General features: G+C 45.1%; 59 protein-coding genes and 1 pseudogene (1 of these 60 running past the window's edge). 21 read left to right on the forward strand and 39 right to left on the reverse strand.

All coding sequences use genetic code 11. The features are described 5' to 3' along the window. Positions 1-264: 264 nt before the first annotated feature. The 3 genes from R7Z77_RS15345 to R7Z77_RS15355 form a co-directional block, all read right to left on the reverse strand. Positions 265-1404, reverse strand: coding sequence for a flagellin (locus R7Z77_RS15345; protein ID WP_213967827.1), 1140 nt, complete (start codon positions 1402-1404; stop codon positions 265-267). A 142-nt stretch (positions 1405-1546) separates the two neighbouring features. Then, the gene (locus R7Z77_RS15350) at positions 1547-2449 is read right to left on the reverse strand and encodes a Dyp-type peroxidase (protein WP_005380441.1); all 903 of its coding nucleotides are present in this window, start codon (positions 2447-2449) and stop codon (positions 1547-1549) included. 46 nt (positions 2450-2495) lie between these two features. After that, positions 2496-2981 carry a DUF2919 domain-containing protein gene (locus R7Z77_RS15355; RefSeq protein WP_031779045.1) on the reverse strand — a complete coding sequence of 162 codons (486 nt, stop codon included), beginning with the start codon at positions 2979-2981 and terminating at the stop codon, positions 2496-2498. A 144-nt stretch (positions 2982-3125) separates the two neighbouring features. Here R7Z77_RS15355 and R7Z77_RS15360 point away from each other — a divergent pair, with 144 nt between their 5' ends. Both R7Z77_RS15360 and R7Z77_RS15365 read left to right on the forward strand, forming a co-directional pair. Further along, positions 3126-3479, forward strand: a complete 354-nt coding sequence (locus R7Z77_RS15360; protein ID WP_064354231.1) for a DUF2956 domain-containing protein — start codon at positions 3126-3128, stop codon at positions 3477-3479. 3 nt (positions 3480-3482) lie between these two features. Next, positions 3483-3815 (forward strand): DUF4156 domain-containing protein, encoded by a 333-nt coding sequence (locus R7Z77_RS15365; RefSeq protein ID WP_005380435.1) that lies wholly within the window; start codon positions 3483-3485, stop codon positions 3813-3815. 34 nt (positions 3816-3849) lie between these two features. On the opposite strand, the gene R7Z77_RS15370 is transcribed toward R7Z77_RS15365, so the two are convergent. Beyond that, entirely contained in the window at positions 3850-4137 is a 288-nt protein-coding gene (locus tag R7Z77_RS15370; RefSeq protein ID WP_005380433.1) for a helix-turn-helix domain-containing protein, read from the reverse strand. A gap of 291 nt (positions 4138-4428) precedes the next feature. On the opposite strand from R7Z77_RS15370, the gene R7Z77_RS15375 reads away from it, so the two are divergent. From R7Z77_RS15375 to R7Z77_RS15390, 4 genes are read left to right on the forward strand one after another with little or no spacing between them, the layout of a single operon-like run. Then, the gene (locus R7Z77_RS15375; protein WP_005380431.1) at positions 4429-4779 is read left to right on the forward strand and encodes an ArsC family reductase; all 351 of its coding nucleotides are present in this window, start codon (positions 4429-4431) and stop codon (positions 4777-4779) included. An 18-nt stretch (positions 4780-4797) separates the two neighbouring features. Further along, positions 4798-5934, forward strand: a complete 1137-nt coding sequence (dapE, locus tag R7Z77_RS15380) for a succinyl-diaminopimelate desuccinylase (protein WP_064354232.1) — start codon at positions 4798-4800, stop codon at positions 5932-5934. Between the two features lie 14 nt (positions 5935-5948). Further along, complete coding sequence (locus R7Z77_RS15385) at positions 5949-6647, forward strand: M15 family metallopeptidase (protein WP_053306708.1); 699 nt, start codon at positions 5949-5951, stop codon at positions 6645-6647. Beyond that, entirely contained in the window at positions 6644-6847 is a 204-nt protein-coding gene (locus tag R7Z77_RS15390; protein WP_005380425.1) for a DUF2897 family protein, read from the forward strand. Before R7Z77_RS15385 ends, R7Z77_RS15390 begins: the two co-directional genes overlap by 4 nt. A 106-nt stretch (positions 6848-6953) precedes the next feature. On the opposite strand, the gene bamC is transcribed toward R7Z77_RS15390, so the two are convergent. Then, positions 6954-7973, reverse strand: coding sequence for an outer membrane protein assembly factor BamC (bamC, locus tag R7Z77_RS15395; protein WP_005380424.1), 1020 nt, complete (start codon positions 7971-7973; stop codon positions 6954-6956). Between the two features lie 66 nt (positions 7974-8039). Then, positions 8040-8918 carry a 4-hydroxy-tetrahydrodipicolinate synthase gene (gene dapA / locus R7Z77_RS15400; RefSeq protein WP_213967825.1) on the reverse strand — a complete coding sequence of 293 codons (879 nt, stop codon included), beginning with the start codon at positions 8916-8918 and terminating at the stop codon, positions 8040-8042. Positions 8919-9394: 476 nt separating this feature from the next. On the opposite strand from dapA, the gene R7Z77_RS15405 reads away from it, so the two are divergent. Together R7Z77_RS15405 and bcp are read left to right on the forward strand one after the other, a co-directional pair. After that, positions 9395-9937, forward strand: coding sequence for a glycine cleavage system protein R (locus R7Z77_RS15405; protein WP_005380420.1), 543 nt, complete (start codon positions 9395-9397; stop codon positions 9935-9937). Positions 9938-9953: 16 nt separating this feature from the next. Further along, positions 9954-10424 (forward strand): thioredoxin-dependent thiol peroxidase, encoded by a 471-nt coding sequence (bcp, locus tag R7Z77_RS15410; protein ID WP_005380418.1) that lies wholly within the window; start codon positions 9954-9956, stop codon positions 10422-10424. Between the two features lie 77 nt (positions 10425-10501). Here the strand turns inward: bcp and R7Z77_RS15415 are convergent, their stop codons facing one another. Both R7Z77_RS15415 and R7Z77_RS15420 read right to left on the reverse strand, forming a co-directional pair. Beyond that, positions 10502-11575: an AI-2E family transporter gene (locus tag R7Z77_RS15415; protein ID WP_005389843.1), complete on the reverse strand. Its 1074-nt coding sequence runs from the start codon at positions 11573-11575 to the stop codon at positions 10502-10504. 1 nt (position 11576) lies between these two features. Then, positions 11577-11813: a sulfurtransferase TusA family protein gene (locus R7Z77_RS15420; RefSeq protein ID WP_005380414.1), complete on the reverse strand. Its 237-nt coding sequence runs from the start codon at positions 11811-11813 to the stop codon at positions 11577-11579. Positions 11814-12070: 257 nt separating this feature from the next. Here R7Z77_RS15420 and R7Z77_RS15425 point away from each other — a divergent pair, with 257 nt between their 5' ends. From R7Z77_RS15425 to R7Z77_RS15440, 4 genes are read left to right on the forward strand one after another with little or no spacing between them, the layout of a single operon-like run. Beyond that, the gene (locus R7Z77_RS15425; protein ID WP_005394337.1) at positions 12071-13522 is read left to right on the forward strand and encodes a tetratricopeptide repeat protein; all 1452 of its coding nucleotides are present in this window, start codon (positions 12071-12073) and stop codon (positions 13520-13522) included. Between the two features lie 16 nt (positions 13523-13538). Further along, complete coding sequence (arsC, locus tag R7Z77_RS15430) at positions 13539-13889, forward strand: arsenate reductase (glutaredoxin) (protein ID WP_005380410.1); 351 nt, start codon at positions 13539-13541, stop codon at positions 13887-13889. Then, positions 13890-14459 carry an NAD(P)H:quinone oxidoreductase gene (gene wrbA / locus R7Z77_RS15435; RefSeq protein ID WP_005380409.1) on the forward strand — a complete coding sequence of 190 codons (570 nt, stop codon included), beginning with the start codon at positions 13890-13892 and terminating at the stop codon, positions 14457-14459. Positions 14460-14481: 22 nt separating this feature from the next. After that, positions 14482-14922, forward strand: a complete 441-nt coding sequence (locus R7Z77_RS15440; RefSeq protein WP_005380407.1) for a DUF2069 domain-containing protein — start codon at positions 14482-14484, stop codon at positions 14920-14922. Between the two features lie 111 nt (positions 14923-15033). Here R7Z77_RS15440 and R7Z77_RS15445 read toward each other — a convergent pair. Then, positions 15034-15195 (reverse strand): annotated as a pseudogene (locus R7Z77_RS15445) (transposase); the annotation flags it as partial. 224 nt (positions 15196-15419) lie between these two features. Beyond that, entirely contained in the window at positions 15420-16628 is a 1209-nt protein-coding gene (locus tag R7Z77_RS15450; RefSeq protein WP_042521428.1) for a DUF2066 domain-containing protein, read from the reverse strand. Between the two features lie 365 nt (positions 16629-16993). On the opposite strand from R7Z77_RS15450, the gene R7Z77_RS15455 reads away from it, so the two are divergent. After that, the gene (locus R7Z77_RS15455) at positions 16994-18247 is read left to right on the forward strand and encodes a uracil-xanthine permease family protein (RefSeq protein WP_005389855.1); all 1254 of its coding nucleotides are present in this window, start codon (positions 16994-16996) and stop codon (positions 18245-18247) included. A gap of 116 nt (positions 18248-18363) precedes the next feature. Here R7Z77_RS15455 and upp read toward each other — a convergent pair whose 3' ends face one another. Next, on the reverse strand, positions 18364-18990 hold the full coding sequence (gene upp / locus R7Z77_RS15460; RefSeq protein WP_005380401.1) for a uracil phosphoribosyltransferase: 627 nt from the start codon (positions 18988-18990) through the stop codon (positions 18364-18366). A gap of 179 nt (positions 18991-19169) precedes the next feature. Between upp and purM the strand changes: the two genes are divergently transcribed. Next, positions 19170-20210, forward strand: a complete 1041-nt coding sequence (gene purM / locus R7Z77_RS15465; RefSeq protein ID WP_213967823.1) for a phosphoribosylformylglycinamidine cyclo-ligase — start codon at positions 19170-19172, stop codon at positions 20208-20210. A gap of 151 nt (positions 20211-20361) precedes the next feature. After that, positions 20362-21018: a phosphoribosylglycinamide formyltransferase gene (gene purN / locus R7Z77_RS15470; RefSeq protein WP_025768256.1), complete on the forward strand. Its 657-nt coding sequence runs from the start codon at positions 20362-20364 to the stop codon at positions 21016-21018. Positions 21019-21407: 389 nt separating this feature from the next. On the opposite strand, the gene R7Z77_RS15475 is transcribed toward purN, so the two are convergent. Continuing rightward, the gene (locus R7Z77_RS15475) at positions 21408-22253 is read right to left on the reverse strand and encodes a class II glutamine amidotransferase (protein ID WP_053304068.1); all 846 of its coding nucleotides are present in this window, start codon (positions 22251-22253) and stop codon (positions 21408-21410) included. A gap of 51 nt (positions 22254-22304) precedes the next feature. Beyond that, positions 22305-22880: a D-sedoheptulose 7-phosphate isomerase gene (gene lpcA, locus R7Z77_RS15480; protein WP_005380392.1), complete on the reverse strand. Its 576-nt coding sequence runs from the start codon at positions 22878-22880 to the stop codon at positions 22305-22307. A gap of 376 nt (positions 22881-23256) precedes the next feature. Between lpcA and fadE the strand changes: the two genes are divergently transcribed. Both fadE and R7Z77_RS15490 read left to right on the forward strand, forming a co-directional pair. After that, the gene (fadE, locus tag R7Z77_RS15485) at positions 23257-25701 is read left to right on the forward strand and encodes an acyl-CoA dehydrogenase FadE (RefSeq protein WP_005385392.1); all 2445 of its coding nucleotides are present in this window, start codon (positions 23257-23259) and stop codon (positions 25699-25701) included. A gap of 205 nt (positions 25702-25906) precedes the next feature. After that, positions 25907-27682 (forward strand): SulP family inorganic anion transporter, encoded by a 1776-nt coding sequence (locus tag R7Z77_RS15490; protein WP_005380390.1) that lies wholly within the window; start codon positions 25907-25909, stop codon positions 27680-27682. Between the two features lie 73 nt (positions 27683-27755). On the opposite strand, the gene R7Z77_RS15495 is transcribed toward R7Z77_RS15490, so the two are convergent. The 5 genes from R7Z77_RS15495 to dnaQ form a co-directional block, all read right to left on the reverse strand. Then, entirely contained in the window at positions 27756-28166 is a 411-nt protein-coding gene (locus R7Z77_RS15495; protein ID WP_206953327.1) for a GNAT family N-acetyltransferase, read from the reverse strand. Between the two features lie 84 nt (positions 28167-28250). After that, entirely contained in the window at positions 28251-28643 is a 393-nt protein-coding gene (locus R7Z77_RS15500) for a DUF1353 domain-containing protein (protein WP_017633769.1), read from the reverse strand. 51 nt (positions 28644-28694) lie between these two features. Then, positions 28695-29252, reverse strand: coding sequence for a nucleotidyltransferase domain-containing protein (locus R7Z77_RS15505; RefSeq protein ID WP_053304069.1), 558 nt, complete (start codon positions 29250-29252; stop codon positions 28695-28697). 202 nt (positions 29253-29454) lie between these two features. After that, positions 29455-30705, reverse strand: a complete 1251-nt coding sequence (locus R7Z77_RS15510) for a TIGR03503 family protein (protein WP_017820744.1) — start codon at positions 30703-30705, stop codon at positions 29455-29457. A gap of 8 nt (positions 30706-30713) precedes the next feature. Next, positions 30714-31436: a DNA polymerase III subunit epsilon gene (gene dnaQ, locus R7Z77_RS15515; protein WP_005380385.1), complete on the reverse strand. Its 723-nt coding sequence runs from the start codon at positions 31434-31436 to the stop codon at positions 30714-30716. A gap of 59 nt (positions 31437-31495) precedes the next feature. On the opposite strand from dnaQ, the gene rnhA reads away from it, so the two are divergent. After that, entirely contained in the window at positions 31496-31960 is a 465-nt protein-coding gene (gene rnhA, locus R7Z77_RS15520; RefSeq protein WP_005380384.1) for a ribonuclease HI, read from the forward strand. On the opposite strand, the gene R7Z77_RS15525 is transcribed toward rnhA, so the two are convergent. Beyond that, positions 31957-32703 (reverse strand): class I SAM-dependent methyltransferase, encoded by a 747-nt coding sequence (locus R7Z77_RS15525; RefSeq protein ID WP_017636046.1) that lies wholly within the window; start codon positions 32701-32703, stop codon positions 31957-31959. The two genes, rnhA and R7Z77_RS15525, sit on opposite strands and share 4 nt — an antisense overlap. Before the next feature lie 37 nt (positions 32704-32740). Between R7Z77_RS15525 and gloB the strand changes: the two genes are divergently transcribed. From gloB to R7Z77_RS15540, 3 genes are all read left to right on the forward strand, one after another. Further along, positions 32741-33499 carry a hydroxyacylglutathione hydrolase gene (gloB, locus tag R7Z77_RS15530; protein WP_017636045.1) on the forward strand — a complete coding sequence of 253 codons (759 nt, stop codon included), beginning with the start codon at positions 32741-32743 and terminating at the stop codon, positions 33497-33499. Positions 33500-33753: 254 nt separating this feature from the next. Beyond that, positions 33754-35337 carry a LysM peptidoglycan-binding domain-containing protein gene (locus R7Z77_RS15535; RefSeq protein ID WP_213967821.1) on the forward strand — a complete coding sequence of 528 codons (1584 nt, stop codon included), beginning with the start codon at positions 33754-33756 and terminating at the stop codon, positions 35335-35337. Then, on the forward strand, positions 35334-36020 hold the full coding sequence (locus R7Z77_RS15540; RefSeq protein ID WP_005380375.1) for a YIP1 family protein: 687 nt from the start codon (positions 35334-35336) through the stop codon (positions 36018-36020). Before R7Z77_RS15535 ends, R7Z77_RS15540 begins: the two co-directional genes overlap by 4 nt. A gap of 1 nt (position 36021) precedes the next feature. On the opposite strand, the gene R7Z77_RS15545 is transcribed toward R7Z77_RS15540, so the two are convergent. From R7Z77_RS15545 to tsf, 20 genes are all read right to left on the reverse strand, one after another. After that, on the reverse strand, positions 36022-36867 hold the full coding sequence (locus R7Z77_RS15545) for an endonuclease/exonuclease/phosphatase family protein (protein ID WP_132936887.1): 846 nt from the start codon (positions 36865-36867) through the stop codon (positions 36022-36024). Positions 36868-37007: 140 nt separating this feature from the next. After that, positions 37008-37346 carry a nitrogen regulatory protein P-II gene (gene glnB / locus R7Z77_RS15550; protein WP_005380372.1) on the reverse strand — a complete coding sequence of 113 codons (339 nt, stop codon included), beginning with the start codon at positions 37344-37346 and terminating at the stop codon, positions 37008-37010. 187 nt (positions 37347-37533) lie between these two features. Beyond that, positions 37534-37848 (reverse strand): c-type cytochrome, encoded by a 315-nt coding sequence (locus tag R7Z77_RS15555; RefSeq protein ID WP_005391816.1) that lies wholly within the window; start codon positions 37846-37848, stop codon positions 37534-37536. 70 nt (positions 37849-37918) lie between these two features. After that, complete coding sequence (gene tilS / locus R7Z77_RS15560) at positions 37919-39229, reverse strand: tRNA lysidine(34) synthetase TilS (protein WP_213896057.1); 1311 nt, start codon at positions 39227-39229, stop codon at positions 37919-37921. A 107-nt stretch (positions 39230-39336) separates the two neighbouring features. Then, entirely contained in the window at positions 39337-40296 is a 960-nt protein-coding gene (gene accA, locus R7Z77_RS15565) for an acetyl-CoA carboxylase carboxyl transferase subunit alpha (RefSeq protein ID WP_005380365.1), read from the reverse strand. 46 nt (positions 40297-40342) lie between these two features. Beyond that, on the reverse strand, positions 40343-43822 hold the full coding sequence (dnaE, locus tag R7Z77_RS15570) for a DNA polymerase III subunit alpha (RefSeq protein ID WP_005385364.1): 3480 nt from the start codon (positions 43820-43822) through the stop codon (positions 40343-40345). 81 nt (positions 43823-43903) lie between these two features. Next, positions 43904-44539 carry a ribonuclease HII gene (gene rnhB, locus R7Z77_RS15575; protein WP_005380361.1) on the reverse strand — a complete coding sequence of 212 codons (636 nt, stop codon included), beginning with the start codon at positions 44537-44539 and terminating at the stop codon, positions 43904-43906. A 9-nt stretch (positions 44540-44548) separates the two neighbouring features. Further along, positions 44549-45688, reverse strand: coding sequence for a lipid-A-disaccharide synthase (lpxB, locus tag R7Z77_RS15580; protein WP_213967820.1), 1140 nt, complete (start codon positions 45686-45688; stop codon positions 44549-44551). 119 nt (positions 45689-45807) lie between these two features. Beyond that, complete coding sequence (lpxA, locus tag R7Z77_RS15585; RefSeq protein WP_005380357.1) at positions 45808-46596, reverse strand: acyl-ACP--UDP-N-acetylglucosamine O-acyltransferase; 789 nt, start codon at positions 46594-46596, stop codon at positions 45808-45810. A gap of 1 nt (position 46597) precedes the next feature. Continuing rightward, a complete protein-coding gene (fabZ, locus tag R7Z77_RS15590) occupies positions 46598-47050 on the reverse strand; it encodes a 3-hydroxyacyl-ACP dehydratase FabZ (RefSeq protein ID WP_005380349.1) in 453 nt (150 codons plus the stop codon). A 232-nt stretch (positions 47051-47282) separates the two neighbouring features. Continuing rightward, positions 47283-48314 (reverse strand): UDP-3-O-(3-hydroxymyristoyl)glucosamine N-acyltransferase, encoded by a 1032-nt coding sequence (lpxD, locus tag R7Z77_RS15595; protein WP_005380347.1) that lies wholly within the window; start codon positions 48312-48314, stop codon positions 47283-47285. Between the two features lie 6 nt (positions 48315-48320). Then, complete coding sequence (locus tag R7Z77_RS15600; RefSeq protein WP_005391804.1) at positions 48321-48830, reverse strand: OmpH family outer membrane protein; 510 nt, start codon at positions 48828-48830, stop codon at positions 48321-48323. 13 nt (positions 48831-48843) lie between these two features. Beyond that, positions 48844-51258 (reverse strand): outer membrane protein assembly factor BamA, encoded by a 2415-nt coding sequence (gene bamA, locus R7Z77_RS15605; RefSeq protein WP_005391802.1) that lies wholly within the window; start codon positions 51256-51258, stop codon positions 48844-48846. 44 nt (positions 51259-51302) lie between these two features. Next, positions 51303-52661, reverse strand: a complete 1359-nt coding sequence (gene rseP / locus R7Z77_RS15610) for a sigma E protease regulator RseP (protein ID WP_005380334.1) — start codon at positions 52659-52661, stop codon at positions 51303-51305. Beyond that, positions 52661-53866 (reverse strand): 1-deoxy-D-xylulose-5-phosphate reductoisomerase, encoded by a 1206-nt coding sequence (gene ispC, locus R7Z77_RS15615; RefSeq protein WP_005385353.1) that lies wholly within the window; start codon positions 53864-53866, stop codon positions 52661-52663. The genes rseP and ispC overlap by 1 nt, the downstream gene beginning before the upstream one ends. 50 nt (positions 53867-53916) lie before the next feature. After that, complete coding sequence (locus R7Z77_RS15620; protein ID WP_005385351.1) at positions 53917-54759, reverse strand: phosphatidate cytidylyltransferase; 843 nt, start codon at positions 54757-54759, stop codon at positions 53917-53919. A gap of 12 nt (positions 54760-54771) precedes the next feature. After that, entirely contained in the window at positions 54772-55527 is a 756-nt protein-coding gene (locus tag R7Z77_RS15625; protein WP_005380331.1) for an isoprenyl transferase, read from the reverse strand. A 96-nt stretch (positions 55528-55623) separates the two neighbouring features. After that, positions 55624-56181, reverse strand: a complete 558-nt coding sequence (frr, locus tag R7Z77_RS15630; RefSeq protein WP_005385348.1) for a ribosome recycling factor — start codon at positions 56179-56181, stop codon at positions 55624-55626. A gap of 100 nt (positions 56182-56281) precedes the next feature. Continuing rightward, positions 56282-57007, reverse strand: coding sequence for a UMP kinase (gene pyrH / locus R7Z77_RS15635; RefSeq protein WP_005380329.1), 726 nt, complete (start codon positions 57005-57007; stop codon positions 56282-56284). Positions 57008-57154: 147 nt separating this feature from the next. Next, on the reverse strand, positions 57155-57671 hold the 3' portion of the coding sequence (gene tsf, locus R7Z77_RS15640) for a translation elongation factor Ts (protein WP_005380328.1). Its footprint extends 329 nt past the window's final position; the window shows 517 of its 846 coding nt (coding positions 330-846); its start codon lies off the right edge, out of view; its stop codon occupies positions 57155-57157.

Raw genomic sequence — 57671 nt, forward strand, 5'->3', positions numbered from 1 at the left:
TGGTGATTTCTCCAATTGATTTTCCGGTGTAGCGGTTTCCGACGTCTCGGAAAACCAAGTAGTTCTCTCAAAGTTACTTTTATTAACGGCGCATGCCCTGTTTTCTTTAGAGAAAATTTTGGATTTTTTTGAAAATAATTCGTTTGGAGGGGTAATCGTGACAAAGCGGATAAAAAAGCAAAAAAACTTTCATTTTTCGCTAAAGCTTCTTTTCGAATTGTCGATACAGGCAGGTTTTACGTTAAATTCGGGCAAGGCCGTTCATCAGCCAAGTAAAGTTAAAGCTAGGTTGGGCGCTTGTTTTGCTTGTGCAAGAATAGAAGTACTGACCTGCTGCAAAATCTGTTGCTTCACCATTTGCGTAGTTTCTTTGGCATAGTCAGTGTCTTGGATACGACTGTTGGAAGCGGCTAAGTTTTCGTGGATGTTATCGAGATTATTGATCGCGTGATTAAAGCGGTTTTGATACGCTCCTAACTCCGCACGACTGCCATCTACCGTTTTCAAAGCATCATCTAAAATGCCGACCGCCATCTGAGCGCCACCGACCGTGCTAATATCAATACTATCTACCGTTCTATTTACGGTGACATACTTGCCAAGTTCTAACTCATCAGCCAGGCCACCACTGAAGGTTGGTCCAGGGTATTTTATGGCGTCCTTGTGGGACATGAGTAACTGCAGTTGCCCCTCTTCATTAACAGACGCTTTCACTTTATCGGTCTGCCCGTTAATGTAAGTCGCGAGTTCTTCTATATCGTCGCCAGCTTTAGCTTCAATACGGTTCTCCTGCTCTTCAAAATTGTTATCACGGTAGCTGATAACAATTTCATTATTTCCGTTTTGAACCGTCCAATCTGAACTGACTCTTTGATATGAGCTCATTGAAAAGCTACCTAAAGATTCCGGCTGCATGGTCCGCAGGCCAATTTGTACCGCTTCACCAGCCGTTGCACCGATTTGAAAAGACGATGTACCGAATGTGCCGTTCAGCAATTTACGTCCACCAAAAGATGTGGTTTCTGCAATACGACTTAACTCATCATTTAAAGCAGAGACTTCTTCTTGCAGTGCAGTGCGCTCCGCTTTGCTGTTTGAACCATTGGCTGACTGTAGCGACAAATCACGCATACGTTGCATGATATTGGTCACCTCATTCATCGCGCCTTCCGCAGTTTGCATGATGGAAATGCCGTCATTCGCGTTGCGAACCGCAACATCTAAACCACGCATTTGTGATTGCAAGCGGTTGGAAATTTGCAGACCCGCAGCGTCATCCTTTGCGCTATTAATACGCTTCCCTGAAGACAAACGCTCCATGGATTGATTCAGCATATCCGTTGCACTGGTCAAGTGACGCTGTGCGACAAGTGCTGCAACATTGGTATTAACGGTGATCGCCACGAATAAAGAGTCCTAAAATTAAGGCTTTGAGTACTTATCGACCAAGTAACAGAAAAGTTTAGTGTTTTTTGAAAAGAGATTGGAATAGAAATCGAAAACAAAAGCCCTCCATTGGAGGGCTTAAGAAATAAAGTCTGACAACTTACTTGATGGCTAGCTCTGCGAGCATTTCTTGCGAAGGCGCGAAGAAGTACGCACCAGTTACCGCTGTTGTGAAACGAAGCATTTGGTCTGTTTTACCATCTGTCACGCCGTACATACTTTCTAGCATCACTTTAATGTTATGAAGTGTATTGCAGTAAGAAATAAACAGCAGGCCATGAGGCCCTGTCACCGTCCCGTATGGTAAGCTGTGGCGAACAATCTTCAAACCTTTACCTTCTTCTTTGATATCAACTCGACCAACGTGTGATGCAGCAGGAACGTCTTCTAGCTCGATAGAGTCTAGCTTGGTACGACCAATCACTTTTTCTTGCGCTTTGACATTCAATCGATTCCAAGCGGCAAGGTTATGTTCAAAGCGCTGAGCCATAACATAACTGCCTCCAGCAAATGGGCCCTCTTTTACTAGAGCCACATCAGCGCGAGCCTCCCCTTTCGGGTTTTCTGTGCCATCAATGAAGTCTGTCATATCACGAGCATCAAGGTAACGGTACCCATATGTTTCGTCCACAATGGTGACATCTTGTGCCGTCTCTTCTAGGAACTTACGCAACACGTAAAAATGCAAGTCGTGACGAGTCGAGTGACAGTGAATCAGTACATCTACGTCTGTTGCTGGAGCAACGATGTCACCTTCGCCAAGTTGAGTAAAATCAATAAGCTCTTCTGGCGCGTCTACATTAAGGTGTTCCCAAAACGATTTTGTGAATGCGATAGAAAGCGTCAGCGCTGCACCCGGCTGGGTAATGTTTAACTCTTCCACCAACTTTGGTAGTGCTTTCAGTTTTTCTAATACGTTTTCACGGTTTTGGTTCACTTTGAGTTGAGTGTACAGTGCAAATGGCCCGGCTTCTGGCACGATCGCCGTTTGAGCTTGTGACATTGAGGTTTCCTCTATTACTTTGCCCCAGAGTGGGAAGTTATTGTTTTTAATTCTTTGAATGCTGCTGTTCATCGTGCGCCAATTGTGGCACTTGAAAACAGTCTTTTACCCATCTTCCATTTAGAAGATAGATCATAAACCAAGCTAATAAGGTAATGGTAAGGGCGTTTGCCCAATTAAACACTCCATGTTCTAGGTACACATGATACATGGTCTGAGCAAGTTGAATACCGCACAAGATCAAAGTGATCTCGCGACCATAGCGAGTAATTCTGTTTACCCATCCTCTGTCGGGATGACGAAGCCCCATTAACCACATAAGAAGCAAACTTGGAATGCCCATCGCCAAACCTAAATACAACGTACTTGAATCTGGGTAAACAATAGCGAGTAGCTTACTGCCACTATCACGACTTACACCAGCCATGGCAAACACCACCCATGAACGCACAAGAAACATCCATCCCACCCATAAAATGATCGGCGCCTTTAAAAATCCATGGGCGTCATATTGGTCAAACGAATAGCGCACAACATCTTCTTCTTTATGTGATAAAAACGTCACTTTAACCTATCGTTTCAGAGTTGCAAGCCAACAAATATGAGAACTGAAGTTCATTTCAGCACCTTACACAGGTAAACTAAACAAAGATTTACAGCGACGTTGATGAGAAACATGAAAAAAAGAACTCCTGCCACCCCTGTGCCTTCTCAAGAAACTCAAGCCGAAGCGATAAGAATTGCCAAATCCACGCAGAAACCGGGGCAAACCAAAGAGCAAACCAAGCTTATCGCTCAAGGTATCGAAAAAGGCATCGCGCAATATAAGAAACAACAAAAAGAGCGCAACCGCCAAGCCGATAAAGCGAAGAAAAAACAGCAACGTGAAAAACAACGTCAGCATGAAGAGATTATCGAACAAGACAATATCACCGACGATGCGCCAAACCATTCATCAAGCAAACTGCCTTGGACACTACTTGTTCTGAGCTGGATTGGCTTTGCTGCTTACATAGTATTGGGGAAATAGCTAATGAAACGCCTGTTACTTGGACTTTTTGTCGTGCTTCTAACGGGTTGCACGATGCCTTCTCACCTTACTCATGCTCAAAGTCAAGATGTTCATATTCGCATTGACGCGCAATTCGACCCTGAGCGATGCGAATACAAAGGCGAAGTCACCGGAAGTGAAGGCCATTGGTATAACTACATTTTCATGACTAATGACGCGATGATGCAAGGCGCGATGAACGATTTAAAAAACAATGCAGCGGCTATCGATGCGGACACCGTTTTTATGGTTTCCCCACAAGATTTTATCACTTCATTTAGCGTACTGGGTTCCGCCTACCGCTGCAATGGATGAGGCCTGAATATGAAAAAAGCCAGCAATTGCTGGCTTATGCACGAAATCCAAGACTGCTAGCGATATCTCTCTCCCGCTCTAGAACCCATTGGCTATCAAAAGGCCCCCAATCTGAAAGTTGATAATAGCCGTCATTATGACGTCGGCCATCTTGAACGAATATGAGTTCAATGCCGATCCCAGGTAACGCCTTGAGTACATCTTGAATAGTACGACGAGGCCACCCCGTTTTTTCGATCAACTTTGGCACATTCGGCCTTTCTAGGTTTTCCACCAACAAGGCCAAATATAGCCGCCTTGCAAAAACAGGACTCAATTCCATTGACACCTCCTAAAATTGTGCTGATTCATTATTTCGTTTTTGCTCAGCGAGGTGTTGCGTTTGATCAATAACTCGACTTTTCCATTTGATTTAGACGAATTTTTATTCGATTTATAGCGCATTCATCGTAAATAAGTTATGTGACATTAGTTATCTCAATCTATCTGAAAATATTTTCCACCGCATTTTGTCAGTTTGATTGCTTCTTGATAGGATGCTTTAACAGCCCAAATCACTTAAGTGCGTCTTAACCGCGCCAGTGAAAAATAGAACAAAGAAAAAGGAAAGACTATGTCGATTACCATGTTTGGTATTCCCAACTGCGATACGATCAAAAAAGCCAAGAAATGGTTAGAAGCCGAGGATATTGCTTACGACTTCCATGACTACCGTAAGCAAGGCATTGATGCAGAAATGGTAAGTGAATTTTGTCGCGCTTTAGGTTGGGAACAGGTGCTCAATAAACGTGGCACAACCTACCGCCAATTAGCGCAAGAGCAGAAAGACACACTTAACGAGGAAAACGCCATCGCTCTTTTGGTAGAAAACCCTGCGATGATTAAACGCCCAATTTTAAAAGTGAATGATCAACTTCATATCGGTTTTAAAGCTGATCAATACGCTAGCATTTTCAACTCTTAAATAAAGGAATACTCAAGGATGACAGACAGTCCAGTATTGGCACTTGCTAAAGATCTGATCAGTAGACAGTCCGTAACGCCGGAAGACGCAGGTTGTCAGGATTTGATGATCGAGCGCTTAAAAGCACTCGGGTTTGAAATTGAAGTGATGGTATTTGAAGACACCACGAACTTCTGGGCTCGACGTGGTTCAGAAGCGCCGCTATTTGCGTTTGCTGGCCACACCGATGTGGTACCAGCTGGCAAATTGGAACACTGGAATACACATCCGTTTGAACCGACCATTATTGATGGTTACTTGCATGGCCGCGGCGCAGCTGACATGAAAGGGTCGCTAGCTGCTATGGTCGTTGCTGTCGAACGCTTCATTGAAGAAAACCCAGACCACAAAGGCTCAATTGGCTTTTTGATTACGTCAGATGAAGAAGGGCCATTTATCAATGGTACCGTTCGCGTTGTAGAAACGTTGATGGAACGTGGTGAGAACATCGATATGTGTATTGTTGGTGAACCATCCAGCACCGACGTGGTTGGCGATGTAGTGAAAAATGGACGCCGTGGATCCATCACTGGTGATTTAACGGTAAAAGGAACACAAGGCCACGTGGCCTACCCTCACCTAGCCAGCAATCCAGTGCACGAGTCTCTACTCGCGATTCATGAACTCGCGACGACGGAATGGGACAAAGGGAATGATTACTTCCCACCGACCAGTTTCCAGATCCCGAATGTATCGGCTGGCACTGGTGCGTCTAACGTTATTCCTGGCGAGTTCCATGTTCAGTTCAACCTACGTTTTAGTACTGAGCTTAACAATGACGCAATTGTTCAGCGTGTTACCGAAACATTGGACAAGCATGAGCTGGACTACGACCTAAAATGGACATTCAACGGTGACCCATTCCTGACCGATACGGGCGCACTGCTAGACGCGGTTGTAGCTGCTGTGGCCGAAGTCAATGATACGAAGCCAGCGCTACTTACAACTGGCGGTACTTCTGATGGTCGTTTTATTGCTCAAATGGGAGGTCAAGTCGTAGAGTTAGGTCCTGTTAACGCTACGATTCATAAAGTGAACGAGTGTGTGAAAGTCGACGATCTTGAAAAGTTGACGGACATGTACGAAAACACGTTGAAACACCTATTGGCGAAGTAATCAGCGAGAACACAATGACACCAGAGCAACTCACCGGAATCACTGATTCTCATCTTCAATCCACACTAGTGGGGCAAAAAGCGTTTCTACTCCACCCTGAAGTGGCTGACGATCTGCTAAAGATGATTGAAGCGGCAACAGAAGCAGGTTTCAAAATGGAAATCGCCAGTGGTTTTCGTGACTTTAATCGCCAAAAAGCCATCTGGAACGGGAAGTTTTCTGGTGAGTTGCCAATTCTCGACATCAACTCCCGCCCTTTGAATAAAGCAGAGTTAAATGACGAAGAGAAATTGATGGCCATTTTGCGCTGGTCGGCATTGCCCGGAGGAAGTCGTCATCATTGGGGTTGTGATTTTGATGTCTATGCGCGCAATTTATTGCCTGCTGACACAAAACTCAAGTTGGAACCTTGGGAGTATCTCGAAGGCCACCAGCAGGCGTTCTACCAATGGTTAAAAGCCAACCTTGGTCGGTTCGGTTTCTTCTTTCCTTATCAGCACGATTTAGGTGGCGTTTCGATTGAGCCTTGGCACATTAGTCACCGCGCTGTCGGGCAGCAATGCCTCGAGCAGTTGACGCTTGATGTACTCAGAAGCCAGTTGATTAAACAAAATCAGACCGACAACATTGCAGGGATTGACGTCATACTGAATAATTTGGATAACGTCGTTGCCAAATTTATTCACAATATCACGCCGCCGGAGGCTCTATGATAGAAATACTAACCAATCCTTGGGTCATTATTATTGTAGTGTTGAGCGTGGTCATTGGTAATATTGCCGCACTCAAATATACCGCAAAAATGAAGTTTGGTCAGATGGATAAAAGCCGTAAGAACGATTTAGATAAGCTGAACACATTGGATAAACAGCGCTACGCTGAAGAAGATAAAAACAAAAACGAGCCTCGTTAGTTACTCACCAGCTTCATCTCGACACATTTAATCTAAACATCAAAAAAGGGACCACTAGGTCCCTTTTCTATCATTAAGTAAACACGCCGCGTTAAGCTCGCTTTGTTTACTGCTTCACTGTTGCAGCCAATACAGGCGCTAGTGATTTCAAAAACTCTTCTTCTACTGGCTTGCCAGAGGAGTCGGTGATATTGATAGACGTACGGTTGCCTAAATCACCAAGTAAGAATGTGTACTTACCAGCGGCTAACTCCACTGGTTTAACGCCGATATCGTTCCAGAATTCATCATCCGGAGATGCATATTTCGCAGTGATTGTGCCCTGAGACTGGCTACGCTCTTCAATCTTAAAGCCCATCTTAGGTAGAATATTAGGCAGACGTTGCCAAAGCATGTTGTATTGCGCACGCGCGATAATCACAGGAAGTCCGCTGCGGTCTTTACCCATTGTGATTGGGATCTGTTTAACCAACTCTTGCGCTTTACGCTGTGCTTCTTCACGCACTTCTTGATCGTAGCGAGCGGTGACCAAGTTCGTCATGAACACATTGTAGCGCTCACGGTTGGTCGCCGTTACTTCTTTCACTTGATTGCCTTCACGCCAGTCAATAAGGCTCACCTTAAAGCCGTGTCGACCATTTGCTTCAGCGCGTACGATTTCATATCGGCTGCCAATTTCTAGCTCTTCATCTGGCGAATCCCAAGTCACCCATCCTGTCTCGATGCGAGAGTCTGTTTGGCTTTCAACTGGAATCTCGTTAGCCGCGACCATGTTTTGCACCGTTTGCCAAACTTTATCTAGTTCATCTTTACGAAGTAGCCAAAGTGTCACTTCACCATCACTACTGCGGTCTAGACGTGCACCGGGAATAAGCTCTAGGACTTGTTGAGGTGGACGAATGTCGACATCTTTACCGACACCACCAGCGTAGTTACCCTGAGGGATCTCGTAGTTAGGGTAAAACTGAGGCTGTGCACCCTGTGGGACATTCCACTCACCCAAATTGGGGGAGTTCAAATACTCGAAGTCATCTTTTGCTTGACGACGTTGATTGGCACCACCTGAACAGGCAGTCAATACGAATACAGCTAATGAACTTAACACTAACTGGCTTGAAAGCTTCATCTATACTCCTAAAACACCGAGGGCGCTTTGGCCCCCAGTATGAACTTCAATCCTAGTAACTCAATCTTAATAAATATGGGCGTCTGTTAGCGCCTGCCCGACGATCGGCTGCGATTTTTCAGAAAGCGTAGTTAAAGGAAGACGCAAACCACCTTCTTCAATCAAACCAAGCTTTTGCGCTGCCCATTTTACTGGGATAGGGCTTGCTTCGATGAAAAGGTTTTTGTGTAGAGTCATCAAGCGTTGGTTAATCGCTTCTGCTTCTTCGTACTTACCTTCACTTGCCAAATGGAACATGTCTGCCATGTCTTTAGCTGCAATATTGTTCGTTACCGAGATAACACCATTGCCGCCAAGTTTCACAAAATCCAGCCCTGTCGCATCATCGCCACTTAGTAAGATAAAATCTTCGCCACAAAGTTCACGATGAATTGCAATTCGTTCCAAATCGCCCGTTGCATCTTTTAGAGCCACGATATTATCAAGCTTTGACAAGCGTGCCACTGTTTCTGGCTGCATATCAACAGCAGTACGGCCTGGTACGTTGTACAAAATTAGAGGCACATCACTCGCTTCGGCAATTGCCTTGTAATGTAAAAACAAACCCTCTTGAGTTGGTTTGTTGTAATACGGTGTCACACTCAGGAAGCCAGCAATACCAGAATCAGCCAGTAATTTGCTAAATGTTACTGCCTCATGGGTTGCATTTGCACCCGTGCCAGCAATCACAGGGATGCGACCGTCGGCAAACTCAACAGTTTTATTAACGACCTTCACATGCTCTTCAATGGTCAGTGTCGCTGACTCACCTGTTGTGCCTACTGCCACAATACCGTCTGTACCCGCTTCAACGTGGTACTCTACTAGCTTTTGCAGACCGTCAAAGTCTACTTCGCCATCTGCTTTGAATGGCGTAATCAGCGCTACGATACTTCCTGAAAACATGTTTATCTCCCTCATTTAACTCTTTCTGCATGGTACTGTAATGCGATTGAAAAACACAAGAGCGTAAACTCGCTTACAAAGTACAAATGAATGAATAATTATCAGTTGTTAGAGGTCTAGCAACTTAATTGCTCTAGTTGGTTTGATTAACGGCAATATTGATAATCGTGTTGGGCTTTCGAGTGACTTTAGAATCTATCAGTGATTTGGAAAATACTGAAGAGCACAAGCAAGGAAAATATACTCTTTGGTCTTGTTAGCCAAGTCAGATCTAAGTGAATAAAACGGCCAGACAATAGGCAAGCACATCATGCAAACGTTTTGTTTATCCTATAGCCTGCATTTACTGTTTATTTCCCACCACTCCCCTCAAGCTCCGACTGCTTTTTTATGGACTAAAAAAGAACTGGCTCGATATTTCTTCGCAATATCTGTGCTAACATCTCTCTATTGAAGAAAGGACAAGAAGCTCATTTATGAAGCAACATCTGGTACTTACAGCAGTTGGAACGGACCGTCCAGGCATTTGTAACCAAGTCGTACAGCTCGTTACTCAAGCTGGTTGTAACATAGTCGATAGCCGTATCGCTATCTTTGGCAGCGAATTTACGCTGATCATGCTCCTGACTGGGAACGCCAGCAGCGTGACTCGAGTTGAAACGCAATTGCCCCTGCTTGGCCAAGAACATGACCTTATTACGATCATGAAACGCACAGCGGCGCACGAACTGCTCGATAACAGCTACACCATGGAAGTGTTTATTGAGTCTGAAGACCGCCCTGGGTTAACTGAAAAATTTACTAAGTTCTTCGCTGATCAGCAGATTGGTTTAGACTCTCTTAGCGCGCAAACCATCAGCAAGTCGAAAATTCAACTCGATTCTGACCAGTTTCATATTGCGATTACTGCATCTGTAAGCGCGGATTTTAATTTGATGCAGTTACAAGAAGACTTCGATGAACTTTGTAAGTCGCTCAACGTACAAGGTTCTCTGAATTTCATTAAAAACACACTATAAAGTAAAGGAAATCAAAATGAATACGCTGACAGCAGGCTCGCCAGCGCCAGCCTTCTCTTTGCTCGACCAAGACGGAAATACCGTTTCTCTTGAAGACTTTAAAGGCAAGAAAGTACTTTTCTACTTTTACCCTAAGGCGATGACGCCGGGTTGTACTACACAAGCAAAAGGCCTTCGTGACATCAAAGCCGAACTCGATGCACATAACGTGGTGGTACTCGGCGTAAGCATCGACCCTGTAAAGCGTCTAGGCAAGTTCATCGAGCGCGATGATTTAAACTTCACTCTGCTTTCTGATGAAGACCATGCCGTTGCTGACCAGTTCGGCGTTTGGGGCGAAAAGAAATTCATGGGCAAAGTATACGACGGTCTTCACCGCATTAGCTTTCTGATCAATGAAGAAGGCGTGATCGAACATGTGTTCAACAAGTTCAAAACCAAAGATCACCACGAAGTCGTATTAAACTACTTAAACGAAAACGCTTAAACGCTATTGTTTTTCTACAAACAAAAAGCCCAGCAAACTGCTGGGCTTTCTTTTAACCATCGTACCTTTGGTAACAACTACTCTTGTTCGACAGGTTCGTTTTCTTCCGTGCTTGGTAATGCATGCCATACGGCTTTGACTAATGTCGCTAAAGGAATGGCGAAGAACACCCCCCAAAAACCCCACAGCCCACCAAAGACTAATACAGCCACAATGATAGCAACTGGGTGTAAGTTTACTGCCTCGGAAAACAGAACAGGAACCAAGACGTTACCATCAAGCGCCTGGATAATACCGTAAGCAAGCAACAACCAATAAAACGGAGGCGTTAAACCCCATTGGAACAAACCAACGATAGCAACAGGTACAGTAACAGCCGCCGCACCGATATAAGGAATCAAAACCGATAGACCAACGGCTACGGCAAGCAACGCCGAGTAACGAAGATCTAAAAGGGCAAAAGTTACGTAGCTCACACCGCCCACGATTAAAATCTCTAACACTTTACCGCGAATGTAATTTGATATCTGCTCGTTCATTTCATGCCAAACTTTATTCGCCAATTTACGGTTTTTCGGCAGAATACCGCTTGCGATTCGCAGCATTTCTTCTTTGTCTTTAAGCAAAAAGAAGATCAGAAGTGGCACTAAGATCAAATATACCGCTAGCGTTGCAATGCTAACTAATGAAGCAAGCGACCCTTTGACGACACTTTCACCCAGCCCCAGTGCTTGGTTTTTGGCGTTCGTCACCACGGTTTCTACTATTTCTAAATTGGCTAGTTCAGGATGGCGCTCTGGCAATGTGACAATAAACTTTTGTAGCCCGTTGTACATGTTCGGAATATCGTTAATTAGATTACCGACCTGAGTCCAAATCGTCGGAACCAAGCCAAACAACGCAATTAACATTAACCCGACAAAGACCAAGATCACGATAATAACCGACAAAGTGCGCGGCACGCCCATACGACACATTTTGACAACTGGCCATTCAAGTAGATAAGCCAAAACGATCGCGACAAGTAATGGCGCAATCAAGTGTCCAAAGAAGTAAATGGTGATAAAGCCAAACAGCAAGATCGCGACGAGACTTACTGCGTGAGGGTCAGAGAAACGTCGTTTATACCAACGACTAACCATTTCAAACATCTTATGCGGATTCCTTATTGAAGACAGTCAATGTGTAGTGCTCTGATGTAGATTGGCAATCAACCGAGTACCCTTGGGCACTAAGATAGTTCACAATGTCTCGTTTAGAGCTGTTGTCCACCACTTGAATGACAAGTTGATGATACTGCTTTGCTTCTCCTTGAAAGACCTCAGCAGCATGACGCTTTGCAAGTAACAGTGCCATAGGACAACGTTGCTCACGCAAATCAAGTAACATGGATTCCATTGTATTGCTCTGCACTTATGATAGGGTTGTATTGTAACGGCTTTTTGAGCTGGTGCTAGCACTTCTGACATGATTTAACCACATGCTGAAATAGCTCGGATATAAAATAATTTACGAAACCAATTCATTTATTTCCGGTCTTACTGTTAGCTTATATCCTCACGGATAACCAAAACGTATGTGGCGCTGTTAATAGGCTCTCGACCTGTAACCACATGCTTATGTATTTTGGAGAACCTTTTAAACGTATGTTAAAACGCACTCGCTCGCTAGTTTGCTTATGTCTTGCTGCTGCCATCAGTTCGCCGACAACTTATGCCAATAGCATTGACTTGCCAGACATTGGCACAGCTGCTGGTGGCACGCTTTCAATAGACCAAGAGTTGATTTATGGCGACGCCTATATGCGTATGCTCAGAGCCAGTAAACCTATCGTTAATGACCCTGTCATCAATGAATATATTGACTCTCTTGGGCACAAATTAGTGGCCAATGCGAATGATGTAAAAACGCCGTTCCACTTCTTTATGATTCGCGACCGTAATATCAACGCGTTCGCATTTTTTGGTGGCTATGTAGCGCTGCATTCTGGGTTGTTTCTTCATGCTCGTTCAGAAAGTGAGCTGGCCTCTGTTGTCGCTCACGAGATAGCGCACGTCACACAACGTCATCTTGCTCGGAGTATGGAAGAACAAGCACGCCGCTCTCCGGCCACATTAGCCGCACTTGCGGGGGCACTACTGCTTTCAATTGCCTCACCCGAAGCGGGGATGGCTGCAATTACAGCAGCAACCGCGGGCAACATGCAAAGTCAAATCAACTACACTCGTGCAAACGAAAAAGAAGCGGATCGCTTTGGTATTTCGACACTAGCAAAAGCCGGTTTTGATGTTCAAGCAATGCCAAGGTTTTTTGGCCGTCTTGCTGATGAGTATCGTTATGCGAGTAAACCGCCACCAATGCTCCTGACTCACCCTCTGCCTGAAGATCGAATTACCGATAGCCGTGCGCGAGCAAGAACCTATCCTCCAATGCGTGTTGTGCCTTCAATAGACTATCATCTAGCTCGCGCGCGCATTGTCGCTCGTTACGCTGGCATTGATGGACAAGCCGCCCTGAGCTGGTTTGAGAGAACCCAAAAGAAAGCCTCTGCGGACATTACACCTGCTTTTGATTATGGTCGAGCACTCGTGCATTTAGACAATAAACGCCTATCTCAAGCGGAACCAATTTTGAAAAAGTTACTGGAACAAGACCCAAGTAACCCGTTTTACTTGGACGCTATGACGGATTTATACATCGAGAAGAAGCAGCCAGAAAAAGCAACCGAGATGCTCCGCAAAGCGTTATCTCGGAACCCTCAAAATAAAGTATTGACCATTAACTACGCCAATGCGCTACTTGAGGACAATAAAAACGATCAAGCCACGCGAGTTCTTCAAAGATACACTCATGACTATCCTGAAGATACAAATGGCTGGCACCTAATATCGAAAAGCTACCACGCGCTAGGGCGTAGCGATGAAGAGTTGGCTGCTCGAGCGGAAATTTTGGCATTGCGAGCAAATTGGAATAAAGCGATTCAATATTATAGTGAAGCAAGTAAAATGGCCAAGTTGGGCAGCTTAGAGCAAGCGCGATACGATGCCCGTATCGACCAACTCATGATCCAAAGAGATCGATTCATGGCATTACAATAACGAAATGGAGAAAACCATGTCAGTCGTGATTTATCACAACCCTCGTTGCTCAAAGAGCCGTCAAACACTTGAACTGCTTGAGCAAAATGGTGTTACACCGGAAGTCGTCAAATACCTAGACACACCACTTAACGTGGATGAACTAAAAGCGCTGTACGCCCAGCTTGGCTTTTCATCTGTACGTGAAATGATGCGCACTAAAGAAAGTGAATATAAAGAGCTTGGCTTAGGCGAAGACTCCGTCAGCGATGAGCAATTATTCGAAGCAATGGCGAAGAATCCAAAGTTGTTTGAACGTCCGGTTGTCGTTGCTAACGGCAAAGCAAAAATTGGTCGCCCACCAGAGCAAGTGTTGGATATTTTATAAATGGATTGCCAGATCCTTATTTTGTATTTCAGCCGTCATGGCTCGACAAAACAACTGGCAAGACAAATAGCAAGAGGAGTCGAATCGACTCCTCAATGCCAAGCAATTTTGCGTACAGTTGAAGAATTGTCACCTCACTCACACTCCCCTTCTGATCCAATTGTTACTCTAGAGGAACTAAAAACGTGCGACGGTCTAGCGTTTGGCAGTCCCGTCTGGTTTGGCAACATGGCTGCGCCTTTAAAGCACTTCTGGGATCAGACTACATCTTTATGGGTCAGTGGTGACTTAATCGATAAGCCTGCTTGTGTCTTTACCTCTTCGTCCTCGATGCATGGTGGTCAAGAAACAACGTTACAAAGCATGATGACCCCTTTATTGCATCACGGGATGATGGTTTTGGGCATTCCTTATTCCGAGCCAGAGTTACACACTACGCAGTCCGGAGGCACTCCGTATGGCGCCAGCAGTGTAGGCCATGAGGCAACCCTAAGCAGTGAAGAGATTCGCCTGGCACAACAATTAGGCAAAAGGCTGGCAACTGCAGCGTTAAAACTAAAAGTCTGTTAGTAAAATCAAGGATAGTTAATCGATGTCTGACTCTTTAGACCAAACACCACTCGGTACACAGGCTAAAACCTATCGTTACCTGGCTTTATTTGGCAACTTAGCCTTATTAGCCTGGGTCGCTATTTGGCAGCTTGCGTTATCCCCTCATCCCCACCTCAGCAGCACAACACTTGCTATTGCTTGGTGTATTCCGCTACTACTTCCGTTGCCTGGTATTTTAGCTGGTAAGCCTTACACTCATGCTTGGGCTAACTTTGTTCTTATGCTGTATTTCTTGCATGCGCTGACCATCCTCTATGTGGATGGGGGTGAACGCTGGCTTGCGGCAGTGGAACTGATACTGACTTCACTCGGTTTCGCTGGCAATATTTTGTTTGCTAGAGCGAGAGGCAAAGAGCTAGGTCTTAAGTTGAAACGCCTCTCTCAAGTAGAAAAAGAAGAAAAAGCGAAATTCAATAAATAACGCCAATTGCAGTCAATCACTGATCATTGGTTCGAATACGAATTTAGAAAGTAAATTACCACCTTCTAAAGAAGGTGGCTTTGTGTGAGCCCCCTAAGAGGGGGCCTTTGTTTAGTCCAGCGCCAATTGCTGCTGCTCTACTCGCTCTTGCTTCTCTTGATGTCTTACATATCGGCGTATTATTTCTTCATTGATTCCAACACTATCGACAAAATAGCCTCTTTGCCAAAAGTGATTACCCCAAAGCCTGTTCTTCCTAAGGTGAGGAAACTTGATTGTATCTACTCATGTTATTTGTCCTCTTTGGCTTCTGGAAAAATCAAAGATGCATTTAGCATGAGTAGATTTACAGGCAAAGCCGAAGCGGATGATAACCACCTACTGAAGTAGGTGGTTTAAGGCTGAAAACAAAAAGAGTCGCTATTGCGACTCTTTTTTATGCTTACCACATTGGTCTTTGATCCTTGCGTTTCACGCCTGGAACGCTACCAAGGAGATTACGATGCCGAGCGCCACTCGTAGATCAAGTCATACTGTTCTCGGACAGGCTCCACAATCATCGGCTGAGTTGGCTGTGTTTCGTCACTTGCTTCTGCCACAATATCTACTGGTACTTCAGGCTGCGCTTCTTTTGGCGTCGCGGCGTCTTTTGCTTCATTACTCTGAACCAATGGCTCTTCTTCTTGAGTTGAAGCTGGGGCATCAACTTCACCTAAAGGATCTTCAAAAACCATTAATTGAGAAATAGAAGAAGCTTCTTTCTCAAAAGCTTGTTGTGATGCCAAAAGGTGGATGTTGAGCGTTAACTCGTCCCCTTGAACACGCTTAATCTCTGTACCCGCAACCGAATTAAGTTGTTTTAACGCATTCTCTAAACGGAAGAAGTCCGTTGCAGAGGTTACATTAAGGACTTTCACTGCTAGCGCTTTTGAAGACTTTCCTGAAACCACAACTGCACTCTTACTTGCATAGTAGTCTGCGATGCCATCCACCATTTCTGCAATAGCATTAGCACCTGATGCAGACCCGCTACGCGGAGAACGTTGCGCTTCTACAATTCTCGTTGGCGACTGGTCGTAGAGTGTCCAACGAATTTGTTCACCTTGAGCTCGTACAACCAAAACGGCGTCAGCTGGGTAGCGCTGGCTGGCTTGACCAATTGGCTCAATAAAGCCGCCCCAAAGATCAGAGACATTAACACCGGTCACATCATCAAAATCCCCAACCGGGATAGTGATTGGTAGGCCTCTTAATTTCGCTGCGCTACGAAGTGCTGCAACATTTGAAGATTCAGAATGTTCCCACGCAATGTTACGATCGTAACCCCGTTCTTCAACCATCCAAACTAAAATATTGGCACGATTTGGCGACCAAGATGGCAATTGTGCTTGTGTTAAAAGAGAGCTGATTTGGTCGTTGTTAAACAACATTTTTAAGCTCGCTTTTCCATCAACCTGCCCATAGCTTAGTTGAGAAATGTAACGCGCACTTGAGCTAAGTGCCTTTTTAATCACTGGATTGCTTAAAGAGGATTGAGAACCGGTCGCTCGAACAATCACATCCTGCATACCTTGTTGACGAGCCAAAGACTCACCGTCGTTCTGCTCACTGTCGATAACCACTTCGGCACGATAGATATCCACCTGAGTTAATGCATATACTGGTAGGGACAACCAACCTATCAGTAAGAGAGCTAAATAGCGCATAGTTTTTATAATCCTCTGAACAAGAACCCGAATAATAAGCAACTATCAAATCTTGAGCAAGGTAAGTACTGAGTAAATTGTCTGTATTATGACCAGCTTTGTTAACTCGGGCCTCAACCAGCACTTCAGTGCTATTTTTTATAATAAACTCATTGCTTATTAAGCTATCTCAACAAGTTAGGCTATCCATTTTTCATCTTCACGCAAGACACGTAAAAGAGGACAATTTGCAAGCAAGCAACTCTCAAAAGTGCTATTTATGGGAAAAATTCAATCGAAAGTTTGATCTATGCAACATTGCAAACGATTGCAGGATGATAGTATTCGCCGGATTTGTCTGCGTATCTTGAAAATAGGGAATTATTATGAAAAACGCGTTACAAGGCGCTCAAATGCTCTTTGTCGCTTTTGGTGCTTTGGTGCTTGTGCCGCTCCTAACTGGCCTTGATCCAAACGTAGCCCTCTTTGGTGCCGGTGTCGGTACCCTCCTCTTCCAATTAATGACTAAACGTTCTGTTCCCATCTTCCTTGCCTCTTCTTTTGCGTTTATTGCTCCTATTATGTTCGGTATCCAAACTTGGGGTATCGGTGCAACGATGGGCGGCTTGATGGCAGCTGGCTTAGTTTATGTGGCTCTAGGGGCGATGATCAAAGTGCGTGGTGTTGGATTTATCCATAAAATTCTCCCGCCCGTTGTCGTTGGCCCTGTGATCATGGTTATCGGCCTTGGCCTTGCCCCAACAGCAGTGAACATGGCGGTAGGTAAAACTGGTGATGGAGCTGCACAGCTAGTTAATGGTGATGCTGCGATCATTATCTCGGCGGTCTCACTGCTCACAACCATTGTACTCAGCGTTTTTGCAAAAGGCTTTTTGAAGCTCGTTCCTATTGTTGGTGGTATTCTTGCTGGTTACTCTGTTTCTCTATTCTACGGGGTGGTTGATTTCACTCCCGTAGAACAAGCGGCTTGGCTAGCCATGCCAAACTTCACCGCGCCAGAGTTCAATATCAACGCAATTTTGTTCATGATTCCTGTCGCTATCGCACCTGCGGTTGAGCACGTAGGTGACATGCTTGCTATCTCAAACGTTACAGGAAAAAACTACCTGAAAAAACCAGGCCTTCACCGCACAATCGCAGGTGACGGGGTGGCAACTATCGCAGCTTCGATGGTGGGTGCTCCACCAAACACCACTTACAGTGAAGTAACAGGAGCGGTAATGCTAACCAAAGCATTTAACCCTGTGATCATGACTTGGGCAGCAATCACCGCAATCGTACTTGCATTGGTAGGTAAGCTAGGTGCGGTTCTTCAAACGATTCCAGTTCCTGTCATGGGCGGCATCATGATTCTGCTGTTCGGCTCTATCGCAACGGTAGGCCTCAACACACTGATCAAGAATAACGTTGATTTACATAAGTCTCGTAATCTAGTGATTGTTGCCGTAACCCTTGTGTTTGGCATTGGTGGTATGGCCTTCGGTATTGGTGAGTTCAGTCTACAAGGTGTGAGTCTATGCGGTATCGTGGCAATTATTCTTAACCTTGTGCTACCAAACGATTTAGGTGAAAACCACGTTGTAGATAACGCACAAATGGAAGAAGAAAGCGCGAAATAGTACGTCTGCGCCGCTTTATTAGGTGGCGTGTCTTACTTTTCTCCTCTTGTAGATACAAAAAAGGCTTGGTTTTCACCAAGCCTTTTTCTGTTCAGTCATAGTAATACATCAAAGAATTACTTAGTACCGAAGATCTTATCACCTGCATCGCCTAGACCCGGAACGATGTAGCCTTTGTCATTAAGCTTCTCATCGATTGCCGCAGTGTATAGCTCAACATCTGGGTGTGCTTTTTCTAGCGCTTCAATACCTTCTGGTGCAGCAACAAGTACCAGCACTTTGATTTGGTTACAACCTTTCTCTTTTAGGAGATCGATAGTAGCAATCATAGAACCACCTGTTGCAAGCATTGGGTCAACAACAAGCGCAATACGCTCCTCGATGTTTGAAGCAAGCTTGTTGAAGTAAGGAACTGGCTCAAGCGTTTCTTCATCACGGTAAATACCCACAACACTGATACGTGCGCTTGGCATGTGCTCAAGAACTCCATCCATCATGCCTAGACCTGCACGTAGGATTGGCACTACGGTTACTTTTTTACCTTTAATCTGGTCTACTTCTACCGGACCGTTCCAACCATCAATGGTCACTTTTTCTGTTTCAAAGTCTGACGTTGCTTCGTAAGTAAGTAGGCTACCGACCTCAGTCGCTAACTCACGAAAACGTTTTGTGCTGATGTCACCTTCTCTCATTAGACCAATTTTATGTTTTACTAGAGGGTGCTTTACTTCAACAACTTTCATGTCCATCTCCGGCTATAGTTGGCAATATTTAAACAAACCTTCAGATTATACATGATTTTCACAGGGATATCAGGATAAATCACTAAAGAAAAAAACAGACGCAAACGTTTGCTATCTATGTTTAAGCACTGTTAGAATAGCGCCGTTTTCATATCCAACTTAATACCGAGGACTTCCCTGTGAGTGGTAACAACTCTTCTCTTAGCTATAAAGACGCTGGTGTAGATATTGATGCAGGCAACGCGCTTGTGGATCGTATTAAGGGTGCGGTAAAACGTACTCGTCGCCCTGAAGTTATGGGTGGTATCGGTGGTTTTGGCGCGCTATGCGAATTGCCAACTAAATACAAACAACCTGTACTGGTTTCTGGTACTGATGGCGTTGGCACAAAACTTCGCCTAGCACTGGATATGAACAAGCACGACACGATTGGCATCGACCTAGTGGCAATGTGTGTAAATGATCTTATCGTGCAAGGCGCAGAGCCACTGTTTTTCCTAGATTACTACGCAACAGGCAAACTAGACGTTGATACCGCAGCGGATGTTGTTTCAGGTATCGCAGAAGGGTGTGTTCAAGCAGGTTGTGCCCTAATTGGTGGCGAAACTGCGGAGATGCCGGGCATGTATGAAGGCGAAGACTACGACGTAGCTGGTTTCTGTGTTGGCGTAGTAGAAAAAGAAGACGTGATTGACGGCACGAAAGTCGCTGCTGGTGATGCACTTATCGCTGTTGGCTCAAGCGGCCCACACTCAAACGGTTACTCCCTTATCCGTAAGATCCTAGAAGTATCTGGTGCAGATAAGAGCGAAGAGCTAGCAGGCCGCACTATTGGTGAGCACCTACTAGAACCAACAAAAATTTACATCAAGTCAGCACTTAAGATGATTGAGAAACACGACATCCATGCGATTTCTCATATCACTGGTGGTGGTTTCTGGGAAAACATCCCACGCGTACTGCCTGAAGGCACGAAAGCAGTTATCGATGGTAACAGTTGGGAATGGCCAGTTATCTTCAAGTGGCTACAAGAGAAAGGCAACGTCGACACACACGAAATGTACCGCACATTCAACTGTGGTGTAGGTCTAATCGTCGCACTACGGAAAGACCAGGCAGACGCAGCAGTTGCTCTTCTTAAAGAAGAAGGCGAAAACGCGTGGGTGATTGGTCAAATCGCACAAGCAGACGCGAACGAAGAGCAAGTTGAAATCCAATAATTTGCAAATCGAGCTCAAAAGATAAGAAGAATGAGGACACTAGATGACTAGGTCCTCATTTTGCTATCTAGAACACTAAAAACCATTCTATTAGTAGGTAGTTTAGAAGCTACATAACTCCAACCTACAATACCAAGGCGCTCTCGACATCATGAAAAACCATACCCTAAAAAACTTTGTGGTCCTCATCTCGGGTAACGGAAGTAACCTGCAAGCTATCTTGGAAGCTTGCGAAGACAGCATGCCAAACGCACGAGTGGCAGCCGTGTTCTCTAACAAAGCAGATGCTTTTGGTTTAGAACGTGCAAAAAAGTTTGATGTAGACGGTCACTTTGTCGACCCTAAAGCATTCAGCTCGCGTGAAAGCTTTGATGCAGAGCTAATGAGTCAAATAGATGAATACCAACCAGACGTGATTATTCTTGCTGGTTACATGCGCATTCTGAGCAGCGCATTTGTTTCTCATTACATGGGTAAGATGATCAATATCCACCCTTCTCTTCTACCAAAATATCCTGGGCTACACACACACCAGAGAGCAATTGATGCTGGCGATAAAGAACATGGTACGAGTGTGCACTTTGTAACGGAAGAGCTTGATGGTGGCCCTGTCATACTGCAAGCAAAAGTTCCTGTGTTCGAAGACGATGATGCTAGTGTACTTGCGGCACGTGTTCAGGCGCAGGAGCACCGAATCTACCCTATGGTGGCTAAGTGGCTGGTAGACGAGCGGTTGATCATGAAGGATGGTAAAGCCTATTTAGATGGCGCAGAGCTTGGCGTACATGGGTACGCCTCAGATGAGTAGCCCTGAATAATAAACTCCAGGCACAAAAGAGCAGCCTGAGGGCTGCTCTTGGTTGTTTTAATACTTATAAACTTGATTCAAGAAAACCATGGTGAGACTAGAAACCTAAAACCCAACATTCTAAAAAATCCCATAACCACTTGAGTAACATAACACTCGGAAAGTAGATTCTGAATCTGGTTCGTTCTTCACCGTTCAGACTGACGAGGTGTTTTATGAGAAATTTCTATCAGTTACGTCTTTACAGCAAGCCTTAGCGAGACTAGGACTCTACTACCAGCACTCTAGAAAGTAAGAATGCTCATCCGTATCCGCCCTCGGTTTAAAACGCATAAAAATAAAGCTCGCGATTAAGCGAGCTTTATTTTTATATTCAGAGTAAGAGACCATCACTCTAACGGTTCGGTTGGCGCTTGATTGCCCGGCTTAGCCGCCGAAAACGGCACATTTACCAGTTCAGAGGCATTATTTTTGACTAGTTCACCTAGGTGAAACAAGCCGTATTCGCCAGGTTTCATACGCTGCCAAGCTTCGTTGCCCGTCAAAGGTTGAGTTGCGATCACAGAAACGATGTCATGTGGCGTGGTTTCTTCTTGGAAGTTAATTTCCACATCTTCATCAAGCAAAGCAGCTTTTCCAAACGGTGCGCGTCTTGTGATCCAATACAAATGATTGGTGCAATACGTCATTACATACTCACCATCACTCAGAAGCATGTTAAATACACCCTTCTCTCTTAGCTCATCACAACATTTAGCAACATATAAAAATACCGACTCCATATCCTTTGGTGGCTCAGGATATCGATCTTCCATTTGCTTCAATAACCAGCAAAATGCCAGTTCACTATCTGTTTCACCGACAGGTCGATGTCGACCTGTATGCAAGTCTTGATAGCCAGAGAGCTGACCGTTATGCGCAAACGTCCAATACCTACCCCACAGCTCACGTGTAAAGGGATGAGTATTTTCTAAATTAACACCACCACGATTCGCCTGTCGGATATGACTAACGACCGCACGACTTTTGATGGGATAATTTTGTACCAACTCTGCTATTTTAGACTCACAACTTGGCTTGGGATCTTTGAAGGTTCGAAAGCCCTTCCCTTCGTAGAAGGTGATCCCCCATCCGTCACGGTGTGGGCCGGTTCGACCTCCACGCTGCATGAGCCCAGTAAAACTGAAACAAATATCCGTTGGAACATTAGCGCTCATACCGAGCAATTCACACATGGTTTAAAAAAACTCCCTAACAACACAGCTCGAAACGGTGGCCGTAAACGATTATTCCATCTCTTTTTCGATCAACTGAATGATGATATGAATAATCTTAATATGAATTTCCTGAATGCGGTCTGCATAACCAAAGTGTGGCACGCGGATTTCAATATCTGCAAGGCCTGCCATTTTGCCGCCATCTTTACCTGTTAGCGCAATCGTCTTCATGCCTTTCGCTTGTGCTGCTTCAATCGCTTTCAGGATGTTACCTGAGTTACCTGAAGTCGACAGACCAAACAGTACGTCACCTTTTCGACCAACCGCTTCTACATAACGTGAAAACACGAAGTCATAACCAAAGTCATTACTCACACAAGAAAGGTGGCTTGGATCTGAAATAGCAATACCAGCATAGCCAGGACGATTTTCTCGGTAACGGCCTGTTAGCTCTTCGGCAAAGTGCATTGAATCACAGTGAGAACCACCGTTACCACATGACAATACTTTACCATCTTGCTTGAATGAGTCAGCAATCATTTTCGCCGCTGCTTCGATTTGCGCAATGTTATGGTCATCGCTTAAAAATTTGTTGAGCACTTCAGCAGCTTCGTTTAATTCACTTCTAATCAGATCATGGTACATAAGACGTTCTCTTTATTATTTCGGCTTCAGTCAGCTCTAGACTCACTGAGCAAATTGTTCTGATACCAATTTGGTATCGGACATTTCATAAACCTGAACTCGGGTTTGATTACTCTGAGTTTACCCACAAACGAGAATTAGTGTCGATAGTGAACCAACAGATTTAGATTAGTGATGGTAATAAACTTGTCAACTTGCTCATGAAACCATCACTCAAATCTCAACTTTAGAATTTTAACTCTACTTAGATCACTTTTTATCCAATCTTATGTTTTACATTTCCTTAATATTTTGATTACACTTAAACCAACTGGTTAGACCTCTTACCTAACATACAGACGTACAAAACTTATAAAGTCTGAAAAGGAAAATACATATGGACATCTTGCTCTCAATCATCACGATGGCGATCGTGCTAGGCATTACGCTCTACCACCGCATGTCTCTCGTGAAATCTATTAGCTTACTCACCGCAGCCATGCTGGCTCTTACAGTAGCTGGTACTGTCGGCGTTATTGGTTGGGCTATTTACGTTCTCGCCGCAGCTGTGCTCGCGGTTCCTGGCGTACGTCAGTCTTTAATTAGCCGCAAAGCGTTAGTGCTTTTCAAGAAAGTGCTGCCAGCTATGTCTCAAACCGAAAAAGAAGCGTTAGACGCAGGTACCGTCTGGTGGGAAGCCGAACTATTTAAAGGCAAACCAGAGTGGCAAAAGCTACACGCGATTCAAGCACCTAAGTTAAGTGCGGAAGAACAAGCCTTTTTAGACGGCCCTGTGAATGAAGTGTGCGCCATGGTGAGTGATTTCCAAGTGACCCATGAACTCGCGGACTTACCGCCAGAAGTTTGGCAATACCTGAAAGATCATAAGTTCTTCGCCATGATCATTAAGAAAAAGTACGGTGGTCTAGAATTCTCAGCATACGCGCAATCTTTGGTACTACAAAAATTAACGGGTGTTTCTGGCGTTCTATCGTCTACCGTTGGTGTTCCTAACTCTTTAGGCCCTGGTGAGTTACTGCAACACTACGGTACTGAAGATCAGAAAAATCATTACTTACCGCGCCTAGCTGAAGGTAAGGAAATCCCTTGTTTCGCCCTAACAAGTCCAGAAGCGGGTTCTGACGCTGGATCTATTCCAGATTACGGTGTGGTCTGTAAAGGCGAATGGGAAGGAAAAGAAGTACTGGGTATGCGCCTAACTTGGAACAAGCGCTACATCACCCTAGCGCCAGTCGCAACGGTACTAGGCTTAGCATTTAAACTTCGCGACCCTGAAGGTTTGCTAGGCGACAAAGAAGATCTTGGCATCACTTGTGCGCTTATCCCAACTGATGTCAAAGGTGTTGAGATTGGTAACCGACACTTCCCACTCAATGTGCCATTCCAAAATGGTCCAACGCGCGGTAAAGACATCTTTGTTCCTATCGATTTCATTATCGGTGGCGAAAAAATGGCGGGCCAAGGTTGGCGTATGCTGGTTGAGTGTCTGTCGGTTGGACGTGGTATCACGCTACCTTCAAACTCAACAGGTGGCATCAAAACTGCGGCAATGGCAACCGGTGCTTACTCACGTATTCGCCGTCAGTTCAAACAGCCGATCGGCCATATGGAAGGAGTTGAAGAACCATTAGCACGCTTGGGTGGTAATGCTTACGTGATGGATGCAGCAAGCAACTTAACCGTTGCGGGTATCGACTTAGGTGAAAAGCCATCAGTAATCTCAGCTATCGTGAAGTATCACTGTACGCACCGCGGCCAGCAAAGCATCATCGATGCAATGGACATCGTAGGCGGTAAAGGTATCTGTATGGGACCTTCTAACTTCCTAGCTCGTGGTTACCAAGGTGCGCCAATCGCGGTAACGGTTGAGGGTGCTAACATTCTAACACGCTCAATGATCATCTTTGGCCAAGGCGCAATCCGTTGCCATCCGTACGTTCTTGAAGAAATGAACGCGGCGTATTCTGAAGCAAGTAATGCTGTCGAGAAATTTGATAAAGCGCTTGCTGGTCACGTGAGCTTTACAATGAGTAACCTAGTGCGCAGTATCTGGTTTGGTTTGAGCGACGGTCTGGGCTCTTCATCACCAACCAAAGATGCAACCAAGCGTTACTACCAACAATTGAACCGTTACAGTGCAAACCTTGCTCTGCTATCGGATATCTCAATGGCAGTGCTAGGTGGCTCTTTGAAGCGTAAAGAGCGTCTATCAGCACGTCTTGGTGACATTCTAAGCCAGCTATATTTGAGCTCTGCGACGTTGAAACGTTTTGAGCAAGATGGCCGTCCAGTCGAAGATTTACCATTAGTACACTGGGGTCTACAAGACAGTTTGAAACAAGCGGAAGTGGCAGTAGATGAATTCTTAGCAAACTTCCCGAACAAAGTAATTGGCCGTGCGCTACGCGTATTAATCATGCCATTTGGTCGCGTACGCAAAGCACCAAGCGATAAACTAGACAGTAAAGTGGCGCGCATTCTACAAACGCCAAGTGCAACGCGCTCACGCATTGGTCGCGGTCAATACCTTGAACCAACCGAGCACAACGCAGCAGGTAAGATTGAACTTGCACTATCAGTCATTCTTCAAGCTGAGCCTGTGTTTGACAAAGTATGTAAAGCGCAGGGTAAGCGTCGCCCATTCTTACGTTTGGATATGATTGCTCAGGAAGGGCTAGAGCAAGGCTTTATCACGCAAGAAGAAGCCGATCTACTCAGAGAAGCGGAACAGCATCGTCTAGATACAATCAACGTTGACGATTTTGAGCCGGAACTGCTTGCCGCAAAGCCGCTATACCCTCAGATGGATAGTGTCGCGTAACTCTAGTATCTGAGACCACAAACGGGAGTATCAGCTCCCGTTTTTATTGCTTCCAGAATCGCATTCATAACACCTCACACCACGAAGCCCCTGCGCAATCGCAATAAAAGCCACGCACTCCAATCTTTCCCCCGATTTCCAGTGATAACTAACTCACAGACGTTCCAACTAAGCGGTGTATACTTTAAGTAACTCACTCACATATATGGTAAATCCGTTGGCTAAAATATTACTCGCACAGTGGTTCCCAGGGCTTGTTCAGCTTAAGCATTATCAAAAAGAATGGTTTGTTAACGACTTTAGAGCCGCCTTTTCTGTTGTCGCGGTTGCACTGCCAGTTGCCATAGCTTATGCACAGTTAACTGGTGTATCCGCAATTGTCGGTCTGTATTCGTGTGTACTGCCAATGTTGGTTTACGCCATGATGGGCACATCTCGACAACTCATTGTCGGACCCGATGCAGCAACCTGTGCAGTGATCGCTGCTGTTGTGACACCACTTGCCGCAGGTGACCCCACAAAACATTGGCAGTTGGTTATGACCATGACAGCGATGACGGGGATTTGGTGTGTACTGGCAAGTCGTTTCAAGCTAGGAGTGTTTGCAGATTTCCTTTCTCGTCCGATTCTTTTGGGTCTACTCAACGGTGTTGCTCTCACAATTATCGTTGGTCAGTTTGCGAAAGTAGTCGGTTTGAAATACGAGCAACGTTATTTACTGGAACGTTTATGGGAAGCTCCACAACGATTAACCGATCTTCATTGGCCTACTGTAACTCTGAGTATCGTGACGGTTGTCGTTTATTTGCTCACCAAACGCTACCGACCAACTTGGCCTGCTGCCATGCTGGCGATCCTCGTAACTACTGCGTCAGTTTGGTTTTTCCATTTACAAGAGATGGGCGTATCGGTTGTCGGACTCACTCAAGGTGGCTTCCCTCAGTTTCAAACACCAGAATTTGAGCTAGGTGAAGTTCGTGAACTAGTAGTCCCAGCGCTCAACCTTGCGATTGTCAGTTTTGTTAGCATGATGCTCACCGCCCGCAGTTTCGCGGCTAAAAACGGTTATGATATTGATGCAAATAAAGAGTTTCAGGCGTTGGGTTTTGCCAACATTGCCTCAGCGTTTTCACAAGGTTTCGCGATAAGCGGCGCTGACTCACGCACAGCCGTCAATGATGCAAATGGCGGTAAATCTCAATTAGTTTCGATTGTCGCCGCAATCACCATCGCCATTATTGCGGTATTTATTTACGAGCCTTTGCAGTTCATCCCTATCGCTTCACTTGGTGTTGTATTGATCATTGCGTCCCTATCGCTGCTCGATCTTAAAGCAATTTGGAAATTAAAATCTCGTGACAAAGATGCATTTTATCTGGCCATCATTACTTTTATTTCTGTGTTGATCGTGGGTGTAATACCGGGGATCACTTTGGCGGTATTGCTAGGGCTGTTTCAATTTTTACGGATCGTCATGCGACCGAGTGATCAGCTACTTGGCTTGGATGAAAAAGGTACCATTCGGACCATCGACGACTCAGGAAAAGCTTCGCCTATTCCTGGAATGGTGATTTACCGCTTTAACTCACCGCTAACTTACTTCAATGCTCCTTACTTTAAACGTAGAGTGTTAGAGCAGGCAGAGCATCACAAAGACGCAAGTTGCGTTGTCATCGACGCCGTATCGAGCTTTACTCACTTGGATCTCAGTGTGATGGCAACACTGGCAGATATTCACAATACTTTGAAAAAGAGAGGTGTACGCTTAATCCTCGCAGGAAGGAAACGACGTCTTCGTCAATGGTGTGAGCTTACTGGTATCAGCACCAGTGAAGGAGGCATTTTACTGCGAGCTGATATGTACCTTGCCATTAAACTTAGTGGCTGTTACATCAGTGCTGTGGGTGAGGGACAAATTCCTACTGTTCAAAAAGAGCCTGATTTAGAGCAGCCACCCAAACCAATTCCAGAAGTGGCTTAAATACAAATTTAATGTAGAAAACAGGAAATTAAACTCCTGTTTTCTAGTGCTTATCTTCACAGCTGAATACGTGTTACGCCTTTGGCTTAAACTTTTTTGTCATCCCTTGGCTTTTAGGAGCCACCAGCCTATAACCAAGCTTTTCGTAAAAGACCGGTTCATCAGCAATCATAGAAACGTAAGAGCCTTCAAGTGCAACAGATGAAAGATAACCGTCGATGTATTCCATGACTTTTCTACCTAAACCATTGCCTTGATAATCAGTATCAACGGCAACGTCGACAATTTCGAAGTTACACGCCCCGTCACCAACAACCCGACCCATTGCAATGAGCTTTCCTTCATCTCGAACAGATACGCCATATAACGAATTGGGTAGACCAATTTCAGCAGCTTTCAACGATTTGGGTGATAGCCCGGCTTTGACACGCATATCACAGTATTCTTTCGGGCTTGGCACATGCTCTTCATATCTTATTGTCATTATGTACTACTCCTTTGTATCACCTTGGAGCTTACATAACTAAACTGTATAAATAAACAGTTAGACGTTGGAAAGATGTTCCCATTAAGCACACAAAGTATCAGGTCTAGAAAAGAAGCCACCGACAACTCTGACGCCATAATAGATATAAGTTGCTCTGAAGCTAGACATTCCTTTTTCTAAACATGTTTCTCTCAACAACGTATCCGCATGCTTTCGAGCACTTTGTGGCAACACCTCTTCCCTCATGAGTTGGTAAAGAGCATCATGCACTAAAGAAGCTTTCATAATGTTTTTTGTGTCTAACGCTGGCCCACTCGCTCCATCCCATGCATAGCCCTTTTTAATCGTTAACACGCCTTGTTTGGACAAACTAAGAAAAGGGCTGTCATACGCGTTACTCACTGAAATGTGAGTCTCAATCTTTTCTTCAGAATGGAGAGTGTATTTATACTTCTGACGCTTTTTGTATTTCATAACCTAACCGCCTAGCTAACTTCAGTGGGAGGAACGGAGATGACTCTCAAATTAGAGTTTCTCAGAGAGTTTTTTCAAATAGGACTTAGCAAGCTCATGGTTATCTCTGCTCAACCACTTAATACAATCAAAGAGTTCCCAGATCAGTCCTTGATCACCACTGGTATAAACTGGGAAATCTTCATGCTTTGGCGCAGGTTCATCAGTAACCATGCCCCCAATCACATCAGCTTTATCAAATAAAGTCTTAAATGGCTTAGAAAGTTTGAAGGGCTCACAGAGATCTAAACAATGAATCTCTGCACTGGTTAAGTCATTAAAAATGTATTTTTTGAAACACGCATTTTCGTTGTGCTCTCCCTCAAGGCGATAAAAAATGTCTTTATTAGCTTCAAACTGGGTAAAGCAAGGCTCTGAGGCTTTATGGAAGTTGTTTTGAGTAAATACAACAACATCAGCGTCCGAAATACGGTCACCTTGTCCTGATGACAATGAACCAAGCAATACCGCGGCAACAACGTCTTTTTCAGAACAAAAGGCATCATAAGCTGACTCAACCAAGGCCTTTTGTCGTGGTAAATGTTCTAGTCCTAACTCTCCAATTGTCATAATTCACTCCGTCGATACGCACTAAAATCAAGTCGAAACGTAAACAGTATCATGCGAGCTTTATTATGATTAATCAACGTTAAATCATGGTGTTACTTTAAAATAAAATGATTAATGACCATGAGAAACATCAAATTCTGTCTCAAACTTAAACTGAAAAAACGGAGCCGATTGGCTCCGTTTCTCGCTTTATGTGTTACTACTATTTCTTTGGCACTTCTAACTGCATCTCTGGCATGGCATCGCGCTTCGCTTTAATTTTGCGCCAGACTATCCATGCAATGATCACAATCAGCAGCATTATCACGTTACCCACCGCGATAATAATCATGCTGCGCTTACGCTCAGCCTCCCGCTCAGCGATAATTTGCTTTTCCATTTCAATACGGCGCTGCTCGGCTAATTCAGCTTCTTTTGCAATTCGAGCAGCTTCTAGATCAACTTCATCAACAACACTGAAGGTTTGCTCTGGAATAGGAAACACCAACGGACGCTGGGTTGCAAAATCAGTGGTAAAGATCTCGCCGCGCCATGCGTACTTACCAAGCTCAGCATCGTTATTGAGGTTCAACGTAACTCTCATTCCATCTTTAGAGACCTGTCCTTGGCTGTAACTAATGAAACCATCGGGAGCGTCCTTTTTCACTGTGACTGCAATAGAGCCTGGTGCAATCATACCTTGCTCACCACTCACCACTAATTGATGTGGCTTATCGGGATTACGAGCCTGAATAAAAGTACGAGAGATTGGGTTCGGATAAACCAAGATGACTTGTTCTTGCGCTCGTAAGAATACGCCATTGCCAGACGTGATGCGCGCGCGGTACTTACCAGGCTCAACGTCTATTGGGAGCTGAACCGTGAACACTCCATCCCCTGCTTTTTCATCCAAGCCGCGGCCGTCATCAGCAAACTCACCCACAACCATCGGCACTGGACGAGCTTCTTTGATCAGCTCATCTTCATTTTCGACAAACTTGGTAAATGTCACGCGCAGATTCACGCGATCAAGGAAGTCGCGCAATACAAGAGGTTTGCCGTCGGAGGTCAGGCGAGCTGTAAACTTAAGCGCTTCCCCATTATATAATCGGTTTGGGAACAGGTCCGTACTGAGCTTTAGGTGAGAAATTAAGCGGATGTTATTTTTAGGCGTAACTTTCCCCACAGCCTGCCATGGACCTGGCATCGGGTTATCAACGGAAATAATATCGAGTGAGGCTTCTTGATACCAACGTACATTGTCGTAAGAGCCCCAAGCATAGTATTTTTTACCGTCAGGACGGACTAAAACAACTGGCTGAGAACTTTGCTCACGATAAACCAAAAACGTGATCTGCTCGATGGTTGGATCAACTCGAAAGCGATTGTCTAACAAAGACATTGTAGATTCACTCGCAGCACTCGAGAGACTACTCCATATCGCTAAAAACGCGACCAACAAAGCCCTCAACATAGCTTCTCCTATTGATGCCAAATACAGTCGTTCACCAACTCTAATCTTTTTTGGTGAGCTTCTAGTTCATCGGCACTTGCGCGCAAAACCTTTAGCGCTTTTCTTCCTTCAATACGACGAATGGTTTCTACCCCACCCTCTTGTTTATTCGCGTTAAATTCTAGACTCGTTTGACCACCCGTCATAAAGAGGTAAACGTCGGCTAGAATCTCCGCATCGAGCAAAGCTCCGTGGAGTGTACGGTGCGAGTTATCAATACCGTAACGTTCACATAAGATATCAAGGTTGTTTCGCTTACCAGGGAAGATTTTCTTCGCCATAGCAAGGGTATCGGTCACCTTGCAGTAGTCGTCCGTTTTGCCGATGTTAGGATCGAGCATGCCAAACTCGTAATCCATAAAGCCGGTATCGAAGGGCGCGTTGTGGGCAACAAGTTCTGCGCCTTTAATAAACTCAAGAAACTCTTGGTGCACGCTCGCGTATTCCGGTTTATCAACCAAGAATTCATCCGTAATACCGTGAACTTCAACCGCTTCTGGTTGGATTTCACGATCGGGTTTTAAATAAACGTGGAAGTGACGACCAGTCAGCTTACGGTTGATGATCTCCACGGCACCGATTTCAATAATGCGGTGTCCCATGTAGTGAGGACCACCCTCGCGGTTCATACCTGTGGTTTCGGTATCGAGAACGACAATGCGGTTATATTCAGAATTGCTGCTGGTATTCATAAGGTTATGTATGTCAGACTATGCTTTATTAAATGTTTCGGCTAATAGTACCAAAAAATATGACCAAACACGTTGAGATTTTCACTGACGGTTCTTGTTTAGGTAACCCAGGACCAGGTGGTTACGGCATAGTATTGCGTTACAAAGACGTAGAAAAGACACTTTCCAAAGGCTATACGTTAACTACCAACAACCGCATGGAAATGTTGGCGGCTGTCGTCGCGCTACAGACGTTAAAACAACCTTGTAAAGTCACTTTAACGACTGACAGCCAATATGTGCGCCAAGGTATTACTCAGTGGATCCATAACTGGAAGAAGCGTGGTTGGAAAACAGCGGATAAAAAACCCGTGAAGAATGCCGATTTATGGCAAGCTCTAGACAAAGAAACCGCACGCCATCAAGTTGAATGGCATTGGGTAAAAGGCCACGCGGGCCATCGTGAGAACGAAATGTGTGATGAGCTAGCCCGGACTGCTGCAGAAAACCCAACTGAGGAAGATACAGGTTACCAACCCTCTTAGCGAGATTCTTTCCTCATAGTGTTACCCTCTCGATTCATCACCCCAAGTGGTGTGAGCTTTTTCTTCAAGCGCCAATGCGGTTTGATAGGCTTGAGAGGGTATGTCCGTTTCCGCGCGACTATGTAATACAAACTCCCAGCGGGTGATGCCCAATCACCAAGACTATTTTCCAACCATGTCCACATCGTACGGTAACGTTTCATCGGAAACAGCGCATAACGATCACAATGAATCACTTGATAATTAAGTAACCCTAACCAATCTTTGATGCGGTTCGACGTAAACATTCGTCCACTCCAAGGCAAATTATGTTTACGCCATGGAAGCAAACTCGCTAATCCAGTCAAGCTTAATGGGTTGAATCCAGTAATAATTACATAGCCATCATCCATCATCACTCTATCGACTTCACGCAACAAACGGTGTGGATCGCTTGCATAGTCGAGCTGATGAGCGAGTATCACAACATCAAAGCTTTTTTCCAAAAAGGGTAATTCGTAACCATCTGCAATCACATTATGCAACGGGTTCTGGATATCTACGTTGACTTGGTGTTGAATGTTACAATTACAGCTGGTTAGCTCACAGCTCAACCCGCCCAGTTTGAGCATATGGTAGCCGAAGAGTTTCGGGCACCATTCATCAAGTCGGGTCTGGATTGACTCAAGCACCCACGGACCGTTGTTCATTGCTGACCAAGTCGACGGGTGTGGTATAGTTTTGTTGCTGAGTGCTGGTTTCATTAACCACCTGACTAAAATGGGTGACGGAGAACGAATCGTGTTAGAGATCAAAAGCATACCCGCATTTAATGATAATTACATCTGGCTGATACAAAATAGCGATAAGCGCTGCGCAGTCGTTGATCCGGGCGATGCGAAGCCAGTATTAGAATTTCTGCAGGCTAACGAATTAACTTTAGAAGCGATTTTAATTACGCACCACCACAACGATCACATTGGTGGCGTTCCAGACTTAGTGCGTGCATTTCCTGACGTCGCCGTTGTGGGCCCAAAATCAGAGCCAATTCCAACCCTAACGACACCAATGGAAGAAGGCGACAAGCTGGAGTTGTTTGGTGAGATTTTCTTAGTACTTGGGTTACCCGGCCATACTTTGGGCCATATCGGTTACGTTGGGGACGGAAAACTGTTTTGCGGTGATGTGCTCTTTTCTGCTGGCTGCGGTCGTATTTTTGAAGGTACGCCTGAGCAAATGTTTGAATCACTGAGCAAACTAACGTCTCTACCAGAAGAAACTCAAGTCTTCTGCGCGCATGAATACACCGCGAGTAACGTGGCGTTTGCTCTAGCGGTTGAACCTGACAATGAGCAACTTCGCCAATATCGCGACGATGTAAACCGACTGCGAGCACTCAACATTCCGACACTTCCAACAACAATACGCAAAGAAAAGTGGATTAATCCGTTCTTGCGAACCTCTAACCCTGACGTGGTTCAATCTGTTGCTAGTCGCATTAAAAATAGCGATCCATGCTCGGTTTTTACTGCTTTACGCGAGTGGAAGAACGAATTTTAACCATTTTCTGCTTGTAAGTTTGCAAGACCCCAGTATTATCAGGGACTGATTTTTCGAGAAGCGCCACTGGCGCTTCTCTTACGTTTGGGGTTGATATAAATCTATTTGAATTTCTCCCCATTGCATAATTAGAAGCTCTTTGCCTCTATAAATTAGTTAGTGTTTAAAAGATGTCTATTATCTTGCGACTGCCACGCACATTACGTTGCGCGACAGGCAGGTGAAGATAAACAGGCCCTAAATAGGCTGAATCCATGCGTTTGAAGTATACTTGGGCGTTGGCGTTGTTATTATCTGGCTGTCAATTGACTCAGTCAGATTCAACGTCTTCTACACCAGAAACCAATAAATCTGAGCAGACTGCAAAGCAAAATGCAGTAAAAGCTCAACCGGGCAATAAATCGTCACTAGCAAAAAAATCCGCTAACGACACGCCTAAAGTTCTCTCCCCCCAAGAACAAGAAGATGTGTGGCAACGTATCGCCATGCAGCTGGACATGGATATCCCAAACCACAAGAAAGTGGACTACTACCGTACGTGGTATTTAAAGCACCCAAATCACCTTTACACGGTATCTAAGCGTGCGACTCCTTTTCTATACATGATCACAAAACGTATCGAAGAGCGCGGACTCCCAATGGAGCTTGCATTACTTCCTGTAGTGGAAAGTTCATTCGATGCCTTTGCCTACTCACATGGTAGCGCGGCTGGGTTGTGGCAATTTGTCCCAGGCACCGGAAAAATGATGGGATTAGAGCAAAACTACTGGTATGACGGTCGCAGAGATGTGGCAGCAGCAACGGATGCAGCGCTGGACTACCTAGTACAACTAAACGAGCGTTTTGATGGTAACTGGGAACATGCAATCGCCGCTTATAACAGCGGTGGAGGCCGAGTTTCTAGCGCAATTCGTAAGAATAAAAAGCTCGGTAAACCTATCGATTTCTTCTCATTAGACTTACCAAAAGAGACCAGCAGTTACGTTCCTAAGCTATTGGCCTTGGCTGACGTTATCGCAAACCAAGACAAGTACGGACTTAATATTCCTGCAATTCCAAACAAGCCTGTTCTAACGCTTGTTGATCCAGAAGAGCAGTTAGATCTGGCTATTGCCGCAGATTATGCCGGCATTAGCGTAAAAGAGTTGCAGAGTTACAACCCAGCATACAACCAGTGGTCGACAGCGCCTGAGGGGCCGCACCAACTTTTGATTCCCGTAGAGAAAAAAGAGACTTTTCTCACCAAGGTGGAGAAAAATCGCGGTAAAGGGATGAAGGTCGCTCGCTACAAGGTGAAATCTGGCGACTCTTTAAGCGTGCTAGCTAATAAATACGGCACAACCACGAAAGTCATTCGACGTGCCAACGGCCTATCGAATAACAATATTCGTATTGGTCAATACCTGTTGATTCCGACATCAACAAAAGACGATGCAAAATACGCATTAACGGCACAAAACCGATTAAACAAGACTCAATCTCGTGCTCGTGGTCAACTCAAGCTCACCCATGTCGTTCAGTCTGGAGAAAGTTTGTGGTCAATCGCACGTAACAATAAAGTGTCGTATAAATCGTTAGCTAAATGGAATGGTATGAGCCCTAAAGATCCATTGCGTGTGGGTCAAAAGCTAGTGATATGGAAGGACTCAGACAAAGGTTCTGTGATCCGTACCGTTTTCTACAACGTTCGCTCTGGCGACACCATTAGCGGCATTGCAAGCAAGTTCAAAGTAAAAACGAACGACATCGTGAAATGGAACTCGCTACACAAGAAAAAATACTTACAACCAGGTCAAAAGCTTAAGTTGTACGTTGACGTAACGAAGGTAAGTGTATGAACCCATCAAGCAATCCACTTGTGATGCTGTTGGACATTTTTCGTTCTCCAACATCTTGTTTTCTTGCGCTTTATCAACGCGGTGGATGGGGATGGCAACCGTTCATCTTCCTGATGCTTAGTCCGTTTTTATTCTGGGGTGCTTACTTTTCGAATGTCGATTTCACGTGGCTCAGTGACCAACTTGCTGCGCAATTTCAGCAAATCGACCCGAAGCAGATTGAGCTATTAGAACCAAACACGCTAATGGCAAGCGCGATCATCAATGATGTATTCAACCGCTTTGCCACCTTACTATTGCTCGCGCTTTGGTTCTTTCTTGCAACAAAGGCAAGCAAACAACAATACGGTTACTGGAAATGGTTTGCCGCATCGTGTGCTATCTTATTCCCAGCAGTATTGGGCGATGTAGCAAGCTACGCGAGCTTGCTACTCAAGCATGGTCAGGTAATGACTTACGCTGCCGATTTAAATAGCCTCAATGGTCTATTAAAGCTGCCTCTTACTAACGAATGGTCTCATTTCGCTAGCTCGTTACCTTTGCTTCTGCCTTGGTACATTGTGCTCGGCTACGGCGTTGTACTGACGTGGACGGAGTTTGAACGTGGCCAAGCTTTGGTGATAGCAAGCCTGCCATGGGTATTCTTCTACGTTATTTGGGCACTTTATATTGTGGTAACCTAAGCTAGTTATTTAACGTAAATGACAATAACAATGGGTTATGATCGGAAGCGTCGCTCTGCGGCGCTTTTGCGTACTTAAGCGTCAGACCTCGGTAAAACACATGGTCCAGTGGTAACCCTGTTATAAATTGGACTCGATGATCCGGCAAGAACGTCACCTCTTGTAAGTCCGCAGCCTTTAAGGCCTGCCTCATCGCATTAACGCGAGATTCACTCCAGCTATTGAAGTCTCCAGCAAATAGAATTGGCCCCACATGATGCTTTAAAAGCATTTCAAGCGCCGTTAACTGCGATACATACTCTTTTGTACCTACGGTGAAGTTAATCGCATGTACATTCACCACTGCGAGTTTCTCGCCATTACTCAAGTGATACTGGCTATATAATGCAGACTTAGGTAAGCGAAGCCACGGCTCTTTAGAGGTGTAAGCGCAGGCTTTTTCTGGTTGCCCTTGAGCAATACTAATTACACCGGCACCGCTACCCAGCGCCTTAAAAGCACTCACTTGATTACTAACCCAGCGACCATCCACCAACCACTGTTTAAATGATGGTGTCATGCTGGCTTCTTGCAATAACAGTAACTGCTTATCAGCAGAAAACTCATCGAGTGCACGTTGCCAGTTAGCCCGGTTCTGTTTGTAGATATTCCAGACAAGCACATTGATTTTGCCGTCATGATCGAGAGCTTTTGAATCGCTAAATTCGATGCACCTGATATCTTGTGTCAGCTCGGTACCTGTTTGAGTAATAATTTGCGGCTGATCTGGTACGGTGAAAATAACCTGGAAGCCAACCAATACCGCTATTACGAGAAAAGCTAACGCCAGAAAAAAACGCTTAAACATACGACAAACCTGAATGTAGGCACCCGAAATCTAGAACAACAAATCTCGGGTTAAATGATTTCACTAATAAGCAAACAACAAAAAAGGAGCGACTTGGCTCCCTTTTAGCATAATAAATACGAAACAGGTGACAAGAAACCTTAGATCGCGTCTTCGTCTTCTTCACCAGTACGAATACGAACCACACGCTCAATATCAGTGACGAATATTTTACCATCACCAATCTTACCAGTTTGCGCGGTTTCAATGATTGTCTCTACGCATTTATCAGCCACATCTTCCGTTACAACGATTTCGAGCTTCACTTTAGGTAGAAAGTCCACCATGTACTCTGCACCACGGTAAAGCTCGGTGTGACCTTTTTGGCGACCAAAGCCTTTCACTTCAGAGACGGTCATCCCTGTAATGCCAACTTCAGCTAGCGCTTCTCGAACATCATCCAGTTTAAATGGCTTGATAATCGCTTCAATTTTTTTCATGTTCATCCCTTAAGCTTCAATCGATTGCGCTTATTATCGTTTAGCGTTTCGCAACATTCAATGTTTGTCTCTGATCCACCAGCGAAAATCCAGATTGAGCAAATTAACATAGCGAATATCGTGAGTTGATAAAACCCCAGTGAGGACTGCTCAATGCCCAATCGTCCAAGCTTTTTCAGACTCGCGTTTACTTCAAACTTGCGTAGTAAGCCGCTAGGTTAGCGATATCTTCATCAGACAACAATGAAGCTTGAGCTTGCATCACAGCAGCAAGCCCACCTGTTCGCTCTTTATTTTTATAAGCTTTAATTGAACTGATAATATATTGCTCATTTTGCCCTTTCAGATTTGGGTAACCCGGAATGACAGCAATACCATCAGCGCCATGACACGCCGCGCATACTCCCGACTTTGCTTGACCTGCTGTAGCATCTCCCGCAGCTAGAGCTTGCCCACTAAACATGGTTAACGCCACCATTGCACCCATGATTGTTTTCTTCATTGCTTCACCTAATCAATTATTATTTAAGGATTTTTATATTTTATAATCGACATTGTGGCATGAATTTTCATTACCTGCGCCAAATAAGTTCACAATCTTGACCATTAAACGCCTGGTCAACGAACAAATCTGCCACAGCAACGACTCGGTCTTGGTACATTAAAATCGGAATTTGACGACGCAGCCAGCTTGGCACATTGTATTCTTGGAATAACTTCTTCAGTTTTCGACTGTGATTACGCGTGGTTGGATGCGCTGATAAACCTTCCGGATTGAAGGTCACGCGAAGCAATTCTGGCTGACTCGGTAGCGCAATCGTTGCGTTACTAGAACTCGTCGTTAAGGTCAGCTCCCCGAGTCCCTCAGGCAGCGACAAAGTCGCATCAACCTGAATCGTACTTTGCCACTTAGTGACATCAGCCGTTTCCGTTACCCAATAGAGACGATTTCGAAAACGGCGCACTTCACCTTGTTTAAGTTGTAGTTTGGGGTTGGCATCTTGCTGAGCTAATGCCACTTCATTCCAGATAAGATTGAGTTGTACCTGAGTCGGCATACTAGTATTAAGCTTAGCTAGCCACATACGAATCAAGCGCGCACGTGCTAATTCACTGTGCTTAGCCAGTTCTTCAATACTCAAACTTAGATCCGTTTGTAAAGCGCGTTCAAACACCGCGCTCAATAGTTCATCCAATAGCGCTTCTTGTTGAGCACATAAGCTTGCACTGCGCTGAACCGCTTGATGGATACTCGGCCAACGACCAGACAATTCAGGAACAACACAATGACGAAGAAAGTTACGATCATAACGGGTATCTTGATTGCTTTCGTCTTCCACCCACTCCAAGCCTAATTTAGTAGCGGCGTCTTCGATGGTCTTCCGCTTGATAGTAAGCAATGGTCGAACTAGAGATCCGCAAGAAAACGGCATACTCTCCGCCATCGAAGATAACCCTTTTGGCCCGCTACCGCGCTTAAGCGCAAGGAGAAAAGTCTCTATTTGATCGTCGGCATGTTGACCAGTCAACAGTATATCGCCTTCTTGAATGTACTTAGTTAAGGCTTGGTAGCGAGCTTCACGAGCAAGAAGTTCAATACTTTCACCATTGCTGATGTCTAAGCTCACTCGCTCGATCGAGCACGATATCCCCACTTGTTGTGCCCAAAGTAAGCATTTATCGGCCCAATTATCGGCATTCGAGCTTAAACCATGGTGCACATACACAGCGTGACACTCTACAGAGTGCGCTTGTTGGTAGCGACTGAGTAATTCGAGTAAAAGACGTGAATCCACTCCTCCGCTAAACGCCAAGACAACCTTAGTGCCTAATTGATAGTAGCGGCCGAGAACTTGAGCAAAATGCGGGTAAAGCGATTCCATAAGCGATCCGATAGGTACAAAAAAAGGGCTGGACTCTCATCCAACCCTTTCTATTTTAACTGTTATCACTTGAGATATCAGCTAACGCTTAATAGCAATCACCGAAATTAACAGTAACCGTAGCTCATTAGACGCTGGTAACGACGCTCACGTAGCGTCTCTTCATCCAGTTGTTCTAGATCTTCTAGCTGACGAAGTAGTGTCGCTTTCATATTCGCTGCCATTTGAACATGATCGCGATGAGCGCCGCCTAGTGGCTCTTCAATGATTTCGTCGATCAGTTCAAGCTCTTTAAGACGCGGAGCAGTTAGACCCATTGCCTCTGCCGCTTGTGGCGCTTTGTCTGAATCACGCCATAAGATTGAAGCACAACCTTCAGGAGAAATTACTGAGTACGTAGAGTACTGAAGCATGTTCACGTAGTCGCCTACACCGATTGCTAGTGCACCACCAGAACCGCCTTCACCAACAACGTTACAGATTACTGGCACTTTAAGACCAGACATCACTTTTAGGTTTTTCGCGATAGCTTCAGATTGACCACGCTCTTCTGCGCCCACACCTGGATACGCGCCAGCCGTGTCGATAAATGTGATAATCGGCATGTTGAAACGCTCTGCCATTTCCATCAAACGTAGCGCTTTACGGTAACCTTCTGGTTTCGGCATACCAAAGTTACGTTTCACCTTTTCTTTGGTCTCACGACCTTTTTGGTGACCAATGATCATCACAGGGCGGCCTTCAAGGCGAGCCATGCCACCCACAATCGCTTTGTCGTCTGCAAACGCGCGGTCACCCGCTAATTCATCAAACTCCTCAAAAGCGTGTTGGATGTAATCCAGCGTGTAAGGACGTAGTGGGTGACGAGCCAGTTGAGCTGTTTCCCATGCACCTAGGTCACTGAAGGTTTTTTTCTTCAGCTCTAAGCTTTTCTTCTCAAGCTGTTCGATTTCTTTATCCAGGTCAATCGCAGAATCACCACCGTGACGAGAGACATCACGTAATGCTTCAATTTTCGCTTCTAGTTCTGCAATTGGCTTTTCAAATTCAAGAAAGTTTAGGCTCATCTATGAATCCTTGTTTACTCAGCGTCTAACATATTGCGCTGAATTTTTAGTTAAATTCGAGTTCTACCTGGCTTTTGCCAAGCAACTGTTTTAAATCGTCGAGTAATGTATCACTTGGCGTAACTCGCCACTCGGTGCCCAATGTTAACCGCGCTCTGGCGTCGGCACGCTGGTAGTATACATTGACGGGTACGGTTCCGGCTTTGTGCGGTTCTAAAATACGGCTGAACTGCTCAAAAAACTGATCGTTGATCTGATTTGCATCTATCGATACCGACAAACCACGAGCGTATTTCTCGCGCGCACTGCCGAGATCCATAACTTCACGCGCCGACATTTTAAGGCCACCGTTGAAGTCATCAAAGCTGACCTGTCCAGAAACGACCAAAATTCTGTCTTTTTCGAGAAGTTCAGCGTATCGATCCAGTGCATCTGAGAACAACATCACTTCCATGCGACCACTTCGGTCATCCAGTGTCATAATGCCAATTCGTGTACCACGCTTAGTCGTCATTACACGAGCGGCAATAACCAGACCTGCCACCGTGACAGATTGGTCGCGGCGAGTGGGCGTTGCGTCTTTTAGTCGACAACTGGTGTATTTGTTTAGTTCCTTTACGTAGGCGTTAATTGGGTGCCCTGTCAAATATAGACCTAGGGTATCACGCTCGCCCTCTAACCACACTTTTTCTGGCCAAGGCGGAACCTGCGTATACTTATGCTCTACTTCTTCAGGTGCATCCGTTAACACACCAAACATATCTGTTTGACCAAACGCCTCAGCTTGGTGATGTTGACTTGCTGCTTTTACCGCGTCATTGAGTGACGCCATCATCGCCGCGCGGTGTGGGCCTAGTCGATCCAACGCGCCCGCGTAAATCAGCTTCTCTATCACTCGTTTATTGACGCGTTTTAGATCAACTCGAGCACAGAAATCAAATAGGTCTTTAAAGTGACCACCTTTATTTCTCGCCTCAAGAATCGCATCGATAGGACCCTCACCTACCCCTTTTATCGCACCAATACCGTAAACAATTGCGCCATTTTCATCAACATTAAAGCGATATAAGCCAGAGTTGATGTCTGGTGGCAGCACGGTGAGCTTCATACGGAAACACTCATCGACCAAGCCAACGACTTTTTCCGTGTTATCCATATCGGCTGTCATTACCGCAGCCATAAATTCGGCAGGGTAATGTGTTTTCAGCCAAAGAGTCTGATAAGAAACCAATGCATAAGCAGCAGAGTGCGATTTGTTAAAACCATAACCGGCGAACTTCTCTACCAAGTCGAAGATTTTCATCGCCAACTCGCCATCGATACCGTTCTTTATCGCACCTTCTTCAAAGATAGCACGTTGTTTTGCCATCTCTTCTGGCTTTTTCTTACCCATTGCACGACGAAGCATGTCCGCACCACCTAGCGTGTAACCTGCTAAGATCTGCGCAATCTGCATTACCTGCTCTTGGTACAGGATGATGCCGTAGGTTGGATCAAGCGTCTCTTTTAGCGACTCGTGTTGCCACTTTTCATCTGGATAAGAGATCGCTTCTCGACCATGTTTACGGTCGATAAAGTTATCTACCATGCCCGATTGCAAAGGACCCGGACGGAAGAGTGCTACCAATGCGATAATGTCTTCGAAACAGTCTGGCTGAAGTCGTTTGATCAGCTCTTTCATGCCTCGAGATTCAAGCTGGAATACTGCTGTCGTTTCAGAGTTTTGCAACAAACGGAAAGAGGCAGGGTCTTCTAACGGTATGGATTCAATTTGAACCGGTTCTTTCCCTTCTCGCTCTAGGCGTGGGTTAATCAGCCCTAACGCCCAGTCAATAATGGTTAAGGTACGTAAACCCAAGAAGTCAAACTTAACTAGGCCAGCGGTCTCAACATCGTTTTTATCAAATTGAGTAACCGGAAAGTGACCTTCAGCGTCTGCATAAATTGGCGCAAAATCGGTAATTGTTGTAGGTGAAATTACAACACCACCAGCGTGTTTACCGGCGTTTCGCGTACAGCCTTCCAAAATATGACACATGTCGATGAGTTCTTTAACTTCCTCATCGGCCTCATACAATTCAGGTAGTGCAGGTTCAGCTTTAAACGCTTTATCTAGCGTCATGCCTGGATCGGGCGGGATCAGCTTTGAAATACGATCAACAAAACCAAATGGGTGGCCCAATACGCGGCCAACGTCACGGATTACCGCTTTTGCCGCCATGGTACCAAACGTGATGATCTGAGATACCGCGTCGCGACCGTACATTTCCGCAACGTGGTCAATAACCTGGTCACGTTTATCCATACAGAAATCGACGTCGAAATCGGGCATCGAAACACGTTCTGGGTTCAAGAAACGTTCGAACAGCAAGTCATATTCTAGTGGATCCAGATCGGTGATTTTTAGTGCGTAAGCCACCAAAGAACCAGCACCGGAACCACGTCCAGGACCGACAGGAATTCCATTATCTTTTGACCACTGGATGAACTCCATTACGATCAAGAAGTAACCAGGAAATCCCATTTGGTTGATAACATCTAGCTCTATCTGAAGACGTTCATCATATTCAGGGCGGCGACGTTTTCTCTCTTCCTCATCTGGAAATAGGAACTCTAAACGCTCTTCCAACCCCTCTCGGGATTTCATGACTAGGAACTCAGTCTCTTTCATCCCTTCGGTTGGGAAAGCTGGTAGGAAGTACTCACCTAAGCGCACAGTCACGTTACAACGCTTCGCTATCTCGACACTGTTTTCTAACGCTTCAGGAATATCAGCAAACAGCTCACACATTTCTTCTTCTGTACGAAGATATTGCTGCGGACTGTAGTTTTTTGGCCTACGCGGATCTTCTAATGTGTAACCATCGTGAATCGCTACGCGTATTTCATGAGCATCAAATAGGTCTGGACTCAGGAATACAACTTCATTGGTCGCCACTACTGGCAAGTCCTGCTGCTCTGCCAATTCAACCGCAAAGTGAAGATAAGTTTCTTCATCTGGACGACCGGTACGAAGTAGCTCAAGATAAAAGCGATCTGGAAAATGCTGTTTATAGAAATCAACACACCCTTGCACTATTTGACGGTTGCCTTTCAAAAGGCCGCGACCAATTTCCCCGCTTTTACCGCCGGATAATACAATCAGGCCTTCAGACATTTCAGCCAACCAGGCTTTGTCAATCACTGGGTGGTGTTGAACATGTCCACGTAAGTACGCTTTTGATATCAATAACGTCAGGTTCTTATAACCTACATTATCCGCCGCAAGCAAAGTCACTTGTGTCAGCTCTTCACCAAACTCGTCCGACTGCATTTTAAAGTCAGCACCAATGATCGGTTTAACACCACTGCCATGTGCTGTACCGTAAAACTTCACCAAACCACATAGGTTGGTAAAGTCGGTCAACGCCATTGCGGGCATACCGAGCTCAGCAACTTTCTTTACGATTGGCGGAACTTTGTTGAGGCCATCCACCATCGAGAAGTCACTATGAACACGCAGGTGGATGAATTTGGGATCTGACATTAACAGGTACCGTGTAACTCTATTTTGTTGGGGATTCTAACCTAAAGAGGTTGGGTTTATAACACCAATTAGATCGTTTGATTATTCTATGCCTAACGCTTTTTTTACTGGCTTGAAACTCTTGCGGTGTTCACTGATCACTCCGTGTTGCTCAATCGCTTCAAAGTGCGCTTTAGTTGGGTAACCTTTGTGCTTCGCGAAGCCAAATTGTGGATGAAGTTTATCCAACTCTTCCATCTCTTGGTCACGCACGACTTTAGCAATAATTGAAGCCGCACTGATTTCGGCAACACGTAGATCGCCTTTTACTACAGCTTGAGCATCCATAGGCAGCTCCGGACAACGGTTACCATCAATCAACACCAAATCAGGTTGAACCTGTAACCCCGCCACTGCACGCTGCATCGCAACCATAGTCGCCTGCAAAATATTCAGTTGATCGATTTCTTCAGGAGAACAACGCCCGACCGCCCACGCCAATGCTTTTTCTTTGATTTCAGGAAGCAGCGCCATGCGTTTCTTTTCGGTCAATTTTTTCGAATCGTTCAACCCTTCAATAGGATTGTTAGGATCAAGGATAACCGCAGCGGTGACGACGTCTCCTACCAAAGGGCCACGTCCTACCTCGTCGACTCCGGCCACAAGCTGATAACCTTGCGGATATTCAAACGGAGGGAGTTCAACTTTGGTTTTGGTCGCTTTTGGTTTAACAGCCATGATAAATCTCTATTTCTCAATCAGTTTTAGAACTGCGTTTGCGGCTTGTTGGTCCGCATCTTTACGAATCCAATGATGCATTTCCGTAAATTTATCTAACATCGGTTTATTGTCGCTTTCCAATAAGCGAGAAACCTCAGTAAACAAATTGTCCGGTGTGCACTCATCTTGTAGATATTCTTTGACGAGCTCATCATCCGCCAAGATATTCGGCAATGACACATACTTCGTTTTCAATAGACGTTTAGCTAAGAAAGCAGTAAATGCATTCACACGATAACCCACCACCATTGGACGCTTGAGAAGCATACACTCCAACGCTACGGTACCGGAGGCCAACATCACAGCATCGGATGCGGTGATGACGTTGCGTGCGGTGTCATCAACTAACTTGAAGTCCAACTCTGGCGCGAGCGCTTTCCAGGCTTGTTCAAACTGCTCACGGCGTTTTTGATTAACAAGCGCGACAACAAACCCCAGTTCTGGAAATTTTTTATGGAGTAACTTGCAGGTTTCAATAAATGGCTCTGAGAGCATTTTTAACTCGCTACCACGACTGCCTGGCAGGACAGCAAGCCACTTTTTATCTTGTTCTAAACCAAGCAACTCACGTGCAGGCGCTTGTTCTGATTCTAGTGGGATGGCATCAGCCAAGGTATGACCAATGAACTCGCAAGGTACATTAAATTTGTCGTAGAACGCTTTCTCAAACGGAAGAAATGCTAGCACCAAGTTCGTTGCCGCTTCTATTTTAAAGATGCGCTTCTGACGCCAAGCCCAAACAGACGGACTCACGTAATGAACGGTTTTAATGCCCGCTTGCTTGAGGTCAAGCTCCAAGCGTAAGTTGAAGTCAGGAGCATCGATCCCTATGAAAACATCAGGCGGATTCTGAGTAAAATACTGAACGAGATCAGCTTTCACTTTAAGAAGTCTCGGTAAGCGGCCTAAAACCTCGACTAATCCCATCACCGCAAGCTCTTCCATATCAAACAGAGACTCGCAACCTTGGGCTATCATTTTCGGACCGCCAATGCCTACGAACTCTGCGTCTGGATATTGCTGCTTTACTGCTTTGATAAAGCCTTCACCTAGCGTATCGCCAGACAATTCTCCGGCAATGATGCCAATACGTAATGGTCTTTCCATATCTACTTCGCTATTTTTCCTGTGCGCTATGGATAACGGTTTGCCTTATCCATAAAACACAAAAAGATCGTAACCTCAAATTCGGTCACGATCTTTTTATTTATTGGTTCATTCGCCAATTAACGAATAATGCCACGTTCCGTCGTTTCCAGAATATCTGAGAAACGCTTCACTGCTGGCCACTCTTGAGCCATTTCAGCCAGAATAGGCTTCACTTCTTCTAGCGTCTTACCTGAACGGTAGATTTCTTTATACGCTTTTTGTAGCGCACGAATCTCTGGTTTCTCAAAGCCATTACGCTTCAAGCCAACAAGGTTCAAGCCGAATGGAGTAGCGTGGTTACCTTGCGCGAGTACATAAGCTGGGACATCTTGCACCACAGCTGAACAGCCGCCAATGTATGCGTAAGCGCCCACTGTACAAAACGGATGAATCGCAGACAGTGCCATCACACCGGCATAGTCATCAACAGTAACGTGACCACCAAGAATCGAGTTATTACCGATATGAGTGTGGTTACCAATAACAACATCATGCGCAACGTGTGCATTCACACACAATAAGTTGTCATCACCAATGATCGTGGTTGCTTTGTCTTGCACTGTGCCGCGGTGAACTTGGACCGCTTCACGAATGACGTTACGGTCACCGATAACCACAGTTGTGTCTTCACCACCGTATTTTTTGTCTTGGTTTTCTTCACCAATGACAGCATGTGGGAAAATACGGTTATCTTTGCCAATAGTTGTGTGACCTTTGATCACAACGTGAGACATCACTTCTGTGCCTTCACCAATTTCAACCGTAGAGGTGATGTACGTAAAAGGACCTACTGTTACGTTAGCACCAATTTTGGCGCCCTCTTCTACCACCGCTGCCGGGTGGATTTTAGCGGTTTCATGAATCATATTAAAACTCTCGACGAGCACACTTCAGTTCTGCAGAACATACCACTTCACCGTCAACTTTTGCTACACCGCTAAATGCAGCAATGCCGCGACGTTCTTTCAGAAATTCTACCTCAATAACCAATTGGTCGCCCGGAACCACTGGTTTACGGAATTTCGCGCCGTCTACGCTTGCAAAGTAGTACAGTTCATTTTCTGTTGGTGCACCAAATGATTTAAATGCAAGTAAGCCTGTTGCCTGAGCCATTGCTTCTAAAATCAAAACACCTGGGAATACTGGTAGTTGAGGAAAGTGACCTGTGAACTGAGGTTCGTTAACCGACACGTTTTTAATCGCGTGAAGGTACTTCTCTTCTTGGAAGTCTATCACTCGGTCGATCAATAAGAATGGGTAGCGATGAGGTAGTAGCTCTTGAATTTCAGAGATGTTCATCGTTTTCTTTTCAGTAGTCAAAGTCGTCTTCCTATATCAATTTTTTGCCGCCAAGATGGCAAACGTGGCAACAGGTCGTAAAGCCGAATCGCTTTGCAATATACTAGCAAAATACGCACCATCTTGGAGTTAAATCTACTTAGAGCGCGTCATTATAGAAGAAAAAGACCCGCATTTCGCGAGTCTTCGTACAGAATATGGAACTAGAGCCTGTTAGCTTTCACGTTAAATACAGAGCGAAAGATAACTTGTTCTAAATTTCTTCTTTCTGTTCCAGCTGTTTTTCAACCGCTTTCAGGCGCTTATTCATCTCATCAATACGGTGAACTCGAGTTGCAGTTTTACGCCACTCTCTGTTCGTTTGTAGTGGAATACCTGATGAGTAAAGGCCTTTTTCTTCGATACTGCGCATTACCATGCCCATACCTGTAATCGCCACACCATCTGCGATAGTGATATGGCCATTCAGAACAGACGCGCCGCCAATCTGGCAGTACTTACCAATTTTTGTACTGCCCGCGACAATAGTACCACCAGGCATCACGGTACCATATCCGATCTGCACGTTGTGCGCGATTTGAAGTTGGTTATCCAGAATGACATTGTCTTCAATGATAGTATCTTCGAGTGCACCGCGGTCAATCGTAGTACAAGCACCAATCTCAACGCGGTTACCGATACGCACTGAACCAAGCTGAGGGATTTTGATCCACTCGCCTTTGTCATTCGCATAACCGAAGCCATCAGAGCCAATGACGGTACCCGATTGAACAAGACAGTCATCACCTAATGACACTTCATGGTAGATAGTGACATTAGCCCAAAGCTTGGTGTTATTCCCTAGCTTGGCGTTCTTACCGATAAAACAACCAGCGCCAACGCTTACGTTATCGCCGAGTTCTACGCCCGTTTCAATCACAGCGTTAGCGCCGATTGTAACGTTCTCACCCATCTTAACGTCAGCGGCAATCACAGCACTTGGTGCAATATCGTCTGCCGGTTTTGGTGTGGTATCCATCGCTTGAACCACACGAGCAAATGCGACATAAGGGTCTGAAACCACTAGCGCATTTCCAACGCATTGATCTTTATGCTCAGCCTTTACCATAACAACGGTAGCTTGGCACTCAGAAAGGTGTTTTGCGTATTTTGGGTTAGACAAGAAGGTTACGTCACCTTCTTGTGCTTTATCCATTGGGGCAACACGGCTTACAACGAGAGACTCGTCACCAAACAGCTCACCCCCGGTAATTGTCGCCAATTCGGCTAATGTCAATGTCTTCATAACTTCTTATTTTAGAGCTTTAATTACGTCTTCAGAGATATTGTATTCTGGCTTGCCGTACTGCAAAGCAGAGATATCAATCACAAGATCGTAACCATTTTTGTCTGCGACTTTCTTAACTGCATCTTGAATCGTTTTGAAAAGCTTCGCTTTTTCTTCAGCTTCACGACGCGCACTTGCTTTTTCAAGTGCTTGTGCTTTCACTTTGTACTCGCTGTCTAGCTTCGCGATATCGATACGTAGCTTTTCAACTTCGTCTTGACCCAAAAGCTCGCCGTCACGTTGTAGCTTCTCAATCTTTGTTTTAGCTTGTGCTTGGATTGACTTCAGTTCATCAGCTTTGCTTTTGAAGTCTTTCTGCATTTTTTGTAGTACAACTTCACGTTGAGGAAGAGCTTGAAAAACTTGAGCTGTATTTACGTAAGCAATTTTCTGTGCAGCTTCTGCCGCATTTGCAAACATTGAAGAGCTCAGTACAAGAAGGCCAATCCCAGCCGCTTTGATCATTTTATTCAAAATATTTTCCTCTTTAGAAAGTTCTACCGATAGTGAATGTGAAGAACTCTTCATCATCGCCATCAAATTTCTTAATTGGTTTCGCTAGTGAGAAGACTAGTGGCCCCATTGGAGACATCCACTGCAACGCCGCACCGTAAGAAGAGCGGTAGTTGGTTGGATCTGAGTAATCGTAGTAGTAACGGTCACCATATTCCGCACCTGAATCGCGGTAGTCAAACTCCGTATCCCAAACACTTGCCATATCAAAGAAGATACTGGTACGAATTTGGTTTTGTACTTCTTCTGATGCAAATGGTGTTGGGACAATCAACTCAACACTTGCTAGCGCTACGGCGTTACCACCAACAGAGTCATCTGTTGCTGTATCTGCGCCATTGTTTGAACCAGATGTATCACGGTAAACCGCTTTAGGACCAACAGAGTTTGAGCCAAAGCCACGAAGCGATGTAAAGCCACCTGCGTAGTAGTTTTCGTAGAATGGGAACAAGTTATCGTTGCCATCCGTTTGACCGTAACCATTACCGTAACCTAAGCGGCCACGGAACAAGAGGGTAAACTCGTGCTTTTTAGTCAATGGCACATACTGACGAACATCGTACTGCATTTTGAAGTATTGAACGTCAGAGCCAGGTACGGTCATTTTATAGAATGCACGCTGATGGTTACCTGCCGTAGGGAAGTAGCCACGGTTTAAGTTATTACGTGTCCAAGAGATATTGAAGTCGAAATCGTTTGTGTTCAACGCTCCACTAGAATCAATGTTGTCTGCTTGTGCTCGTAAGAACTGCTCTACCTGTAAGTAAGGCGATAAGTTACCGATCTTGTTGTGCGTATAACCGACACCGAATTCAAAACGGTTCAACTCATCGAATGGGAAACCCCACGTTAAGCTCGCGCCATAGCTTTCGTTGGTATAGTCAACGATATTGGCTTCTTTCGCTTCAAATTCGTTATAGAAAACCTTACCACCTAAGCTTACACCGTCTAAGTTCCAGTACGGATCACGGTAATCTAGACTGATGTTTTTCTGGTAGTCATTCATCATCGCGTTGATACCAACACGGTTACCACTACCAATGAAGTTATCTTGTTGCAGGCCAACCTGGAAGCTCACACCCGATTCTGTGCCGTAGCCAACACCGAAGTTAACGCTACCAGAGTTCGCTTCTTTGACAGAGTAAACTAGGTCAACTTGATCATCACTACCAGGAACTCGAACCGTCTGTACTTCAACATTTTCAAAGTAGCCCAAACGATTTAGACGAGTTTTACCCGTTTCAATCGATTTCGAGTTCAACCAACTGCCTTCCATCTGACGCATTTCACGACGAAGGACTTCATCTTTGGTTGAGTTATTACCCGTGAAGCGAATGTCACGAACATAAATTCGGTTACCCGGATCTACGTTAACGACCAAAGAAACTTCTTGATTCTCGTCGTCAAACTCAGGAATGGTATTCACTTGAGGATAAGCATAACCGGACTCACCAAGCACACGCTTAATCCCTTCTTCCATTGAAGTAACCAACGAGCCGTTGTATGTCTCATTGTCTTCAAATGGCACAAGTCTTTCGAACGTCGCTTCCTCGCCAATCAAATCACCACGGAACTTCACGTCCTTAACGGTGTAAACCTCGCCCTCTTCTAGACCAAGAGTAATGTATACCCCTTTCTTGTCAGGAGAGATTGCAACTTGTGTCGAATCAACGTTAAATTTTAAGTAACCACGATCCAGGTAGAATGATTTGAGTGCTTCAATATCACCTGCAAGAACTTGCTTTTGATACTTTTCATCAGAAAGGAAATTCCACCACGGCACATCAACATTTAAGTTAAAGCGCGAAAGCAGTTCTTCATCACTGAACACTTCATTACCGATAAAGTTGATTTGCTGAATTTTTGCCGACACACCTTCAGTAAAGACAAACTTAAGATCAGAACGATTACGTGGTAGTGGAGTCACCACCGCTTTTACTGTTGCGTTGTATTTACCTACGCTGTAGTAAAAGTCTTCTAAGCCTTTTTCAATGTTGCTTAGCGTGGTGCGGTCAAGCGCTTCACCTTCACGAACGCCAGACGCGTTCAGGTTTTCTTGTAGCTGCTCGTCCTTGATTGCTTTGTTACCTGAAAAAGAGATGCTTGCAATGGTAGGACGTTCTTTGACTTGAACCATCAGAACACCACCGTCACGCAACACTTTCACATCTTCAAAGTTACCAGATGCATACAGGGCGCGGATAATTTCTGCAACATCGCCTTGGCCAATGGTATCACCGACACGTACAGGCATTTTCAACAATGCAGCACCCAGTGCTACACGCTGCAATCCATCGATTTCAATATCTTGAACTACGAAGTTCTCTGCTCCATTTGCAGATACACTGGTCGCCAGTAAACTTGCAAATAGAATTCGCTTAATCGCCATACTTGTTCTAATTATTCCTTGCTACTGCTTTTGTCTCTGAACTATCACAGACGAGTAAAATCATTAAATAGCGCTAACGCCATGAGCGAGAAGATGATCGCACCACCAATTCTAAAGCCCATTTCCTGCACTTTCTCAGGAACAGGACGTCGAATGACTGCTTCAATTGCAAAAAACAACAAATGACCGCCATCCAACATTGGTAAAGGAACGAGATTAATAATACCTAGGTTAACACTAATTAGAGCGAGAAAACCTAAAAAGTAGACCAAACCATAATCTGCTGTCGCGCCTGCGCCTTTGGCTATTGATATTGGTCCACTCAGATTATTCAGACCAACGTCTCCAACAATAAGCTTCTTAAGCATGCTGATTGTCAAACCAATGACTTGGCCAGTTTTGTCTACTGCTTTACCTATTGACTCGAATACACCAAACTGAAGATCGAAGCGATAACTTTCTGGCCATTCTGCGACTTTAGGTGCAATACCTGCAAAACCAACGACTTCTTTGTTAGCTAGCTCACGGCTACCGGGCGTCAGCGTCAATGTTTGCTCATAACCCTGACGTAACACCGTCAATTCAAGCGGTGTATCAGGATTAGAACGAACCGCTTCAACTACTTGCTTCCATTCGGTCACGCGTTGTTGACCAATTGCGACAACCTCATCACCTGGAAGCACACCGGCTTTTTCCGCCGCTCCACCTTGCGAGACCTGCTCGATAACTCGATACACCTCCGGTGTATACGGAGCAAAACCTAACGACTGCATCGCTGACTGAGTTTCTGGGTCGAACTTCCACTCACGTAAATCGAGCGTTTTCGTTACTTCTGAACCAACTTCATTCGCTGACGTTAGTGTTACCGTCATCAAATCATCGCCAATATGAGAAATCAATCCCATATTTACTGATTCCCAATCCGGAGTTTTGATACCAGATATCGATTTAAGTTCCATTCCAGATTCAATTCCAGCTTCCGCAACAATCGAATTGGGCGTAACTTCACCAATTACAGGCTTAACAGCTGGGATACCAATTAGAAATACCAGCCAATAGGCAAAAATTGCGAAAAGAAAATTAAAGATGGGGCCAGCCGCAACAATAGAGGTACGCTTCCATAACGGCTTCTTATCAAACGCTAGGTGCTTCTCATGTTCTGGCACCTCATCGACACGGCTATCAACCATTTTCACATAGCCGCCGAGAGGGATCATTGAGATGCTGTACTCCGTTCCGTCTTTGCCTACTTTACTCCAAATAGACTTGCCGAAACCGATTGAAAACTTTTCAACTTTAACGCCGCAACGGCGAGCAACCCAAAAATGCCCAAATTCGTGCACGGCAACAAGAATGCCCAGTGCGACGATAAAAGAAATGAGATTCCACAATATACCAGTCATCAGCTACGCTCGCGTATGGTTTCTAGGGCAATAGTTCGTGCCATTCTATCTAGCTCGAGCAAGCTTTCCAAGCTATTCGCATTCTCAGCTTTGCAGCTTGCGTTGATTTTATTCAACACAGACTCATTGATGCGAGCAATATCGGTAAAACCTAGTCTGTTATTTAAAAATGCATCAACAGCGACTTCATTAGCTGCATTCAATGCCGTTGTTGCGTGTTGACCTTCATAACAAGCATCAATTGCGAGTTTTAAACATGGGTAACGAGCAAAGTCAGGCTGCAAAAACGTCAGCTCACCAACTTTCGTGAAGTCTAGCGGCTTAACCCCAGCTTCCACTCTTGACGGGTATGACATGGTGAGCGCAATTGGCGTCGCCATATCCGCTTCTCCCATTTGTGCCAAGACCGAACCATCACGATACTGAACCATAGAATGAATTACCGATTGAGGATGAATAACCACCTTCAGTTGTTCGCGAGCAGCATTAAATAGCCACTTAGCTTCTATATACTCAAGGCCTTTATTCATCATCGTGGCAGAATCAACAGAAATTTTTGGCCCCATCGACCAGTTTGGATGAGCGATCGCCTGAGCGGGTGTCACCTGCTCCAGTTCTGCGATGTCAGTGTAACGGAAAGGACCACCAGATCCAGTCAACAAAATATGAGAAATGCCATGTTCTTGTAAATTGCAACGACCTAGATTGGTTTGTACTTGCTGTGGTAAACATTGGAAAATGGCGTTGTGTTCACTGTCGACGGGAAGTAGCTCTGCGCCAAATTCTTCAACGGCATCAATAAATAGCTGGCCTGACATTACAAGTGCTTCTTTATTTGCCAACAAGACTCGCTTACCTGCTTTCACGGCAGCCATGGTAGGCAATAAGCCGGCTGCTCCTACAATAGCAGCCATTACACTGTCGACCTCGTCCAGCGAAGCAATATGGCATAGCGCATCAACACCACCTAGCACTTCGGTACCTGGCGAAACCGAGTGTAGCTCAGCTTGAAGTTGAGACGCCGCAGCTTTATCTGCCATGACCGCATACTTAGGTTGCCACTGACGACATAGACCGATCATCTTTTCAACGTTAGTGCTTGCCGCTAAGGCAACGACAGAAAACAGATCTGGGTTTTGTTCGACCACTTTAAGCGTGCTTGCACCAATTGATCCAGTAGCACCAAGAATCGTTAACTTTTGCATGTTGTAAGACCGTTAGAAAGCTCAGGAGCGACGACGCCGCTCCTGATAAATTAGAATACGTAGTAAAGAAGAGCAAAAACTGGGAATGCTGCGGTTAGGCTGTCGATACGATCTAGCACACCACCGTGCCCTGGGATAATGTTACTGCTGTCTTTAATGCCTGAGACACGTTTGAACATACTTTCAACCAGATCACCAAGCACTGAAATAACGACAGTCACTAGCGTAATCAGCACCATATGGACAGGGCTAGTGAACTGGATATCGAACCAATCAGCAAATGCCCACGCTACGATTAATGCCGTGATAATGCCACCAATTAGCCCTTCAATGGTTTTATTGGGGCTTACATGAGGAGCCATCTTACGTTTGCCTAAGCTTTTGCCTGCAAAGTAGGCGCCGCTATCTGCAGCCCATACCAAGAAACAAACGTACAACACAAGCTTTGCGCCGTGGTATGGATCTACAGTGATGTCATACGCTCTGAGAATAATCACACTCCAAAGGAATGGGATTAATGTCAGAAAACCAAATACATGACGTAAAACAAAATTACTTTGCCAAGATTTCGTCGTTTTGGGGTAAGTAATCGCCATTAAGCTAGCAATAATCCACCAAACAAAACCAATACCCAAGACGACATAATGAGGTGTCGTTAAGTGATTGAGGCTATATGCATCAGGCGAGATGTATAGAAAACTAAGTCCGGTAATAATGATTGCCGGCACAAGGGCAGCAATGCGAGAGTTGCTTCCTGTAAACTGAGTCCACTCCCAAAAACCTAATAGCGTTATTGCAGTTAAAGCGGCAATAAAGCCCATTAGCGGTAATTTAAAAATGCCTAAAATAACCAGGGGAGCTAAAATTAGTGCTGTTATTATTCTCTGTTTCAAACTAACTAGTCCTTATTGAGCTGCCATCAATGCCTTTATTTGTTCACCTGTACAGCCAAAACGACGTTCTCGGTTGATAAACCAAGTCACAGCTTCTACCAAACTGTCTTCATCGAATTCTGGCCAGTACTCTGGTGTAAAGTACATTTCTGCATAAGCCATTTGCCACAACATAAAGTTGCTGATGCGGCACTCTCCACTGGTGCGAATTAAAAGATCCACTTCCGGTAGGTCTGCCATGGTCAAATGCTCAGTGATTAGCTGCTCATTGATATCCTCTACACGAATTTCACCGTTACGTGCTTTTAGCGCTAACGTTTTAGCAGCTTCTGTGATGTCCCATTTACCGCCATAGTTGGCTGCAATGTTGATCACCATACCCGTGTTATCTGCCGTTAGGTTTTCTGCTTCTACAATTTTCTTTTGTAGACGCTCACTAAATCGACTGGTATCACCGATCACGCGCAACCGTAAGTTATTTTTGTGTAGTTTTTTTACTTCACTAGACAGGACCGTGATAAACAGTTCCATCAAAAGACCCACTTCTTCCTCCGGACGACGCCAGTTTTCACTACTAAAAGCAAACAGCGTCATGGCTCTAATGCCTAGTTTTGAAGCAGCAGCCACGGTCTTACGAACGGCACTAACGCCTTTTTTATGACCAAATACGCGAGGTTTTCCTTTGGACTTAGCCCAACGGCCATTACCGTCCATAATGATGGCAATATGCTTAGGAAGGGAATCAGAGAAGGCTTGAGAATTTTGCATAGGGAGTTAATTGAGTTCCATCAGTTGGATAGACTAACATAAAAAAACGCTGAGCTGTGAGCACAGCGTTTTCCAACAGTGATGTGTGTGGGAGTATTAAACTTCCATCAACTCTTTTTCTTTTGCAGCAAGAACTTCATCGATCTTCTTAACTGCAACGTCAGTTAGCTTTTGAATTTCGTCTTGTGCTTTACGGTCTTCATCTTCAGAGATTTCTTTATCTTTTAGAAGCGCTTTAAGATCGTTGTTTGCGTCACGACGGATGTTACGAACAGCAACACGACCACCTTCAGCTTCACCACGAACGATCTTAACTAGGTCTTTACGACGCTCTTCCGTTAGCGGTGGAAGTGGAACGCGGATGATAGTGCCAGCTGACATAGGGTTTAGACCAAGGTCAGACGTCATGATCGCTTTTTCTACTTTCGGCGTCAGCTCTTTATCAAAAACCGTGATTGCAAGTGTACGTGCATCTTCAGCAACAACGTTTGCTACTTGGTTTAGAGGTGTTGCTGCACCGTAGTATTCTACAGAAATACCAGATAGTAGGCTTGGGTGTGCACGACCTGTACGAATTTTAGAAAGGTTGTTCTTAAGCGCTTCAACGCTTTTATCCATGCGCTCTTGCGCGTCTTTTTTGATTTCGTTAATCACAGTTTCACCTTAAAAATGTCATCTTTCCTGAAGAAAGCCTAAAACGGTTGAGCAAAGCAAGCACCACCCTAACGCTTTGGAGTGGCACCTTAAGCCAAGCTTATTCGTTGATGAGCGTGCCTTCTGCTTCGCCCATTACCACGCGACGTAGTGCGCCTGGCTTGTTCATATTAAATACGCGGATTGGCATTTTGTGGTCACGAGCTAGCGTAAACGCCGCCAAGTCCATAACTTTCAGCTCTTTATCCAGAACTTCTGCATAAGATAGCTTATCATACAGCTCTGCGTCTGGGTTTGCTACAGGGTCAGCAGTAAATACACCATCAACTTTCGTCGCTTTTAGTACGACATCCGCTTCAATTTCGATACCACGTAAACAAGCAGCAGAATCCGTTGTAAAGAACGGGTTACCAGTACCAGCAGAGAAGATGACAACTCGGCCTTGGCGAAGCTCACGGATCGCATCAGCCCAATTATAGTCGTCACATACGCCTTTTAGAGGGATTGCAGACATAACGCGCGCATTTACGTATGCACGGTGAAGAGCATCACGCATCGCTAGGCCATTCATTACTGTAGCAAGCATACCCATGTGGTCACCAACTACGCGGTTCATACCAGCTTCAGCTAGGCCTGCACCACGGAACAAGTTACCGCCACCGATAACTACACCAACCTGAACACCCAGTTCAACCAGTTCTTTAACTTCTTGTGCCATACGATCAAGGACCGCAGGATCAATACCAAAACCGTCTTCACCTTGAAGAGCTTCACCACTCAGTTTTAATAGAATACGTTGATACGCTGGTTTAGGGTTCGTAGTCATGGAGTTTACCTTCCAAAGAGAGTTGTTGATTAACAGTCATGAATAGACACAACTTCAGTTATGGCTATTCATCACGGCTAATCGTTCACTGCTCATAAAAAGACCGCAGCCTTGGCTACGGTCTAATCTTTATACAGTCTCTAAGGATTAACCTTTTTGAGCTGCTGCAACTTCTTCAGCGAAGCTCATTTCTTCTTTCTTCTCGATACCTTCACCTACTTCTAGGCGAACGAACGTAGAAACTGAAGCGCCTTTTTCTTTCAGCATTTCGCCTACAGTTTTCTTAGGCTCCATGATGAAAGCTTGACCTGTTAGAGAGATCTCGCCAGTGAATTTCTTCATGCGGCCAACAACCATCTTCTCAGCGATTTCAGCAGGCTTGCCTTCGTTCATTGCGATTTCAACTTGAACAGCTTTCTCTTTTTCTACTACGTCAGCTGGTACGTCTTCTGGGTTAACGAACTCAGGCTTAGAAGCAGCAACGTGCATTGCAACGTGCTTAAGAGTTTCTGCGTCGCCTTCACCAGCAACAACAACACCGATTTTCTCACCGTGACGGTAAGAAGCGATTGCAGTGCCTTGAACGTATTCTACGCGACGGATAGTGATGTTTTCACCGATTTTAGCTACTAGAGCTACACGTGCGTCTTCGAATTGTGCTTGT

This window comes from Vibrio sp. 1401 (assembly GCF_033340295.1).

Coding starts and splice junctions, on each gene's coding strand:
- R7Z77_RS15350 (WP_005380441.1), bottom strand. CDS start 2,449: ATGTCACAAGCTCAAACGGCGATCGTGCCAGAAGCCGGGCCATTTGCA.
- R7Z77_RS15360 (WP_064354231.1), top strand. CDS start 3,126: ATGAAAAAAAGAACTCCTGCCACCCCTGTGCCTTCTCAAGAAACTCAA.
- R7Z77_RS15365 (WP_005380435.1), top strand. CDS start 3,483: ATGAAACGCCTGTTACTTGGACTTTTTGTCGTGCTTCTAACGGGTTGC.
- R7Z77_RS15370 (WP_005380433.1), bottom strand. CDS start 4,137: ATGGAATTGAGTCCTGTTTTTGCAAGGCGGCTATATTTGGCCTTGTTG.
- R7Z77_RS15375 (WP_005380431.1), top strand. CDS start 4,429: ATGTCGATTACCATGTTTGGTATTCCCAACTGCGATACGATCAAAAAA.
- dapE (WP_064354232.1), top strand. CDS start 4,798: ATGACAGACAGTCCAGTATTGGCACTTGCTAAAGATCTGATCAGTAGA.
- R7Z77_RS15385 (WP_053306708.1), top strand. CDS start 5,949: ATGACACCAGAGCAACTCACCGGAATCACTGATTCTCATCTTCAATCC.
- R7Z77_RS15390 (WP_005380425.1), top strand. CDS start 6,644: ATGATAGAAATACTAACCAATCCTTGGGTCATTATTATTGTAGTGTTG.
- bamC (WP_005380424.1), bottom strand. CDS start 7,973: ATGAAGCTTTCAAGCCAGTTAGTGTTAAGTTCATTAGCTGTATTCGTA.
- dapA (WP_213967825.1), bottom strand. CDS start 8,918: ATGTTTTCAGGAAGTATCGTAGCGCTGATTACGCCATTCAAAGCAGAT.
- R7Z77_RS15405 (WP_005380420.1), top strand. CDS start 9,395: ATGAAGCAACATCTGGTACTTACAGCAGTTGGAACGGACCGTCCAGGC.
- bcp (WP_005380418.1), top strand. CDS start 9,954: ATGAATACGCTGACAGCAGGCTCGCCAGCGCCAGCCTTCTCTTTGCTC.
- R7Z77_RS15415 (WP_005389843.1), bottom strand. CDS start 11,575: ATGTTTGAAATGGTTAGTCGTTGGTATAAACGACGTTTCTCTGACCCT.
- R7Z77_RS15420 (WP_005380414.1), bottom strand. CDS start 11,813: ATGTTACTTGATTTGCGTGAGCAACGTTGTCCTATGGCACTGTTACTT.
- R7Z77_RS15425 (WP_005394337.1), top strand. CDS start 12,071: ATGTTAAAACGCACTCGCTCGCTAGTTTGCTTATGTCTTGCTGCTGCC.
- arsC (WP_005380410.1), top strand. CDS start 13,539: ATGTCAGTCGTGATTTATCACAACCCTCGTTGCTCAAAGAGCCGTCAA.
- wrbA (WP_005380409.1), top strand. CDS start 13,890: ATGGATTGCCAGATCCTTATTTTGTATTTCAGCCGTCATGGCTCGACA.
- R7Z77_RS15440 (WP_005380407.1), top strand. CDS start 14,482: ATGTCTGACTCTTTAGACCAAACACCACTCGGTACACAGGCTAAAACC.
- R7Z77_RS15450 (WP_042521428.1), bottom strand. CDS start 16,628: ATGCGCTATTTAGCTCTCTTACTGATAGGTTGGTTGTCCCTACCAGTA.
- R7Z77_RS15455 (WP_005389855.1), top strand. CDS start 16,994: ATGAAAAACGCGTTACAAGGCGCTCAAATGCTCTTTGTCGCTTTTGGT.
- upp (WP_005380401.1), bottom strand. CDS start 18,990: ATGAAAGTTGTTGAAGTAAAGCACCCTCTAGTAAAACATAAAATTGGT.
- purN (WP_025768256.1), top strand. CDS start 20,362: ATGAAAAACCATACCCTAAAAAACTTTGTGGTCCTCATCTCGGGTAAC.
- R7Z77_RS15475 (WP_053304068.1), bottom strand. CDS start 22,253: ATGTGTGAATTGCTCGGTATGAGCGCTAATGTTCCAACGGATATTTGT.
- lpcA (WP_005380392.1), bottom strand. CDS start 22,880: ATGTACCATGATCTGATTAGAAGTGAATTAAACGAAGCTGCTGAAGTG.
- fadE (WP_005385392.1), top strand. CDS start 23,257: ATGGACATCTTGCTCTCAATCATCACGATGGCGATCGTGCTAGGCATT.
- R7Z77_RS15490 (WP_005380390.1), top strand. CDS start 25,907: ATGGTAAATCCGTTGGCTAAAATATTACTCGCACAGTGGTTCCCAGGG.
- R7Z77_RS15495 (WP_206953327.1), bottom strand. CDS start 28,166: ATGACAATAAGATATGAAGAGCATGTGCCAAGCCCGAAAGAATACTGT.
- R7Z77_RS15500 (WP_017633769.1), bottom strand. CDS start 28,643: ATGAAATACAAAAAGCGTCAGAAGTATAAATACACTCTCCATTCTGAA.
- R7Z77_RS15505 (WP_053304069.1), bottom strand. CDS start 29,252: ATGACAATTGGAGAGTTAGGACTAGAACATTTACCACGACAAAAGGCC.
- R7Z77_RS15510 (WP_017820744.1), bottom strand. CDS start 30,705: ATGTTGAGGGCTTTGTTGGTCGCGTTTTTAGCGATATGGAGTAGTCTC.
- dnaQ (WP_005380385.1), bottom strand. CDS start 31,436: ATGAATACCAGCAGCAATTCTGAATATAACCGCATTGTCGTTCTCGAT.
- rnhA (WP_005380384.1), top strand. CDS start 31,496: ATGACCAAACACGTTGAGATTTTCACTGACGGTTCTTGTTTAGGTAAC.
- R7Z77_RS15525 (WP_017636046.1), bottom strand. CDS start 32,703: ATGAAACCAGCACTCAGCAACAAAACTATACCACACCCGTCGACTTGG.
- R7Z77_RS15535 (WP_213967821.1), top strand. CDS start 33,754: ATGCGTTTGAAGTATACTTGGGCGTTGGCGTTGTTATTATCTGGCTGT.
- R7Z77_RS15540 (WP_005380375.1), top strand. CDS start 35,334: ATGAACCCATCAAGCAATCCACTTGTGATGCTGTTGGACATTTTTCGT.
- R7Z77_RS15545 (WP_132936887.1), bottom strand. CDS start 36,867: ATGTTTAAGCGTTTTTTTCTGGCGTTAGCTTTTCTCGTAATAGCGGTA.
- glnB (WP_005380372.1), bottom strand. CDS start 37,346: ATGAAAAAAATTGAAGCGATTATCAAGCCATTTAAACTGGATGATGTT.
- R7Z77_RS15555 (WP_005391816.1), bottom strand. CDS start 37,848: ATGAAGAAAACAATCATGGGTGCAATGGTGGCGTTAACCATGTTTAGT.
- tilS (WP_213896057.1), bottom strand. CDS start 39,229: ATGGAATCGCTTTACCCGCATTTTGCTCAAGTTCTCGGCCGCTACTAT.
- accA (WP_005380365.1), bottom strand. CDS start 40,296: ATGAGCCTAAACTTTCTTGAATTTGAAAAGCCAATTGCAGAACTAGAA.
- dnaE (WP_005385364.1), bottom strand. CDS start 43,822: ATGTCAGATCCCAAATTCATCCACCTGCGTGTTCATAGTGACTTCTCG.
- rnhB (WP_005380361.1), bottom strand. CDS start 44,539: ATGGCTGTTAAACCAAAAGCGACCAAAACCAAAGTTGAACTCCCTCCG.
- lpxB (WP_213967820.1), bottom strand. CDS start 45,688: ATGGAAAGACCATTACGTATTGGCATCATTGCCGGAGAATTGTCTGGC.
- lpxA (WP_005380357.1), bottom strand. CDS start 46,596: ATGATTCATGAAACCGCTAAAATCCACCCGGCAGCGGTGGTAGAAGAG.
- lpxD (WP_005380347.1), bottom strand. CDS start 48,314: ATGAAGACATTGACATTAGCCGAATTGGCGACAATTACCGGGGGTGAG.
- bamA (WP_005391802.1), bottom strand. CDS start 51,258: ATGGCGATTAAGCGAATTCTATTTGCAAGTTTACTGGCGACCAGTGTA.
- rseP (WP_005380334.1), bottom strand. CDS start 52,661: ATGACTGGTATATTGTGGAATCTCATTTCTTTTATCGTCGCACTGGGC.
- ispC (WP_005385353.1), bottom strand. CDS start 53,866: ATGCAAAAGTTAACGATTCTTGGTGCTACTGGATCAATTGGTGCAAGC.
- R7Z77_RS15625 (WP_005380331.1), bottom strand. CDS start 55,527: ATGCAAAATTCTCAAGCCTTCTCTGATTCCCTTCCTAAGCATATTGCC.
- pyrH (WP_005380329.1), bottom strand. CDS start 57,007: ATGACTACGAACCCTAAACCAGCGTATCAACGTATTCTATTAAAACTG.